This is a genomic window from Streptomyces sp. NPDC024687 (assembly GCF_055559055.1).
In genome coordinates, this window is record NZ_JBVHLJ010000001.1 from 1,085,331 (window position 1) to 1,139,675 (window position 54,345).

General features: G+C 70.3%; 42 protein-coding genes and 1 tRNA gene (1 of these 43 cut by a window edge). 20 read left to right on the plus strand and 23 right to left on the minus strand.

The features are described 5' to 3' along the window. Together ACZ39I_RS04845 and ACZ39I_RS04850 are read right to left on the minus strand one after the other, a co-directional pair. Positions 1–1,186 carry the 5' portion of an ADP-ribosylglycohydrolase family protein gene (locus ACZ39I_RS04845; protein WP_467242838.1) on the minus strand. The gene continues 272 nt to the left of window position 1, outside the view, so 1,186 of the gene's 1,458 nt are visible here — the first part of the coding sequence; it begins with the start codon at positions 1,184–1,186; its stop codon lies beyond the left edge, outside the window. Then, complete coding sequence (locus ACZ39I_RS04850) at positions 1,183–2,280, minus strand: ADP-ribosylglycohydrolase family protein (RefSeq protein WP_467242839.1); 1,098 nt, start codon at positions 2,278–2,280, stop codon at positions 1,183–1,185. Before ACZ39I_RS04850 ends, ACZ39I_RS04845 begins: the two co-directional genes overlap by 4 nt. A gap of 285 nt (positions 2,281–2,565) precedes the next feature. On the opposite strand from ACZ39I_RS04850, the gene ACZ39I_RS04855 reads away from it, so the two are divergent. From ACZ39I_RS04855 to ACZ39I_RS04865, 3 genes are all read left to right on the plus strand, one after another. Further along, a complete protein-coding gene (locus tag ACZ39I_RS04855; protein ID WP_352382787.1) occupies positions 2,566–3,297 on the plus strand; it encodes a VIT1/CCC1 transporter family protein in 732 nt (243 codons plus the stop codon). Between the two features lie 378 nt (positions 3,298–3,675). Further along, on the plus strand, positions 3,676–8,283 hold the full coding sequence (gene gltB, locus ACZ39I_RS04860; RefSeq protein WP_467242840.1) for a glutamate synthase large subunit: 4,608 nt from the start codon (positions 3,676–3,678) through the stop codon (positions 8,281–8,283). Next, positions 8,276–9,736: a glutamate synthase subunit beta gene (locus ACZ39I_RS04865; protein WP_403657411.1), complete on the plus strand. Its 1,461-nt coding sequence runs from the start codon at positions 8,276–8,278 to the stop codon at positions 9,734–9,736. Before gltB ends, ACZ39I_RS04865 begins: the two co-directional genes overlap by 8 nt. 104 nt (positions 9,737–9,840) lie before the next feature. Here the strand turns inward: ACZ39I_RS04865 and ACZ39I_RS04870 are convergent, their stop codons facing one another. After that, positions 9,841–10,782, minus strand: coding sequence for a chitosanase (locus ACZ39I_RS04870; RefSeq protein ID WP_467242841.1), 942 nt, complete (start codon positions 10,780–10,782; stop codon positions 9,841–9,843). Continuing rightward, on the minus strand, positions 10,779–11,696 hold the full coding sequence (locus ACZ39I_RS04875) for a rhomboid family intramembrane serine protease (RefSeq protein WP_467242842.1): 918 nt from the start codon (positions 11,694–11,696) through the stop codon (positions 10,779–10,781). The genes ACZ39I_RS04870 and ACZ39I_RS04875 overlap by 4 nt, the downstream gene beginning before the upstream one ends. A gap of 181 nt (positions 11,697–11,877) precedes the next feature. Between ACZ39I_RS04875 and qcrB the strand changes: the two genes are divergently transcribed. Further along, positions 11,878–13,515, plus strand: a complete 1,638-nt coding sequence (qcrB, locus tag ACZ39I_RS04880) for a cytochrome bc1 complex cytochrome b subunit (RefSeq protein ID WP_467242843.1) — start codon at positions 11,878–11,880, stop codon at positions 13,513–13,515. Here qcrB and ACZ39I_RS04885 read toward each other — a convergent pair. After that, positions 13,493–14,458 carry an acyl-CoA dehydrogenase family protein gene (locus tag ACZ39I_RS04885; protein WP_467242844.1) on the minus strand — a complete coding sequence of 322 codons (966 nt, stop codon included), beginning with the start codon at positions 14,456–14,458 and terminating at the stop codon, positions 13,493–13,495. The two genes, qcrB and ACZ39I_RS04885, sit on opposite strands and share 23 nt — an antisense overlap. Beyond that, the gene (locus ACZ39I_RS04890) at positions 14,458–15,597 is read right to left on the minus strand and encodes an acyl-CoA dehydrogenase family protein (RefSeq protein WP_467242845.1); all 1,140 of its coding nucleotides are present in this window, start codon (positions 15,595–15,597) and stop codon (positions 14,458–14,460) included. The genes ACZ39I_RS04885 and ACZ39I_RS04890 overlap by 1 nt, the downstream gene beginning before the upstream one ends. 48 nt (positions 15,598–15,645) lie before the next feature. Between ACZ39I_RS04890 and ACZ39I_RS04895 the strand changes: the two genes are divergently transcribed. The 3 genes from ACZ39I_RS04895 to ACZ39I_RS04905 are packed head-to-tail and all read left to right on the plus strand — an operon-like array spanning position 15,646 to position 18,245. After that, positions 15,646–16,431, plus strand: coding sequence for an SDR family oxidoreductase (locus ACZ39I_RS04895; RefSeq protein ID WP_467242846.1), 786 nt, complete (start codon positions 15,646–15,648; stop codon positions 16,429–16,431). Between the two features lie 15 nt (positions 16,432–16,446). Beyond that, positions 16,447–17,070, plus strand: a complete 624-nt coding sequence (locus ACZ39I_RS04900; protein ID WP_365642972.1) for a TetR/AcrR family transcriptional regulator — start codon at positions 16,447–16,449, stop codon at positions 17,068–17,070. Positions 17,071–17,087: 17 nt separating this feature from the next. After that, positions 17,088–18,245, plus strand: coding sequence for an acetyl-CoA C-acetyltransferase (locus tag ACZ39I_RS04905; protein WP_467242847.1), 1,158 nt, complete (start codon positions 17,088–17,090; stop codon positions 18,243–18,245). Here ACZ39I_RS04905 and ACZ39I_RS04910 read toward each other — a convergent pair. The 4 genes from ACZ39I_RS04910 to ACZ39I_RS04925 are packed head-to-tail and all read right to left on the minus strand — an operon-like array spanning position 18,229 to position 21,536. After that, positions 18,229–19,278 carry an NAD(P)H-dependent flavin oxidoreductase gene (locus ACZ39I_RS04910; protein ID WP_467242848.1) on the minus strand — a complete coding sequence of 350 codons (1,050 nt, stop codon included), beginning with the start codon at positions 19,276–19,278 and terminating at the stop codon, positions 18,229–18,231. The two genes, ACZ39I_RS04905 and ACZ39I_RS04910, sit on opposite strands and share 17 nt — an antisense overlap. Beyond that, on the minus strand, positions 19,278–19,994 hold the full coding sequence (locus tag ACZ39I_RS04915) for a CoA-transferase subunit beta (RefSeq protein ID WP_467242849.1): 717 nt from the start codon (positions 19,992–19,994) through the stop codon (positions 19,278–19,280). The genes ACZ39I_RS04910 and ACZ39I_RS04915 overlap by 1 nt, the downstream gene beginning before the upstream one ends. Beyond that, entirely contained in the window at positions 19,975–20,796 is an 822-nt protein-coding gene (locus ACZ39I_RS04920) for a CoA transferase subunit A (RefSeq protein WP_467242850.1), read from the minus strand. The genes ACZ39I_RS04915 and ACZ39I_RS04920 overlap by 20 nt, the downstream gene beginning before the upstream one ends. Further along, a complete protein-coding gene (locus tag ACZ39I_RS04925) occupies positions 20,793–21,536 on the minus strand; it encodes an enoyl-CoA hydratase family protein (RefSeq protein WP_467242851.1) in 744 nt (247 codons plus the stop codon). Before ACZ39I_RS04925 ends, ACZ39I_RS04920 begins: the two co-directional genes overlap by 4 nt. A gap of 54 nt (positions 21,537–21,590) precedes the next feature. Between ACZ39I_RS04925 and ACZ39I_RS04930 the strand changes: the two genes are divergently transcribed. Then, a complete protein-coding gene (locus tag ACZ39I_RS04930; protein WP_467242852.1) occupies positions 21,591–22,340 on the plus strand; it encodes an SDR family oxidoreductase in 750 nt (249 codons plus the stop codon). Position 22,341: 1 nt separating this feature from the next. Continuing rightward, the gene (locus tag ACZ39I_RS04935) at positions 22,342–23,247 is read left to right on the plus strand and encodes an SDR family oxidoreductase (protein WP_467242853.1); all 906 of its coding nucleotides are present in this window, start codon (positions 22,342–22,344) and stop codon (positions 23,245–23,247) included. 18 nt (positions 23,248–23,265) lie between these two features. Here ACZ39I_RS04935 and ACZ39I_RS04940 read toward each other — a convergent pair whose 3' ends face one another. Both ACZ39I_RS04940 and ACZ39I_RS04945 read right to left on the minus strand, forming a co-directional pair. Beyond that, positions 23,266–24,147 (minus strand): hypothetical protein, encoded by an 882-nt coding sequence (locus tag ACZ39I_RS04940; protein WP_467242854.1) that lies wholly within the window; start codon positions 24,145–24,147, stop codon positions 23,266–23,268. Between the two features lie 37 nt (positions 24,148–24,184). Continuing rightward, positions 24,185–25,954, minus strand: coding sequence for a glycoside hydrolase family 35 protein (locus tag ACZ39I_RS04945; protein WP_467242855.1), 1,770 nt, complete (start codon positions 25,952–25,954; stop codon positions 24,185–24,187). An 84-nt stretch (positions 25,955–26,038) separates the two neighbouring features. Here ACZ39I_RS04945 and ACZ39I_RS04950 point away from each other — a divergent pair, with 84 nt between their 5' ends. From ACZ39I_RS04950 to ACZ39I_RS04980, 7 genes are all read left to right on the plus strand, one after another. Next, complete coding sequence (locus tag ACZ39I_RS04950; RefSeq protein WP_467242856.1) at positions 26,039–26,911, plus strand: helix-turn-helix domain-containing protein; 873 nt, start codon at positions 26,039–26,041, stop codon at positions 26,909–26,911. Positions 26,912–27,721: 810 nt separating this feature from the next. Next, positions 27,722–28,072, plus strand: coding sequence for a chorismate mutase (locus ACZ39I_RS04955; RefSeq protein ID WP_403657459.1), 351 nt, complete (start codon positions 27,722–27,724; stop codon positions 28,070–28,072). A gap of 138 nt (positions 28,073–28,210) precedes the next feature. Beyond that, positions 28,211–28,765: a response regulator gene (locus ACZ39I_RS04960; RefSeq protein WP_467242857.1), complete on the plus strand. Its 555-nt coding sequence runs from the start codon at positions 28,211–28,213 to the stop codon at positions 28,763–28,765. Between the two features lie 56 nt (positions 28,766–28,821). Beyond that, a complete protein-coding gene (gene pepN / locus ACZ39I_RS04965; protein ID WP_467242858.1) occupies positions 28,822–31,308 on the plus strand; it encodes an aminopeptidase N in 2,487 nt (828 codons plus the stop codon). 116 nt (positions 31,309–31,424) lie between these two features. After that, the gene (locus ACZ39I_RS04970) at positions 31,425–32,819 is read left to right on the plus strand and encodes a pyridoxal phosphate-dependent decarboxylase family protein (protein ID WP_467242859.1); all 1,395 of its coding nucleotides are present in this window, start codon (positions 31,425–31,427) and stop codon (positions 32,817–32,819) included. Further along, positions 32,816–34,240 (plus strand): lysine N(6)-hydroxylase/L-ornithine N(5)-oxygenase family protein, encoded by a 1,425-nt coding sequence (locus ACZ39I_RS04975; protein WP_467242860.1) that lies wholly within the window; start codon positions 32,816–32,818, stop codon positions 34,238–34,240. Before ACZ39I_RS04970 ends, ACZ39I_RS04975 begins: the two co-directional genes overlap by 4 nt. Before the next feature lie 50 nt (positions 34,241–34,290). Then, positions 34,291–35,451 carry a GDSL-type esterase/lipase family protein gene (locus ACZ39I_RS04980; protein WP_467242861.1) on the plus strand — a complete coding sequence of 387 codons (1,161 nt, stop codon included), beginning with the start codon at positions 34,291–34,293 and terminating at the stop codon, positions 35,449–35,451. Here ACZ39I_RS04980 and ACZ39I_RS04985 read toward each other — a convergent pair. Continuing rightward, on the minus strand, positions 35,448–37,247 hold the full coding sequence (locus ACZ39I_RS04985; RefSeq protein WP_467242862.1) for a bifunctional metallophosphatase/5'-nucleotidase: 1,800 nt from the start codon (positions 37,245–37,247) through the stop codon (positions 35,448–35,450). The two genes, ACZ39I_RS04980 and ACZ39I_RS04985, sit on opposite strands and share 4 nt — an antisense overlap. Positions 37,248–37,374: 127 nt before the next feature. Here ACZ39I_RS04985 and ACZ39I_RS04990 point away from each other — a divergent pair, with 127 nt between their 5' ends. Together ACZ39I_RS04990 and pyk are read left to right on the plus strand one after the other, a co-directional pair. Then, complete coding sequence (locus tag ACZ39I_RS04990; protein WP_467242863.1) at positions 37,375–38,070, plus strand: SIMPL domain-containing protein; 696 nt, start codon at positions 37,375–37,377, stop codon at positions 38,068–38,070. A 145-nt stretch (positions 38,071–38,215) separates the two neighbouring features. Further along, positions 38,216–39,652 carry a pyruvate kinase gene (gene pyk, locus ACZ39I_RS04995; protein WP_467242864.1) on the plus strand — a complete coding sequence of 479 codons (1,437 nt, stop codon included), beginning with the start codon at positions 38,216–38,218 and terminating at the stop codon, positions 39,650–39,652. 4 nt (positions 39,653–39,656) lie between these two features. On the opposite strand, the gene ACZ39I_RS05000 is transcribed toward pyk, so the two are convergent. Further along, on the minus strand, positions 39,657–40,403 hold the full coding sequence (locus ACZ39I_RS05000; RefSeq protein ID WP_467242865.1) for a helix-turn-helix domain-containing protein: 747 nt from the start codon (positions 40,401–40,403) through the stop codon (positions 39,657–39,659). Between the two features lie 106 nt (positions 40,404–40,509). Further along, a tRNA-Leu gene (locus ACZ39I_RS05005) sits at positions 40,510–40,582 on the minus strand. A gap of 101 nt (positions 40,583–40,683) precedes the next feature. Between ACZ39I_RS05005 and ACZ39I_RS05010 the strand changes: the two genes are divergently transcribed. Continuing rightward, positions 40,684–41,340 (plus strand): ANTAR domain-containing response regulator, encoded by a 657-nt coding sequence (locus ACZ39I_RS05010; protein WP_031041938.1) that lies wholly within the window; start codon positions 40,684–40,686, stop codon positions 41,338–41,340. A gap of 73 nt (positions 41,341–41,413) precedes the next feature. Here ACZ39I_RS05010 and ACZ39I_RS05015 read toward each other — a convergent pair whose 3' ends face one another. From ACZ39I_RS05015 to ACZ39I_RS05050, 8 genes are all read right to left on the minus strand, one after another. Further along, positions 41,414–42,130 carry an ABC transporter ATP-binding protein gene (locus ACZ39I_RS05015; RefSeq protein WP_352382729.1) on the minus strand — a complete coding sequence of 239 codons (717 nt, stop codon included), beginning with the start codon at positions 42,128–42,130 and terminating at the stop codon, positions 41,414–41,416. After that, positions 42,127–42,960 (minus strand): ABC transporter ATP-binding protein, encoded by an 834-nt coding sequence (locus tag ACZ39I_RS05020; protein WP_467242866.1) that lies wholly within the window; start codon positions 42,958–42,960, stop codon positions 42,127–42,129. The genes ACZ39I_RS05015 and ACZ39I_RS05020 overlap by 4 nt, the downstream gene beginning before the upstream one ends. A gap of 5 nt (positions 42,961–42,965) precedes the next feature. Then, positions 42,966–44,735: a branched-chain amino acid ABC transporter permease gene (locus ACZ39I_RS05025; RefSeq protein WP_467242867.1), complete on the minus strand. Its 1,770-nt coding sequence runs from the start codon at positions 44,733–44,735 to the stop codon at positions 42,966–42,968. Between the two features lie 5 nt (positions 44,736–44,740). Beyond that, a complete protein-coding gene (locus ACZ39I_RS05030) occupies positions 44,741–45,670 on the minus strand; it encodes a branched-chain amino acid ABC transporter permease (RefSeq protein WP_467242868.1) in 930 nt (309 codons plus the stop codon). Positions 45,671–45,803: 133 nt separating this feature from the next. Further along, entirely contained in the window at positions 45,804–47,030 is a 1,227-nt protein-coding gene (locus ACZ39I_RS05035) for a branched-chain amino acid ABC transporter substrate-binding protein (RefSeq protein ID WP_467243321.1), read from the minus strand. Between the two features lie 106 nt (positions 47,031–47,136). Beyond that, positions 47,137–47,943 carry a hypothetical protein gene (locus ACZ39I_RS05040; RefSeq protein WP_467242869.1) on the minus strand — a complete coding sequence of 269 codons (807 nt, stop codon included), beginning with the start codon at positions 47,941–47,943 and terminating at the stop codon, positions 47,137–47,139. A gap of 89 nt (positions 47,944–48,032) precedes the next feature. After that, positions 48,033–48,494, minus strand: a complete 462-nt coding sequence (locus ACZ39I_RS05045) for a PaaI family thioesterase (RefSeq protein WP_352382721.1) — start codon at positions 48,492–48,494, stop codon at positions 48,033–48,035. A gap of 66 nt (positions 48,495–48,560) precedes the next feature. Then, positions 48,561–50,840 (minus strand): FdhF/YdeP family oxidoreductase, encoded by a 2,280-nt coding sequence (locus tag ACZ39I_RS05050; RefSeq protein ID WP_467242870.1) that lies wholly within the window; start codon positions 50,838–50,840, stop codon positions 48,561–48,563. Positions 50,841–51,008: 168 nt separating this feature from the next. On the opposite strand from ACZ39I_RS05050, the gene polA reads away from it, so the two are divergent. After that, positions 51,009–53,738 carry a DNA polymerase I gene (gene polA, locus ACZ39I_RS05055; RefSeq protein ID WP_467242871.1) on the plus strand — a complete coding sequence of 910 codons (2,730 nt, stop codon included), beginning with the start codon at positions 51,009–51,011 and terminating at the stop codon, positions 53,736–53,738. The last annotated feature ends 607 nt before the right edge of the window (positions 53,739–54,345 follow it).

Below are 54,345 nucleotides of genomic sequence, written 5' to 3' on the forward strand. Positions count from 1 at the left end.
CCGTTTCGGCGGCCGCGATGCCGTAGCTGTAGACGTGGTCGACGATCTCGTGTTCCAGGGCGGGGATCAGCGCGAAGGCGTTTCCGGCGGCCTCGGCGAGACGCAGGGCGTGGCGGGCGTTGCGGCCGATCTCCGTCTCCTCGGGCAGCTCGGTGAGCGCCGCTGTCACGCAGGCTTCGACGGGGGCGCCGATCAGGGCGAGGGAGACGGCCGCGGCCATCGCTCTCGCTCCGTGCACGCCGTCTCCGTCCTGGGTGTAGCGGGCGTCGAACTCGGCGAGATCCGCGGCGGGCCGGGGGGCGCCGGGGTGGGCGACGGCCAGGACGCAGGCCCGGACGCAGGCCGCGTCGTCGAAGTAGTGCGGGTTGTCGTGGCCGGTGGCTGGTGGGCGCAGGCCGGTGGCGAGGTTGCCGAGTCCCGCTCTGACGGAGATGCGGGCGCGGAGGGGGATGTCGGCGGACTCGATCTCCGGGGCGCGGTCCGCTGCCGCGGCCACCTCGGCGGCCAGGGCGTTCCAGGTGAGGTCGATGGCGGCTCTGGTACGGCGTTCCCGGGTCAGGTCGTCCAGGGCGGTGTCGTCGCCTGCGCGCAGGAGGGCTTCCGCGGTGAAGGCCGCCCATTCGGCGTCGTCGGACGGGCCGAGGAGGAGGGGCTCGGGGGGTTGGTTGAGGGCGATGGGGACGGGGAGGGTGGTGGTGGCGTTCTGTTCGGCGAAGGTGTCCAGTTCGCGAGTGAGGCGGCGGGTCCATTCGGGCATGCGGGCGGCTCTGTGGCGGGCGGCGGGCCAGCCGGCGGCGTCGCCCGCGGCGAGGCCGAGGAGGAGGCCCTGGACACTTCGCCCGGCCTCGGCTTCGCCTTCGGCCTTTGTGTTCCCACCCGCATCGCCCGTGCAGCTTTCGTCGTCGGGTGAGGGTGGCCCCAGTGGGGCGAACTCGCCGTCGGCGGGCGCGGGTTGGGTGACCGTTGCCGTGAGCGCGGGTTCGGCGGGGCCCGGGGTGGCCAGTAGGGCGGTGGGCTCGGACGTGGGTGGTGCGGCCGTGCTCGCGGACGTGGTCCGTAGAGCCGTCGTCGCGGACGTGGTCGGTCGGGTTGTGGCGTCCGCGGCGTTCGGTGGGGCTGTCGGGGCCGAGTCGCTCGCCATGGGTGTGGAGGCCGGGGGCTCCGCCCAGGGTCCCGGCGGCCTCACCTGTCCGTCCCCGACTCATCGCCCGCCGCCAGTGTGAAGGCGTCCAGATCGGGTGGGGGCCATTCCCGGGTGAGTCCGGTCGTGGCCCACTTGGCGTCCTCCCCCGTCACCAGCAACTCCGCCACGTCCAGCACGTGATGGCCCGCCATGGAGGGCAGGCAGCTGCCTCTCGCCGGGCCGATCGCCGATGCCCACTCGGCCGGGATCGCCGACGCTCCCCGCGTCGCGCCGGCCAGGGCCCCGGCCACCGCCGCCGTCGTGTCCGCGTCTCTCCCCATGTTCACCGCCGTCAGGACCGCCTCACGGAAGTCGCCGTCCGCCGCCGCGTACGCGCCGAAGGCGAGGGCCACCGCCTCCGGGGCCAGGTCGGTCCACGGATAGCCGCCGATCACCACCGCGGAGCGGACCGCTCGTTCGCCCCGGTGGGCCACCGCCACGGCGCGGCGCAGGGAGCGGGCCGTCCAGCTGTCGTCCGGGATCACCGCCAGCGCGGAGGCGACGACGGCGATCGTCGGGGCGCCCGCCATGGCCGCCGCCACTCCCGCCGCGACCGCCTGGCCGCCGTAGATGCCCTCGCCGTCGTGGCTCACCGAGCCGTCGACGGCCACCAGGCGGGCCGCCTCCGCGGGGCGGCCTGCCGCGAAGACGCCGAAGGGGGCCGCCCGCATGGCCAGGCCGTCGCTCCAGGCGTGGCGGTGCTGGGCCGAGATGGGGGCCGCCAGACCTCGGCGGAGGTTCTCCAGCGTGCCGCGTTCGCTGAAACCGGCGCCCCGGAACGGGCCCTCGTCGCGGTCCGCGATCCACGTGTGCCAGGCCGTCTCCACATGGGAGGGGGTGAGGGCCGAGCCGTGACGGGCGAGGAGCAGACCCGAGAAGATCGCGTATTCCGTGTCGTCCGTGCCGGCCGGCTCGTCCACGACATAGCCCTCGATACGACCCCAGCGGGCACGGATCTGCGACGGCTTCAGGTTCTCGGCGGGGGCTCCGAGGGCGTCCCCGACCGCCAGGCCCAGCAGGGCGCCGCGGGCCCGCTCGCGGAGTTCGGCGACGTCCTGGGGTGCCGGGACCGAGGAAACGCGGGCGATCGATGTCATAGCCGGCCTCTCCACAACAGGGAGCAGAGGAGGTTCGCGCGGGACGCGGAACCTTTTGCCGCATATGTCCCACCATCGGCGGTTGACCTCAGCCTCCCTGCCCTCAACGTCACCCGGTCGACATCTGAGCGGGCTCATGATCGTCTGCGCATCCGACGGTAAAGCCGCAGGTTAGCGGAGCCTTTCCTTGCTGGCGGAGGGGAATGGCCCGACGTACTGTGTTCGTTGTTAAGAATTAGAACGTGTCCAAAGTTAGCTTTGGCTTAGCTTCCCTGGGGGACCGGAATGGCCATCCTCGACATCGAAGCGCCCCTGCACGAGGCGCACCGCGACAACCACACGCACCGGGATGTGAACGGCGGCTGGCTCAGGCCCGCCGTCTTCGGTGCCATGGACGGGCTGGTCTCCAACCTCGCCCTGATGTCCGGCGTCGCGGGTGGGGCCGTCGGTCAGCACACCATCGTGATCACCGGGCTGGCGGGGCTCGCCGCCGGTGCCTTCTCCATGGCTGCCGGTGAGTACACCTCCGTCGCCTCCCAGCGGGAGCTGGTCGAGGCCGAGCTGGATGTGGAGCGCCGGGAACTGCGCAAGCACCCGCAGGACGAGGAGGCCGAGCTCGCCGCCCTGTACGAGGGGCGGGGTGTCGAGCCCGAGCTGGCCAGGGAGGTCGCCCGGCAGTTGTCGAAGGATCCCGAGCAGGCCCTGGAGATCCACGCCCGCGAGGAGCTGGGGATCGACCCGGGCGACCTGCCCTCGCCGCTGGTCGCCGCCGTGTCCAGCTTCGGGTCCTTCGCCCTGGGGGCCCTGCTCCCCGTACTGCCGTTCCTGCTCGGTGCGACCACGCTGTGGCCCGCTCTGCTGCTCGCTCTTCTCGGGCTGTTCGCGTGCGGTGCGGTCGTGGCCAGGGTGACCGCGCGGACCTGGTGGTACAGCGGGCTGCGACAGCTCGCTCTGGGAGGTGCGGCGGCCGGTGTGACGTACGCCCTGGGCAGTTTGTTCGGAACGGCCGTAGGATAGATGGGCTGCTACTTATGCGACGGGTCGCATAAGTAGTCGTTACCCGCGGGTTTCGAGTGCTTAACCACTGGGCATGAGCCGTAAGCACTGTGGGCAATGACGCTTGCGGCGCACTCGCGGGGTCGGCGACGACGCCTTCGCCGCCCCCTGGGCCGACGGACGATGATCTGACCGATCAGTCCGGATCGGTCCCCACATACTTCAAGCCACGTGTGCGACACCCCCCTCGCACCGCGTGGCGTCCGCATGTTGGAACGGAGTATCCGGTTCCCGAGATCCGCTCCATCATGTAACCTGCACGAAATTTTGCACACACGCAGAGGGCCAACGTCGTCCCTCGGCAATTGCATATGCCAGTTGACGACGACGGGAGAGCCGATGCGTACGCCGCGCCAGCCGTCCCAGCACTCCACGAATGGCCAGAAGTGGTCCTTCATGGATGCTCGCCCTGCTGCGCAGGGTATGTACGACCCCCGCAACGAGCGCGACGCCTGTGGCGTCGGCTTCGTGGCCACCCTCACCGGCGAGGCGAGCCATGCGCTGGTCGAGCAGGCGCTCACGGTTCTGCGCAACCTGGAGCACCGCGGTGCCACCGGCGCCGAGCCCGACTCGGGTGACGGCGCGGGCATCCTGTCCCAGGTTCCGGACGCCTTCTTCCGTGAGGTCGTCGGCTTCGAGCTGCCGACGGCCGGTGGGTACGCCGTGGGTACCGCCTTCCTGCCGGAGGACGGTATCGAGGACGCCGTCTCGAAGATCGAGACGATTGCCGCCGAGGAGGGCCTCACCGTTCTCGGCTGGCGCGAGGTCCCGGTCGCCCCCGGGCTGCTCGGCGCCACCGCCCGCTCGACGATGCCCGCCTTCCGCCAGGTCTTCGTGACCGACGGCGCCGCAGTGCCTTCCACGGGTATCGACCTCGACCGCAAGGCCTTCGTGCTGCGCAAGCGCGCCGAGCGTGAGGTCGACGTCTACTTCCCCTCGCTGTCCGCGCGGACCATCGTCTACAAGGGCATGCTGACCACCGGTCAGCTGGAGCCCTTCTTCCCGGACCTGTCCGACCGCCGCTTCGCCTCCGCGATCGCGCTCGTGCACTCCCGGTTCTCCACGAACACCTTCCCCTCGTGGCCGCTCGCACACCCGTACCGCTTCGTCGCGCACAACGGTGAGATCAACACCGTCAAGGGCAACCGCAACTGGATGGCGGCCCGCGAATCGCAGCTGGTCTCCGACCTGTTCGGCAACGACGCCAAGGCCCTCGAGCGCGTCTTCCCGATCTGTACGCCGGACGCCTCCGACTCGGCGTCCTTCGACGAGGTCCTCGAACTCCTGCACCTGGGCGGCCGTTCGCTGCCGCACTCCGTGCTGATGATGATCCCGGAGGCGTGGGAGAACCACGACTCCATGGAGCCGGCCCGCCGCGCCTTCTACCAGTTCCACTCCAACCTCATGGAGCCCTGGGACGGTCCGGCCTGTGTCACCTTCACCGACGGCAAGCAGGTCGGCGCGGTCCTCGACCGCAACGGCCTCCGCCCCGGCCGCTACTGGGTCACCGACGACGGCCTCGTCGTCCTCGGCTCCGAGGTCGGCGTCCTCGACATCGACCCCGCCAAGGTGGTCCGCAAGGGCCGCCTGCAGCCCGGCCGGATGTTCCTCGTCGACACCGTCGAGCACCGCATCATCGAGGACGACGAGATCAAGGCCGGCCTGGCCACCGAGCAGCCGTACGCGGAGTGGCTGGAGGCCGGCGAGATCGAGCTCGGCGACCTGCCCGAGCGCGAGCACATCGTGCACACCCACGCCTCGGTCACCCGCCGCCAGCAGACCTTCGGCTACACCGAGGAAGAGCTGCGCGTCCTCCTCGCGCCGATGGCCAAGGCCGCTGCCGAGCCGATCGGTTCGATGGGCACCGACTCGCCGATCGCCGCGCTGAGCGAGCGTCCGCGTCTGCTCTTCGACTACTTCACCCAGCTGTTCGCGCAGGTCACCAACCCGCCGCTGGACGCGATCCGCGAGGAGCTCGTCACCTCGCTGCGCTCGGCCCTCGGCCCGCAGGGCAACCTGCTCGACCCGAGCGCCGCCTCCTGCCGCTCCGTCGTGCTGCCCTTCCCGGTGATCGACAACGACGAGCTGGCCAAGCTCATCCACATCAACGCCGACGGCGACATGCCCGGCTTCAAGGCCGCGACGCTGTCCGGTCTGTACCGGGTCTCCGGCGGCGGCGACTCCCTCGCCGCGCGCATCGAGGAGATCTGCACCGAGGCGGACGCCGCCATCGCCAACGGCGCCCGGCTGATCGTCCTCTCCGACCGGCACTCCGACGCCGAGCACGCGCCGATCCCGTCGCTGCTGCTCACCGCGGCCGTCCACCACCACCTCATCCGCACCAAGCAGCGCACCCAGGTGGGCCTGCTGGTCGAGGCCGGTGACGTCCGCGAGGTCCACCACGTCGCTCTGCTGATCGGCTTCGGCGCCGCGGCCGTGAACCCGTACCTCGCCATGGAGTCCGTCGAGGACCTGGTCCGCGCGGGCACCTTCCTGTCGGACATCGAGGCCGAGCAGGCCATCCGCAACCTGATCTACGCCCTCGGCAAGGGCGTCCTCAAGGTCATGTCGAAGATGGGCATCTCGACCGTCGCCTCCTACCGGGGCGCCCAGGTCTTCGAAGCCGTCGGTCTCGAAGAGGGCTTCGTCCAGAAGTACTTCAGCGGTACGGCCTCCAAGATCGGCGGCGTCGGCATCGACGTCATCGCCAAGGAGGTCGCCGCCCGGCACGCCAAGGCGTACCCGGCGAGCGGCATCGCGCCGGCCCACCGTGCCCTGGAGATAGGCGGCGAGTACCAGTGGCGCCGCGAGGGCGAGCCGCACCTGTTCGACCCGGAGACGGTCTTCCGCCTCCAGCACTCGACGCGCGCGAACCGCTACGACATCTTCAAGAAGTACACGGACCGCGTGAACGAGCAGTCCGAGCGGCTGATGACGCTGCGCGGCCTGTTCGGCTTCAAGTCGGACCGCCAGCCGATCTCCGTCGACGAGGTCGAGCCGGTCTCCGAGATCGTCAAGCGTTTCTCCACCGGCGCCATGTCGTACGGCTCCATCTCCAAGGAGGCGCACGAGACCCTCGCCATCGCCATGAACCAGCTGGGCGGCAAGTCCAACACCGGTGAGGGCGGCGAGGACGCGGACCGGCTGTACGACCCGGCGCGGCGTTCGTCGATCAAGCAGGTCGCCTCCGGCCGCTTCGGTGTGACCTCCGAGTACCTGGTCAACGCGGACGACATCCAGATCAAGATGGCCCAGGGCGCCAAGCCCGGCGAGGGCGGCCAGCTGCCCGGGCACAAGGTGTACCCGTGGGTCGCCAAGACCCGGCACTCCACCCCGGGTGTCGGTCTGATCTCCCCGCCGCCGCACCACGACATCTACTCGATCGAGGATCTGGCCCAGCTGATCCACGACCTGAAGAACGCGAACCCGCAGGCGCGGATTCACGTGAAGCTGGTCTCCGAGGTCGGCGTCGGCACGGTCGCGGCGGGTGTGTCCAAGGCCCACGCGGACGTCGTCCTGATCTCCGGTCACGACGGAGGCACCGGTGCCTCCCCGCTGACCTCCCTGAAGCACGCGGGCGGTCCCTGGGAGCTCGGTCTCGCCGAGACCCAGCAGACCCTGCTGCTCAACGGCCTGCGCGACCGGATCGTCGTCCAGACCGACGGCCAGCTCAAGACCGGCCGTGACGTCGTCATCGCCGCGCTGCTCGGTGCCGAGGAGTTCGGTTTCGCGACCGCGCCGCTCGTCGTGTCCGGCTGCGTCATGATGCGCGTCTGCCACCTGGACACCTGCCCGGTCGGCATCGCCACCCAGAACCCGGTGCTCCGCGACCGGTTCACGGGCAAGGCCGAGTACGTCGTGAACTTCTTCAAGTTCATCGCCGAAGAGGTCCGCGAGATCCTCGCCGAGCTGGGCTTCCGCTCCATCGAGGAGGCCGTCGGCCACGCCGAGACGCTCGACGTCGAGCGGGCCGTCAACCACTGGAAGGCGCAGGGCCTGGACCTGTCCCCGCTCTTCTACGTGCCCGAGCTGCCCGAGGGCACCCCGCTGCACCAGGTCATCGAGCAGGACCACGGTCTGCAGAAGGCGCTCGACAACGAGCTCATCAAGCTCGCCGCCGACGCCCTGGCCGCCGACTCGGCGACCGACGCCCAGCCGGTGCGCGCCCAGGTCGCCATCCGCAACATCAACCGCACGGTCGGCACCATGCTCGGCCACGAGGTGACGAAGAAGTTCGGCGGTGCGGGCCTGCCCGACGACACCATCGACATCACCTTCACCGGCTCGGCCGGCCAGTCCTTCGGCGCCTTCCTGCCGCGCGGTGTCACGCTGCGCCTGGAGGGCGACGCCAACGACTACGTCGGCAAGGGCCTCTCCGGCGGCCGCGTGATCGTCCGTCCGGACCGGAGCGCCGACCACCTCGCCGAGTTCTCGACGATCGCCGGCAACACCATCGCCTACGGCGCGACCGGCGGCGAGCTGTTCCTGCGCGGTCGTACCGGTGAGCGGTTCTGTGTCCGCAACTCCGGCGCGCTGGTCGTCTCCGAGGGCGTGGGCGACCACGGCTGCGAGTACATGACCGGCGGTCACGCGGTGGTCCTCGGCGAGACGGGCCGCAACTTCGCGGCCGGCATGTCCGGCGGTGTCGCCTACGTGATCGACCTCGACCGGGACAACGTCAACGTCGGCAACGTGAACGCCGTGGAGGCGCTGGACGACGCCGACAAGCAGTGGCTGCACGACGTGGTGCGCCGCCACCAGGAGGAGACCGGATCCACGGTCGCCGAGAAGCTCCTGGCCGAGTGGGACACCGCGGTCGAGCGCTTCAGCAAGATCATCCCCAGTACGTACAAGGCAGTGCTCGCCGCCAAGGACGCCGCCGAGCAGGCGGGACTCTCCGAGTCCGAGATCACCGAGAAGATGATGGAGGCGGCGATCAATGGCTGACCCGAAGGGCTTCCTGAACCACGGGCGCGAGGTCGCCAAGTCCCGCCCCGTCGACGTCCGTCTGAAGGACTGGAACGAGGTCTACGTCCCCGGCTCCCTGCTGCCGATCATCAGCAAGCAGGCCAGCCGCTGCATGGACTGCGGCATCCCGTTCTGTCACAACGGCTGTCCGCTCGGGAACCTCATCCCCGAGTGGAACGACTTCGCCTACCGCGAGGACTGGTCCGCCGCCTCCGAGCGGCTGCACGCGACCAACAACTTCCCGGAGTTCACCGGTCGTCTGTGCCCCGCTCCCTGCGAGTCGGCGTGTGTGCTCGGCATCAACCAGCCGCCGGTCACCATCAAGAACGTCGAGGTCTCGATCATCGACAAGGCGTGGGACAGCGGCGATGTCGCGCCGCAGGCCCCCGAGCGCCTGTCCGGCAAGACCGTCGCGGTCATCGGGTCCGGCCCCGCCGGTCTCGCCGCCGCGCAGCAGCTCACCCGGGCCGGTCACACCGTCGCCGTCTACGAGCGCGCGGACCGCATCGGAGGCCTCCTCCGCTACGGCATCCCCGAGTTCAAGATGGAGAAGCGGCACATCAACCGCCGTATCGAGCAGATGCGCGCGGAGGGCACCCGCTTCCGTACCGGCATCGAGATCGGCCGTGACCTCAGGGCGACCGACCTGAAGAAGCGGTACGACGCGATCGTCATCGCCGCCGGTGCGACGACCGCCCGTGACCTGCCGGTCCCGGGCCGCGAGCTCAAGGGCATCCACCAGGCCATGGAGTACCTGCCGCTGGCCAACAAGGTGCAGGAGGGCGACTACGTGGCGCCCCCCATCACGGCCGAGGGCAAGCACGTCATCGTCATCGGCGGTGGCGACACCGGCGCCGACTGCGTGGGCACCGCCCACCGCCAGGGCGCGGCCTCGGTGACCCAGCTGGAGATCATGCCGAGGCCCGGCGAGGACCGTGCCCCGCACCAGCCGTGGCCGACCTTCCCGATGCTCTACAAGGTCACGTCCGCGCACGAGGAGGGCGGTGAGCGGGTCTACTCCGTCAACACCACCCACTTCGAGGGCGACGAGGACGGCAACGTCCAGTGGCTGCACCTCACCGAGGTCGAGTTCGTCGACGGCAAGCTGACCCCCAAGCCGGGCACGGAGCGCAAGATCCCCGCCCAGCTGGTCACCCTCGCGATGGGCTTCACCGGCACCGACCGGGAGAACGGCCTGGTCGAGCAGTTCGGCCTGGAGCTCGACGAGCGCGGCAACATCGCCCGTGACGCCGACTTCCAGACCAACGTGCCGGGCGTCTTCGTCGCCGGTGACGCGGGCCGTGGTCAGTCGCTCATCGTGTGGGCGATCGCCGAGGGCCGCTCGGCCGCCCGCGGCTGCGACCGCTTCCTGACCGGTGCGAGCGAGCTGCCGGCGCCGATCCGGCCGACGGACCGTTCGCTGATGGTGTGATCACACCCGAATAGACGTCCCGTACAAAGGCGTACGGAACGCTGACGGCGCCTGCCCTCCACGTCCCCGACCGGACCGGATGGCAGGCGCCGTCGCATGTCGTCCTACGGCACCTTGTACGTCTCCCCGTACACCTGCCACTCCAGCGGTGTCCTGAGGTCCAGGTTCCCGTCGTCCAGGAAGCGCCGTTGCGCGGTGTTGACGCGTGTGGTGTCGATGTCCGGGTCGCGGGTGCGCATGGCGTCCTCGCGGATGTCGAGGAAGGTGTCCAGGTATGCCTTCTCCGAGCCGCCCTCGGTCGGGCTGCCGGACTTCTCGAGGGCGCGTTCGCGCAGGCCGTAGAAGCCGGTGGGGCCGGTGCCGGGGCCGTGGAAGACCATGGCGTCGTAGTAGACGAACTGGCCGAGCGGGCCGAGACCGTCGAGTTTGGCGAGCCGGACCGCGGGGTCGAAGTAGACGCGGTCGCGGGCCGTGTCCTGGGCCTTCCGGAAGGCCGGGACCTCGGCTTCCGCCTTCCACGCGGCCGCGAAACCGGGGTCCAGGCCCTCGTGGGAGTCCGTGCCGTCGACCGCGCGCAGAGCGGGGAGGTACTTCGCGAGGCCGTTGTCCGGGTGGGCCTTCGTGTAGCCCTCGACGAGCGTGAGCAGGTCGTTGGTGCCGGTGCAGAAGCCGATGATGCCGGCGGTGTAGCCCTGGCCGTCGCCGATGTCCTCGATGTAGGAGTAGGCGCTGCGCCAGTCGAGCGTGGAGTTCTCCGCGCTCGCCACCAGCTGCTGAGCGAGTTCCTTCTCGGCGGGGGCGTCCAGTCCGGCCGGCACGCCGGCGAGCACCTCTTGGGCCTCCGCACTCCCGGACCGCTCGGACCGCTCGGCCCAGGTCTTGGCGCCCTCGGCACCCCTGGCGTCCCGGGCCGCCTGCGACCGGTAGGCGGCGGAGAGGTCGGGGCCCGCCCCCGGCGCCCCGGAGTCCTCGGGCGCGAGGAGGTAGACCGACGCCGTGACGAGCACGGGGACGGCCGCGAGGAGCAGCGCGCGGACCCGTTTCACTGAACTCCCGTCAGTTCGGTCACCTTGGCCCAAGTACACACCAGGAGCACCGCCAGCAGTACGGCGCACGCTCCCGCCTGCACCAGGGCGCGACGGTTGTCCCGGGGGGCGTACGCGTAGGCGAGGGTGACGAGGGCTCCGGCGAGCAGGCCCCCGAGGTGGCCCTGCCAGGACGTCAGCCACGCCGACATCACCAGCCACAGCAGCAGGCCCCCCATGAAGCGGTTCACCTGGGCCATGTCGGCGCCGAGGCGGCGGGCCATCACGTAGTACGCCGCGCCGAGCCCGAAGATCGCGCCGGACGCGCCGAGCGTGGGCTGGGTGGGCGCGACCAGCAGGACGAGGACCGAGCCGCCGAGCGCCGAGAGCAGATAGAGGACGGCATACCTGAGGCGGCCGAGCTGGACCTCCACCACCCGGCCGATGTTCCACAGCGACACCATGTTCATCACGATGTGCAGGATCCCGAACGTGCCTTCGGTGGGCGGCAGATGGAGGAACGCGCCGGTCAGCAGCCGGTACCACTCGCCGTCGACGACACCCTCGGCGTGGAAGCCGGAGGGGTAGGTGTCCTGCCACACGTAGTGGCCGCCGTCCGGGCCCCGCAGGCCCACGCCCAGCATCTCGAAACGGTCCACGATCGCCGGGCGCACGAGCTCGCCGACGTACGCGAGCACGTTGAGGCCGATCAGGATGTACGTCACCAGGGGGACGGCCGTGATGCGCCCGCCGAACACGGTCCGGGCCTGCCGTATCGACCGTGCCCCCTCCCGCACGCATTCGGGGCACTGGTGGCCGACGGCCGCCTCCCGCATGCAGTCGGGGCAGATGTACCGCTCGCAGCGGGTGCAGCGGACGTGGGACTCCACCTTGGGGTGGCGATAGCAGGTGGTGACGGCGGACTCGGGTTCCACGGCCGGCTCTCCTCGGAGTGACAGGGGTGATCGTGAGCCGGTGGGGACGGCGGCGAACAAAATATCGAACGCCGGTGAGGGAGTGGAGCGGAGGGGCCGGATTCGGGTGGTCGCACGCCCCGTTGGCATCACCCACGCGTCGTGCCACCCTGTGGTTGATCCGACGGGGAGGCGACGACTCATGGACGGCGCGCGATCGGTGAACGAAGGCACTCGCGGGGGAGCGGCCGGCAGGGGCGAGAGGCTCGCCGACTGGGCGGACGGGCGGCTCGGCCTGTACGCGCTGGCCAAGGCCAACATGCGCAAGGTCTTTCCGGACCACTGGTCGTTCATGCTGGGCGAGGTCTGTCTCTACAGCTTCCTCATCCTGATCCTCACCGGCGTCTATCTCACGCTGTTCTTCGAGCCCAGCGGGGTCGAGGTCGTCTACCACGGTTCCTATGAGCCCCTCAACGGCGTTGTGATGACCAGGGCCTACGAGTCCACGCTCGACATCAGCTTCGATGTGCGCGGCGGCCTGCTGATCCGGCAGATCCACCACTGGGCGGCGCTGGTCTTCGTGACCGGCATGCTCGTGCACATGATGCGGGTGTTCTTCACCGGCGCCTTCCGCAAGCCGCGCGAGCTCAACTGGGTGTTCGGCTGGACCCTGTTGTTCCTCGGCATCATCACCGGCCTGACCGGCTACTCCCTCCCCGACGACCTGCTCTCCGGCACGGGTGTCCGCTTCGCCGACGGGGCGATCCTGTCGATCCCGATCGTCGGGACGTACCTGTCGTTGTTTCTGTTCGGCGGGGAGTTCCCGGGCCACGACATCATCCCGAGGTTCTTCCCGATCCATGTACTGCTGCTGCCCGGGATCATGCTCGGCCTGGTGGTCGCCCATCTGATCCTGGTCTTCTACCACAAGCACACCCAGTACCCGGGGCCCGGCCGCGACAACAGGTCCGTGGTCGGCATGCCCTTCCTGCCCGTCTACATGGCCAAGGCGGGCGGCTTCTTCTTCCTGACCTTCGGCGTGCTGGCGCTGATGGGCGGCCTCGCGCAGATCAACCCCGTGTGGGCGTTCGGGCCGTACAGTCCGCACCTGGTGACCACCGGCGCCCAGCCCGACTGGTACCTCGGCTTCTCCGAGGGGCTGATCCGGGTGATGCCGGGCTGGGAGATCAACTTCTGGGGCCACACCCTGGAGCCCGGTGTCTTCATCCCCTTCTCGCTCTTCCCGCTGATCCTGCTCGCCCTCGGGGTCTACCCGTTCGTCGAGGCGTGGATCACCGGCGACAAGCGCGAGCACCACATCCTGGACCGGCCGCGCAACGTGCCCGTCCGCACGGGGCTGGGCGTCGCCTGGTTGAGCCTGTACGTGGTCCTGCTGATCGGCGGCGGCAACGACATCGTGGCCACGCATCTGCATCTGTCGATCAACGCGATCACCTGGTTCGTGCGGGTCTCCGTGTTCGTGGTGCCGGTGCTGGCCTTCGTGATCACCAAGCGCGTCTGCCTCGGGCTCCAGCGCCGGGACCGGGACAAGGTGCTGCACGGCCGGGAGACCGGCACCATCAAGCGGCTTCCGCACGGGGAGTACGTCGAGCTCCACGAGCCCCTCTCGCAGGCGCAGTTGCACACCCTCACCCAGCACGAGCAGGAACCGCCGTACGAGATCGGACCGCTGGTCGACACCAACGGGGTGCGGCGGCCGGTCAGGCTCTCGCAGCGGATGCGGGCCGGGCTCGCGCGGGCCATGTTCGGGCCCGACACGCGGATCCCCAAGCCGACGGCGGAGGAGTACCGGGAGCTCACCAGCGGCGACCACCACTGAGGACGGTGTCGCGGCACTCGTCGGGGCTGCCCCAGGCGGTGCGCAGGGCGCGGGCCTTGGTGAGCCACAGCGACAGGTCGTACTCCGCCGTGTACCCGATCGCGCCGTGGAGCTGAAGCGCGGTTCGGGCCGTCCGGTACGCCGCCTCGCACGCGGTGACCTTGGCGGCGGCGACGTCTTCCTCGGTCATCGTCAGGGCGGCGCCGAAGACCAGGGGGCGCGCGAACTCCAACGCGATCTTCGCGTCGGCGAGTTGGTGTTTGACCGCCTGGAAGGAGCCTATGGGGGCGCCGAACTGGGCGCGCTGCTTGACGTAGGAGACGGTCCTGTCGAGGAGGGCGAGGCCTGTGCCGAGGGCCTGGGCGGCGGTGGTGAGGCGGGCGGTGGTCAGGGCGGCCGCCGTCGGAGGGTGCGCGGTGAGCAGTTCGCCGCCGGGGTCCAGCGGGGTGAGGCGGCGGGCGGGGTCGAGCGAGGGGCGCACGGGGCCGTGGCCGGGGGCCAGGCGCAGTCCCTCGGCCGTCAGGGAGAGACGGATGCCGGCCGCCTCACCGTCCAGGGCGTACCCCGGGGCGCGGGCGACCGTGGCCATCGTCTCGCCCGCGGCCAGCGCCGGGAGGAGCCGCTTCGCCGGGCCCGTGTCGTCCAGTGAGGCGAGCAGTGCCGCCGCCGTCACCGTCTCCACCAACGGGCCCGGTACCGCGTGCCGTCCCAACCCCACGAAGGCCAGAGTGAGTTCCAAGGGGCGGGGGCCCAGCCCCTCGTACGCCTCCGGTACCGCAAGCGCGAACACCCCCGCCTCGGCGATTCGGCGCCACAGGGCGCGCCCGCTCGCGTGGTCCCCCCGGCTCCAGTCCCGTACGACCGACGGGGTGTCCGCGGCGGTCAGCATCGCGTGCAGGGAGGCGGCGAAGTCGCGCTGCTCGGTGTCGAGGAGGAAGTCCATCAGCGGCGGCCCTTCGGGAGGCCCAGCAGGCGTTCGGCGATGATGTCGCGCTGGATCTCGTTGGTGCCGGCGTAGACGGGGCCGGCCAGGGCGAAGACATAGCGCTCCGACCAGTCCGTGTCCGCCCGTTCGCCCTCCTCGCCCAGGAGATCCAGGGCCGTCTCGGTGAGCGCGATGTCGTACTCCGACCAGAAGACCTTGTTCAGGCTGGACTCGGGGCCGAGCGTCTCACCGGCCAGGTAGCGGGCGGCGGCCGCGTAGGTGAAGAGCTGGTAGGCGCGGGCGTCGATCAGGGCGTCCGCCACGCGGGTCCGGGCCGCAAGGGGGCTGCCCTGGGCCTGCCACAGGGCGCACAGCCGGTCGGCGGCCGCCAGGAAACGGCCCGGTGAGCGCAGCATCAGACCCCGTTCGTTGCCGGCCGCCGACATCGCGATCCGCCAGCCCTGGCCGGGCTCGCCGATGACGTCCTCGTCCGGCACGAACACCTCGTCCAGGAAGAGCTCGGCGAAGGCCGGCTTCCCGTCGAGGCGGCGGATCGGGCGGACGGTGACACCGGGGGCCCGCAGGTCGAACATCAGGTAGGTCAGGCCCTGGTGGGGTTTCGGGGTGTCCGGGTCGGTGCGGAAGAGTCCGAAGGCACGGTCCGCGAAGGCGGCCCGGGAGGACCAGGTCTTCTGGCCGCTGAGCAGCCAGCCCCCGTCCGTGCGCACCCCCTTGGACTTCAGGGACGCCAGGTCCGAGCCCGCCTCCGGCTCCGACCAGGCCTGCGCCCAGATCACCTCACCGGTGGACATCGGCGGCAGCACGCGCGCGCGTTGCTCCGGTGTGCCGTGGTCGAAGAGGGTCGGGGCGAGCAGACTGACGCCGTTCTGGCCTACGCGTCCGGGCGCCCCGGCCGCGTAGTACTCCTCCTCGAAGACCAGCCAGCGGATCAGCCCGGAGTCCCGGCCGCCGTACCGGACGGGCCAGTTGACCACCGACCAGCGGTCCGCCGCGAGCTCCGCCTCCCACGCGCGATGAGCCGCGAAGCCCTCCCGGGTCTCCAGGGAGGGCAGCGGACAGGCGGGCACATGCGCGCGCAGCCACGCGCGGGCCTCGGCGCGGAAGGCCTCTTCCTCCTGCGTGAACGCCAGATCCATGGACACCCGTCCTTCCCTAACAAGTGTTTGGTAGGTTAGCGTGGCGCTATGACAGGCGTCGAGAGTCCGGTGTACGAACCGGGGCACGGGCTGCTGAAGGGACGCACCGCCGTCATCACCGCCGCCGCCGGCGCGGGCATCGGCGGGGCGACCGCGCGCCGCTTCCTGGAGGAGGGCGCGCGCGTCCTGATCAGCGACGCGCACGCGAGGCGGCTGAAGGAGCACGAGGCCGAGCTGGCGCGGGAGTTCCCGGGAGCGGTGACCGCCGTACCGTGTGACGTCACCGACGAGGCACAGGTGCGCGCGTTGTTCGACGCGGCCCTGGAAGAGCACGGCCGGCTGGACGTCGTCGTCAACAACGCGGGCCTCGGCGGCACGTCCTCCCTCGCCGACATGACCGACGAGCAGTGGACCCGCGTCCTGGACGTCACGTTGAACGGCACCTTCCGGTGCACCAGGGCCGCCCTGCGGCTGATGCGGGACGCACGCGCGGGCGTGATCGTCAACAACGCCTCCGTCGTCGGCTGGCGCGCCCAGGCCGGACAGGCGCACTACGCCGCCGCGAAGGCGGGAGTCATGGCCCTGACCCGGTGCGCGGCGGTGGAGGCCGCCGAGTACGGCGTACGCGTCAACGCGGTCTCCCCGAGCCTCGCCATGCACCCGCACCTGGTGAAGGTGACCTCGGCCGAGCTGCTGGAGGAACTGACCGCGCGGGAGGCCTTCGGGCGGTACGCCGAACCCTGGGAGGTGGCCAACGTGATCGTGTTCCTGGCGTCCGGCTACTCCTCGTACATGACCGGCGAGGTCGTCGCCGTCAGCAGCCAGCACGCATAGGACGACAATGACTCCGTGCCGACCAAGCCGACCAAGAAGAAGCCCCAGGTGAGCGCCGCCGCGCCCGCGCGCCGCCGTGAACTCCTCGACACCGCCGCCGAGGTCTTCGCCGAACAGGGCTACAACGCCACGACCGTACGCAAGATCGCGGACCACGCGGGCATGCTCGCGGGCAGCCTCTACTACCACTTCGACTCCAAGGAATCGATGCTGGAGGAGATCCTGCGGACCTTCCTCGACGAGCTCTGGGGCGGCTACGACGCCGTTCTGGGCGCCGAACTCGGTCCGCGCGAGACGCTGGAGGCCCTGGTCACCGAGTCGTTCCGGGAGATCGACCGGCACCGCGCGGCCGTCGCGATCTACCAGAAGGAGAGCAGGCAACTGGTGGCGCAGGAGCGGTTCGCGTTCCTCGCCGAGTCGCAGCGCAGGTTCGAGAAGGCCTGGCTGTCCACGCTGGAGCGCGGGGTCGCGGCCGAGGTGTTCCGGGCCGACCTCGACGTGCGGCTGACCTACCGGTTCGTGCGCGACACCGTGTGGGTCGCCGCGTCCTGGTACCGGCCCGGCGGACAGCACAGCCCGGAGGAGATCGCCCGGCAGTACCTGTCGATGGTGCTGGACGGGATCGCCGTACGTACGTAACTCACTGGGGAGTTGCCATGGCCGAGGCCTACATCGTCGAAGCGGTCCGTACGCCCGTCGGGCGGCGCGGGGGAGGACTGAGCGAGGTCCACCCGGCCGATCTGGGCGCGCGGGTGCTGGTCGCGCTGGTGGAGCGGGCGGGGGTCGATCCCGCCGCCGTGGAGGACGTCGTCTTCGGCTGCCTGGACGCGGTCGGGCCGCAGGCCGGGGACATCGCGCGGACCTCCTGGCTCGCGGCCGGGCTGCCCGAGGAGGTCCCCGGGGTGACCGTGGACCGGCAGTGCGGGTCCTCGCAGCAGGCCGTGCACTTCGCCGCGCAGGGTGTGCTGTCCGGGACCCAGGACCTGGTGGTCGCCGGCGGGGTGCAGAACATGTCGATGATCCCGATCGCCTTCGCGACCCGGCAGGCAGCCGAGCCGCTCGGGCTGACCCAGGGGCCCTTCGCGGGCAGCGAGGGATGGCGGGCGCGGTACGGGGACCGGGCGGTGAACCAGTTCGCCGGCGCCGAGATGATCGCCGGGAAGTGGGGGATCAGCCGCGAGGACCAGGAGGAGTTCGCACTGCGGTCCCACCGGCGGGCCCTGCGCGCCATCGACGAGGGCCGCTTCGAGCGCGAGACGGTGGCCTACGGCCCGGTCGCGGTCGACGAGGGTCCGCGCCGGGACACCTCGTTGGAGAAGATGGCCGGTCTGAAGCCGGTGATCGAGGGCGGCACCATCACCGCGGCCTGCTCCTCGCAGGTCTCCGACGGGGCGGCGGCCATGCTGCTGGCCTCGGAGCGGGCGGTGCGCGAACACGGCCTCACACCACGCGCACGCGTGCACCACCTCTCCGTGCGCGGCGAGGACCCCATCCGTATGCTCACCGCTCCCATCCCGGCCACCGCGCACGCCCTGAAGAAGACCGGCCTGACCATCGACGACATCGACCTCGTCGAGATCAACGAGGCCTTCGCCCCGGTCGTCCTGGCCTGGCTGAAGGAGACCGGCGCGGACCCGGAGAAGGTCAACGTCAACGGCGGCGCGATCGCCCTGGGACACCCGCTGGGGGCGACAGGAGTGAAACTGATGACGACCCTGCTGCACGAACTGGAGCGCACGGGCGGGCGGTTCGGCCTCCAGACCATGTGCGAGGGCGGGGGACAGGCGAACGTGACGATCATCGAGAGGCTGTGAGGCCGGTCAGGACCTCTTCCGCCTCCTTCATGATCCGTTCCACCAGTTCCGCGCACGACGGCAGGTCGTCGATCACCCCGGCGACCTGCCCGGATGCCATGACGCCGAGGTCCGTACGGCCGTCCACCATCGCCGATCTGAGCAGCATGGGGGTGTTGGCGGCGAGCAGGACCTGGCTCCAGGTGAGGTCCTTGCCGTGGCGCGTGGCGAGGCCGTCGTGGACCAACTGCCGCCAGGTCAGGCCGGAGAGCCCGCGGAAGGCGGCGGCGTGCCGGGCGGCCCGCAGCAGGGCGCGGGTACGGCCCGCGCGCTCCAGGGAGTCCACCAGGTCCGTGCGGAGCATGCGGTGCGGGAGGCCGTCCACCGCCCGGGTCACCGTCACGTCCCTCACCGTCGCCGCCAGATAGCGCGTCTTCACCGCGTCCGGCACCGTGGAGTCCGAGGTGAGCAGAAAGCGCGTCCCCATGGCGACACCCGCCGCCCCGTACGCCAGCGCCGCGACCAGACCCCGCCCGTCGAAGAAGCCCCCCGCCGCCACGACCGGGATGTCCACCGCGTCGACCACCTCCGGCAGCAGGACCGTCGTCGCCACCTCCCCGGTGTGCCCGCCGCCCTCCCCGCCCTGCACGATCACCGCGTCCGCGCCCCAGGCCGCGACCTTCTCGGCGTGCCGCCGGGCCCCGACGGACGGGACGACGACCACCCCCGCCTCCTTGAGCGCGCCGATCAGCTCGGCGGAGGGCGCGAGGGCGAAGGACGCCACCCGCACTCCCTCGTCGATGATCACGCGCACCCGGTCACCGGCGTCCGCGGCATCCGCCCGCAGGTTGACCCCGAAGGGCGCGTCGGTACGGGTCCGCACCTCCCGTACGGCATCCCGGAGTTGGTCGACGGTCATGGTCGCGGAGGCGAGGACACCGAGCGCGCCCGCGTTCGCCGTGGCGGAGACCAGGCGGGGCCCCGCCACCCACCCCATCCCGGTCTGCACGATCGGATGCCGGACCCCGACCAGCCGGGTGAGCGCGGTCTCCATCAGCCGCCGACCTCCCTGGACCGGGTGTCCTGCGGATCGATCACCTCGCGGATCAACTCGAGCTCCGGCGCGGTCGGTTCGCGGGTGTACGGCACCTCGTCCGGGACCACCAGCTCGAACCCGGTGGCCTCCCGCACCTGTGCCACGGTGACCCCCGGATGCAGCGACGCCAGCCGCATCGAGTGGTCCGGCGTCGCGAAGTCGAACACACCCAGGTCGGAGACGATCCGGGGGATACGGTGATAGGGAGCGCCGTCCGCGTGGTCGTACCCCACCCCGCACACCATGTCGACCTTCTCGACGAAGACCCGCCGGGAGTGCCTCGGCACCCAGTAACTGGTCGGGTTGTTGAGGGTGTTGACCGGTGCTCCCCGCACCCCGAGCAACTGCCGCTTCGGCCGCGCCCAGTCGCCGATGCACGAGATGTTCTGGTTGCCGTACCGGTCGATCTGGCTCGCGCCCATCATCACGTGCCGTCGGCCACTCGTGACCAGGGTCAGGTGCTGCCGGTAGGGCAGCCAGCCCTCGGGCGTGCCGTCCGGGCGGACCAGCAAGGCCTCGCCGTCGGTCAGCAGCAGGTCCGGAGAGAAGGTGAGGCGGGCGAGCCGGGCACCGACCGAGGGGACCAGGCCCATGGGGCTCGCCAGGATCTCGCCCGCGTCCCGCCAGGCCTCGGCACAGGCGATCACGCAGTACTCACTCCGGGTCGCGCTCATGAAGTCCTCCCCCGAGATACCGTGCGGCGAACTCCGGCCAGGGCGTGGTCGCGTACTCCCGCTGTACGGCCTCGTCCCTGCCGTAGTCGGGGACGCAGGAGGTGAAGTGGGCGCCGCCCGGAGCCTCGACCACACCGGTGACCGTGTGCCGTTTGAGCAGCAGCGACTGAGGCGGCGCCTCCTTCGTCAACTCCGCGGTGTCGACGATCCGTTCGCAGGAGACATAAGCGGCGTCGGCCGCCTCGCAGAACAGGTCGTCGAAGTACGGGTCGGGGCCCAGGCACTGGCCGTTGCCCAGCCGGTCGGCGCGGTTCACGTGCACCAGGGCGGCATCCATGCCGAGCGCGGGCATGGCCACGAACGTCTCCTGGTCGTCGTACGGCGAGGTCACCGTCCGCAGGCCCGGGTTGACCCGCATGACGTCCGAACCGATGCCGGCCCGCACCGGCAGGAACGGCAGCCGGTTCGCGGCCGCGTGCAGGCCCCACATGAACATCGCCTCGTCGATCTCCATGAGCTCGAAGGCGCCGGCCTCGCGGGCCGCCCGGTAGTGCGGCTCCAGGGGGATCGAGTCGAGGGTGACGAAGGCGCTGACGAGCTTGCGGATGCGTCCGGCGGCGGCGAGCATGCCGACGTCGGGGCCGCCGTACGAGACGATCGTGAGGTCGGTGATCCGCGACCGCAGCAACGCCCTGACCAGGGTCATCGGCTTGCGGCGGGAGCCCCAGCCGCCGATGCCGAGCGTCATGCCGCTGCGCAGCCGGGAGACGACCTCGTCGGCCGTCATGGTCTTGTCGCTCACTCGGCCTCCCTGCCGAACCTGTCACGGACCCGGTCGGCGACCCCGCTGACGCTCGCCTCGTAGGTGAAGCCCTGCTCGTAGCGGTAGCTGCGGCGGACGTCGACCGGGTCGATGCCGTTGATGGCGGCCTTGGCGAGGCGCAGCAGTTCGCCGTCCTTGGCGGCGATCTCGCGGGCCGACTCCAGGGCGGTGGCGGCGAGTTCCTCCCTCGGCACGACCTTCCACACCGCTCCGTGCCGGTGCAGTTCGGCGGCGGTGACCGTGCGGGAGGTGAAGTACAGGGCGCGCATGAGGTGCTGGGGGACCAGGCGGGCCAGGTGTGTGGCCGCGCCGAGCGCCCCGCGGTCCAGTTCGGGCAAGCCGAAGGTGGCGTCCTCGCTCGCCACGATCACATCCGCGTTGCCCACCAGGCCGATGCCCCCGCCCAGGCAGAATCCCTGCACGGCCGCCACTACGGGCACCTCGCAGTCGTACACCGCGGAAAAGGCCTCGAAGCACCCGCGGTTGGCACCCACGAGGGCGGCCGAGCCGCGCTGCTGGATCTCCTTGATGTCCACGCCCGCGTTGAAGCCCCGCCCCTCGGCCGCCAGGACCACGCACCGGACCTCCGGATCACGGCCCGCCGCGCGCACGGCGTCGGCCAGGGCGAACCAGCCGTCCACCGGCAGGGCGTTCACCGGCGGGAAGTCGACCCCGACCAGCACGATCCCCTTTTCCGGGGACGAGGTGGAGACACCCATGGCCGCATCAGCTACCTTTCCACCAAACGTTTGTTAGGTGAAGGGTAGCGGTGAATGGAGCTGAGCGGGAGGGCCGTGGTCGTCACCGGCGGAACGCGCGGAGTGGGCGCCGGGATCGCCCGCTCCTTCGCGCAGGCGGGGGCGGACGTCGTCGTCTGTGCGCGCAGGCCACCCGAAGTCCCCTTGCCGGGAGCCCGGTTCGCGAGGCTGGACGTCCGGGACGCCGACGCCGTACGGCACTTCTTCGCCGAACTGCCGTGCCTGGACGTGCTGGTCAACAACGCGGGCGGGACGCCCTATCACCTTCTTGCCGACGCCGGCCCCGAACGGCACCTGCGTGTCCTGGAGTTGAACCTCCTCGCCCCGCTGACGGTGTCCCTGGCCGCGTACGAGCAGCTGAGGCAGACCCGCGGCTCGATCGTCATGATCGGGAGCGTCAGCGGCGGCCGACCCTCGCCCGGCACGGCCGCGTACGGGGCGGCCAAGGCGGGTCTGGAGAACCTCGCACGCTCGATGGCCGTGGAGTGGGCGCCGGACGTCCGCGTGAACACCCTGGTCGTCGGCATGGTCCGCACCGAGCAGTCGCATCTGCACTACGGCGACGAACAGGGCATCGCCGCCGTCTCCCGCACGGTCCCCCTCGGGCGCCTCGCCGAGCCCTCGGACGTGGGCGCGGCAGCCGTGTTCCTCGCCTCCGACGCCGCCGCCTACATCAGCGGGGCCTCGCTGCTGGTGCACGGCGGCGGGGAGCGGCCCGCCTTCCTCGACGCCGCCAATGCCCCAACTGCCGACAAGGAGACGTGAGTTGACCGGAATCTGCGACGGCCGGGTCGTCGTCGTCACCGGCGCGGGCCGCGGACTGGGCCGCGCCCACGCGCTCGCCTTCGCCGCCGAGGGAGCACGGGTCGTCGTCAACGACCTCGGCGTCGGCCTCGACGGCACACCGGGCCCCGACAGCCCCGCCTTCCTCATCGCCGAGGAGATCCGTGCGGCCGGCGGCCAGGCGGTCGCCCACGGCGGCGACATCGCGACACCCGACGGTGCCGCCTCCCTCGTCCAGGCCGCCCTGGAGACGTACGGCCGCCTCGACACCCTCGTCAACAACGCCGGGTTCCTGCGCGACCGGATGCTGGTCAACCTCGAGGAGGACGACTGGGACGCGGTGATGCGCGTCCACCTGAAGGGGCACTTCCTGCCGCTGAAGCACGCGGCGGCACATTGGCGGGCGGAGACGAAGGCGGGCCGTACGCCGGGGGCCAGGATCGTCAACACCTCCAGCGGAGCAGGACTGCTGGGCTCGGTCGGGCAGGGCAACTACAGCGCCGCGAAGGCGGGAATCGTGGGCCTCACCCTGGTCGCGGCGGCCGAACTCGCCCGCTACGGCGTTCAGGTCAACGCGATCGCCCCCGCGGCCCGGACGAGGATGACGGAACAGACGTTCGCCGACACCATGGCCGCCCCCACCGACGGCTTCGACGCCATGGCCCCGGAGAACGTGTCACCGCTGGTGGTCTGGCTGGGCTCCGAGGCGAGCGCGGGGGTGACCGGCCGGGTCTTCGAGGCGGAAGGCGGCCGGATCACGGTGATGGAGGGCTGGCGGCCGGGCCCGACGGCCGACAGGGGCGCGAGGTGGACGCCGGCGGAGGCCGGAGAGACAGCACGCAAACTGGTGGAGGAGGCCGAGACGCCCAGGCCGGTGTACGGCACGTGAGCGCACCCGAGCGCACCCCTAGGTGTCGCACTCCAGCACCGTCCGGCACAACGCGCACCGTGCCCGCACCCGCCCCCGCACAGGGACCCGGATCCGCTGGTGGCAGGTGGGGCACGGAAAGGAGACCCGCAGGCGGCCGGGGCCGTCCGGGGTGAAGGTGTAAGGGTCTCCCGGCTGCGGGCCGGGCGCGTGGCGACGGTCCCGTGCGTAGCGGCGCCGGCCCACCCAGCCCGCCGCCGTGAGGGGCGGCTGCTCGGAGTCCTCCCGGGCCAGCGCCATCCCCTTCACGTATGCCGTGTACGCCTGCGCGCTGGTGAACCACACCGAGGGATCCTCCCCGAACACCAGCGACCGCTTCGCCAGCACGTACCCGAACTCCTCCGGCGTGAGATACCCCAGCTTCTGCGACGACGCCGAGTCCTCCCGGTACGCGTCCAGCAGCAGCCACCCCGCCCCCAGATACGTCGCCGCCGTGTCCGTGAGGATCTCGTTCTCCCGCACCCCGGGGAAGGAGAGATCCAGCCGGTGCAGATACACGTGCATGACCTCGTGGGCCAGCGCCGCGCCGATGTCCCGCCGATGCGTGCGGAACCGGTCGTTCAGCTCGACGAAGTACTCGGGGCCCGCGGTGAGTTCGACGTTCGCCGCGTGGGTCATCTCCCGGAAGCTCACCACGAACCGGGCGTCCGGCAGCCGGTAGTGCCGCACCAGCTCCCGGGCCACCCGCTGCGCGCCGAGATAGAGATCGTCCGTGTCGCAGAAGGCCACGTCCACCGGCGCCACACTCGTCGCGAACACCTGCACGGTGTCGTAGGAGAGCCGCTTGTAGAGCGCGTTGATCGAGGCCCGCACCGTCTCCAGGTGCGGGTAGCCGTGCTGGACCGGTCCGTCGTTCGTCACGCCCGTACCCCCAAGACGCCCTGAACCCGATTCCACTCTACGAGGTCGCGGGCGGATTCTCGTGGGCCGGATCCGGGGCCCGGAGCCGGAGCACGGTCCCGTTCACCGGTGCCTCCTCCAGCTCCAGCACCCACACCTCGTTGCCGCCCTCCCGCAACACCGGGCCCGGCACGTACAGCGACCGCTGGGGGCCCACCGCCCAGTACCGGCCGAGGTTGAAGCCGTTGACCCACACGAACCCCCGGGTCCAGCCCGGCAGCTCCAGCACCGCGTCCCCGGCGCCCCGCACGCCCGCCTCGCCCCGGTACAGGCCCGGAGAGCCGTCCGCGGGGACCGCCCCGAAGCCGATCCCCGTCACCGAGTCCAGCGCGTCGAGGCGCAGCCCGCGCGCCCGCACCCCGTGCAGGAACTGCCGCTCGTGCAGCAGCCCCCCGGTGATCCCCTTGGCCTCCCCGCTCCTGGGGCCGTAGTTGACCCGCCCCAGCGACTCCACCCACAGCTCCACGCGCGCGTACCCCGCCACCGGCTCCTTGAGCTGCACGTCCTCCTCGGTGAGCACCCCGGCCCGCTCTCCGTCGACGTACACCACCGCGAGATCCCGCAGCCCCCGCGCGATCAGCGGATACGGCTGCCGCGGCCCGGGCACGGTCACCTCGTACCGCACGAGCCCCCGGTCGACGTCCAGTTCCTCGAAGGCCGACGGCACGGGCCCCTCGTGGAGCGGACCGCCGCGCTCCTCCAGTACGGCGGACAGGGACGCCCACCCGGACAGGTCCACGTCACCGTCCGCCTCCAGCACCGCGGGCGCGGGCGGCAGGTCGGCCACCGGCCCGTACTCGGCCAGCACCTCACGGAAACGCCAGAACTTCTCCGTCGGCCTGCCGTACTCGTCGATCGGCGCGTCGTAGTCGTACGACGTCACGTCCGGCTCCAGCGGACCGTCGTGCAGCGCGCCCCCGCCCCGGTTGGCACCCGCCCAGCCCGCGAAGTTCGTGCCCCCGTGCGCCATGTACAGGTTCACCGAGGCACCGCACTCAAGGATCTCCCGCAGCGCCGCGGCCGCGTCTTCGGCGTCCCGTACGACATGCTCGCCGCCCCAGTGCTCGAACCAGCCGCACCAGAACTCCATGCACATCAGCGGGCCGTCCGGCCGGTACCGACGCAGCGTCTCGAAGGCCGTACGGGCGCCGGAACCGAAGTTGACCGTGGCGAGAACGCCCGGGATCGAGCCGCCGGTGAGCATGTGGTCCTCGGGGCCGTCCGAGGTGAACAGCGGGACAGTGACGCCCACGGCGCGCACCAGGTCCGCCAACCACTGCAGATACGCGGCGTCCGAACCGTAGCTGCCGTACTCGTTCTCCGCCTGCACCATGATCACCGGGCCGCCGCGGTCGATCTGCCGCTCCACGACCTGCGGCAGCAGCCGCCGGAACCAGCGCTCCACCTGCCCCAGGTACACCCCGTCGCTCGTGCGCGCGTGACCCTTCAGCCAGTGCGGCAGACCGCCGTTCTCCCACTCCGCGCAGATGTAGGGGCCCGGGCGGACGATCGCCCACAGCCCCGCCTCCCGGGCCGCGTCCAGGAACCGGCCCAGCGCCTCCACGTCCCGGAACTCACCCGGGTGCGGCTCGTGCAGGTTCCACGGCACGTACGTCTCCACGCAGTTGAGACCCATCGCCCGCAGCGTCGCCAGCCGGTGCCCCCACTGGGCCTCGTGCACCCGGAAGTAGTGCAGCGCGCCGGACAGCAGCCGCACCGGCCGTCCGTCCAGCAGGAAATCGGTTTCACCCACCGTGAACTCGCTCATAGGCTCCACCCTCACCACTGGCGACGGCCAGGTCCATGGACAAAGATCGTCGCTGCTTGGACCGAAGCGCAGGCAAGGAGCGCGATGTACCACACCTGGATGCGGTTCCTCACGCCCAGCCCCGTCCATCACCGCCTGGGCCTGGTCTGCCTCGGCGTCGGACTCCAGTACGGCGAGCTGCCCACCGTCGGTCCCCGCACCCTCGACAGCCACGTCGCCGTCGTCATCAGCACCGGCACCGGGTGGTACGAGACCCCCGACGGCCGCCGTACGACGGTCACCGCGCCCTCACTGCTGTGGCTCACCCCCGGCATCCCCCACCACTACGGGCCCGACCCGGAGGACGGCTGGGACGAGGGGTTCGTCGGCTTCACCGGGCCCGCCACCGTCACCTACACCGAACTCGGCTACATCGAACCCGACCGGCCCGTCGTGCCCCTGTCCGACGCCACCGGCCCGCGCGCGGTGATCGCCCGTATCGCACGGGCCGCCCGCCGCGACAACCCCCTCCTCGAAGTGGAGACCGGCGCCGCCGTCCACGAACTCCTCGTCGCCCTGCGCCGCGCCCGCGCCGACCTCGCCCCCGACGGCGACCCCGTCCTCAAGGCCCTCGCCCGCGACGCCTTCACCCCCCTGTCGGTCGCCGACCACGCCACCCGGCACGGCATGACCCTCGCCGAACTGCGCACCGCCGTCCGCCGCGGCGCCGGCTGCAGCCCCAAGGACTACCTCCTCGGCATCCGCCTCGACCGCGCCAAGGAACTCCTCGCCACCACCGAACTCCCCGTCGCCTCCATCGCCCGCCGCGTCGGCTACGACGACCCCGCCTACTTCTCCCGCCTCTTCACCCGCCGCGTGGGCATGCCCCCGATCCGCTTCCGCGCCCAGGAGAGCCGGACGGTACCGGGCGGCTGGAGCAACCGGGTGCCTGATCCGGGGGATCTGCCGAGGGTTTGAGGGGGCGGGGGGTTGGACGTGGCGGGGGGTTCGGGGGTGCGCGGTTGGCCGGGTTTTGATCGGCCGTGGACTTGGATCTGGGCGTGGGCAGCGGGGGATGGGGGCCGACTCCCGGAGCACCGGGCTGCCGAGGGGCTGGTCGTGCGTTGCCGGCGTGGCCGGTGCGCCGGGGAGCTGGACGTGGGTTGCCGGCCTGGCCGGTGCGCTGGGGCGGGGGCCTTGATCGCCGGTCCCCGGTGCAGCCGATACGCCGGGAGTCGATCGCCGGTCCTCCGACTGGCTGGTGGGCCGGGGAACTGGTCACCGGATTCCGTCCGGCTGTTGCGCCGGGGACCCATCGGGGGTGTCAGCCCAGGCGGTGAGCCGGAGGCCCTGATTGGGGTTGCCGGTCCGATTGATTTCGCAGGGTCTGATCAGGGGTTGCCGGTCCTGCTGCTGCGCCGGGGCGCCGGGGCGCCGAGCGCCGGTTTCGGTTCAGCCGGTCCGCCGGGGGAGCCGGTCGCCGGTCTCCTGCCGGGTCGGTCTGCTGGGGGAGCCGGCCACCGGTCTCCGGTCGAGCCGGTCCGCCGGGGGGCCGATCACCCATCCTCGGTCTGCCGCGGAGTAGCCGCCCGTCTCCGGTTCGGCCGATGCCCCGGCGGGACGGGGACCGTTTTCCGATCTGCTCCGGAATAGCCGCCCGTCTCCGGTTCGGCCGATGCTCCGGCGGGCCGATCACCGTTCTCGGATCTGCCCCGGAGCAGCCACCGGTCTCCGATCCGGCCCATCCGCCGCCGAAGCAACCACCCCGCCCCCTTAGGGTTGTCGCCCATGACCACCAGCAACACCGGATCCGGTGACGTCGACCCCGCTGTCCGCGAAGAGCTCAGCCGGCTGCGCGACAGCATCGACAACATCGACGCGGCCGTCGTCCACATGCTCGCCGAGCGGTTCAAGGCCACCCAGCAGGTCGGCCACCTCAAGGCCCGCCACCAGTTGCCGCCCGCCGACCCGGCCCGTGAGGCCCGCCAGATCGAGCGGCTGCGCACCCTCGCCGAGAACGCCAAACTCGACCCGGCCTTCGCTGAGAAGTTCCTGAATTTCATCATCGCCGAGGTGATCAGGCACCACGAGCGCATCGCTGAGGACACCGTCAACGGCTCCGCCCCCCTGGCCGATTGACCTCGGCCGACCCCGCGGGGAGGTGACACGGCCGCCCGCACCCGGCATGCTGCGCTGTGCACTCCTTGTCAGCCCACGAGCACTGCGTGTCAGCGCACGGGCGTAGGCTGGCTGTCCGCGAGGGAGGGACGTTGGGCCATGCCTTCGGATGCCAAGATCCTTATCGTCGACGACCACGAGGACACGCTCTACGCCCTGGAGAGCGCCCTGGCCCCCCTGGGCTACCGGCTCGGCCGCGCCACCAGCGGTGACGAGGCCCTCAAGCAGGTGCTCCGGGGCCAGGTCGGCCTCCTGCTCCTCGACGTGCGGATGCCCGGCGTCAGCGGCCTCGACGTGGTCCGCTACATGCGGCGCCTGGAACAGACCCAGCACATCCCCGTCATCCTGCTCACCGGCTTCGGCCCCGACCACGACCTCACCTCCGCCGCCTTCGCCCTCGGCGTCGCCGACCTCGTGATGAAACCCATCGACCCCTGGGCCCTGCGCACCAAGGTCCGCTACCTCTTCGAGACCCACCGCCGCCACCTCGCTCTCGAACACGAGGTGCGGGAGTTACGCGCCCTCGTCAAGGACCACGGCGACAACGACAAGGACAGCGCCCCCCACGGGGCTCTGTCCCACCCGGACGCCCGCGTACCGGTGCAGCGTGCCAACGGGGCGCACACCGGGGAGCTCGAGCAGGACCGGACATAAGGCGTGTACCGATCCGCCTCTGTGAGTTGCCCCGGCCATCAGGCAGCATGTCCTGCATGTCCGTACTGACGCGCGACGAAGCGCAGACCCGTGCCAAGCTCCTCGACGTCCACCGCTACACCATCGCGCTCGACCTCACCACCGGCGACGAGACCTTCGCGTCACAGACCGTCATCCGGTTCACCGCGCGCACCGAGGCGGACACCTTTGTCGAACTCAAGCCGGCCGAACTGCGGGAGGCCACCCTCGACGGCCGCCCCCTCGACCCGGAGACCCTCGAGGAGAACCGGCTGCCCCTCACGGGCCTGACCGCCGGCGAGCACGAACTGCGCATCGACGCCGTCATGCGGTACTCCCGCACCGGCGAGGGCATGCACCGCTTCACCGACCCCACCGACGGCGAGACCTACGTCTACACCCAGCTGTTCATGGACGACGTCCAACGCGTCTTCGCCGCCTTCGACCAGCCCGACCTCAAGGCTGTCTTCGACCTGTCCGTGAAGGCCCCCGAGGACTGGACCGTCCTCGCCAACAGCATCACCACCGACCTCGGCGAGTGCCTCTGGCAGGCCGCCCCCACCCCCCTGATCTCCACCTACCTCGTCGCCGTGGCCGCAGGCCCCTGGCACTCCGTCCGCACCGAACACCGCGGCCTGCCCTTCGGCATCCACTGCCGCCGTTCCCTCGCGCCCCACCTCGACACGGACGCCGACGAACTCTTCGAGATCACCAAGCAGTGCTACGACCGCTACCACGAGAAGTTCGAGGAGCCCTACCCCTTCGACTCCTACGACCAGGCGTTCGTCCCAGAGTTCAACGCCGGCGCCATGGAGAACCCCGGACTCGTCACCTTCCGCGACGAGTTCGTCTACCGCTCCGCCGTCACCGACACCGAGCGCCAGACTCGCGCCATGGTCATCGCCCACGAGATGGCCCACATGTGGTTCGGCGACCTCGTCACCCTGCGCTGGTGGGACGACATCTGGCTGAACGAGTCCTTCGCCGAGTACATGGGCTACCAGACCCTCACCGAAGCCACCCGCTTCACCGACACCTGGGTCGACTTCGGCGTCGTACGCAAGGGCTGGGGCTACGACGCCGACCAGCGCCCCTCCACCCACCCCGTCGCCCCCGAAGCCGTCGACGACACGGCATCGGCCCTCCTGAACTTCGACGGCATCTCCTACGCCAAGGGCGCCTCAGCCCTGCGACAGCTGGTGACCTGGCTCGGCGAGAAGGACTTCCTCGCCGGCATCAACACCCACTTCGCCCGGCACAAGTTCGCCAACGCCGCCCTCGCCGACTTCATCGACTCCCTCGCCTCCGCCACCGAACGCGACGTCCACGCCTGGGCCGACACCTGGCTGCGCACCACCGGTGTCGACACCCTGCGGCCCGTGGTCACCCGCGGCGAGGAAGGCACGTACACCCTCCAGGTCGAGCACAAGGGCAGCCGCCCGCACCGCATCGCCGTCGGCCTCTACGACCAGGACGTCGCCGACGAGGGCCGCCACCTCGTCCTGCGCGACCGCCTCGACCTCGACATCCCGCAGAGCACCCCGCAGCCCATCGGCAAGCGCCCCACCCTCCTCCTCCTCAACGACGGCGACCTCACCTACGCCAAGGTCCGCTTCGACCCCGACTCCTTCGAAGCGGTCACCGAGAGCCTCTCGGGCCTGCCCTCACCCCTGACCCGCGCGGTCGTCTGGAACGCCCTGCGCGACGCCGTCCGCGACGGCGAACTGGCGCCCACCGCCTACCTGGACGTGGCCCGCGCCCACCTCCCGCACGAGACCGACCTCGCCCTCGTCCAGGGCGTCCTCGCCTTCGCCTCCGCCTACGTCGCCGACCGCTACGTCACCCCCGAACAGCGCCCCGCCGCCCTCACCACCCTCTCCTCCCTGTGCCGCGACCTCATCCGCCGCACCGAGGACGGCGACCACCCCGGCCTGCGCCTGATCGCCGTCCGCCACTGCATCGACGTCGCCGCCCACCCCGACACCATCGCCGCCTGGCTCGCCGACGGCACCGTCCCCGGCGGCCCCGAACTCGACCCCGAACTGCGCTGGCGCGTCCTCGCTCGCCTCGCCGTCCTCGGCGCCACCGACGAGACCGCCATCGCCGCCGAACTCGAACGCGACCCCTCCGCCGCCGGCCAGGAAGGCGCCGCCCGCTGCCGCGCCGCCCTCCCCACCGAAGAGGCCAAAGCCCAGGCCTGGGAAGCGATGTTCACCCGCGACGACCTCTCCAACTACCTGTTCACCGCCACCGCCCAGGGCTTCTGGCAACCCGAACAGACCGACCTCGTACGGCAGTACGTGCCCCGCTACTACCAGGACGCCGTCGCCCTCGCGGCCCGTCGGGGCCCCGCGATCGCCGACGCCGCCGGCCGCTGGGCGTTCCCCGGTTACGCCATCGACGAGGACACCCTGCGCCTCGGCGAGACCTGCCTGCGCGACGCCGACCTCATCCCCGCCCTGCGCCGCAAACTCGTCGACCAACTCGACGACCTGGGAAGGGCGTTGCGGGTGAGGCAGGCGTAGAGCGGATTTTCCCCGTACGGGAGTACCCCCTTTCGGGTCAGAATCGTTGAACTCTCCGGGCGCGCCCAAGCAACCGCGTCCAAGCTGGAAGCCACCAGCGCCCCCGGAGGTCGACGATGCACACGCCGCCCCTGGCCTCGGGCCCCGAAGGCCCCACCTCGCTGCGCCCACTGCTCGACACGGTCCTGGACGCGCTGGGGGAGGGGGCGCGGTCGCGCCGGGGACCACTTCCGGCGGGCGGCCCGGCCGAGGTGGCGGCGCGAGTGCGGGCCGCACTGGGCGACGTACTCCCGGACGAGGGCGACCCGGAGGCCCTACGGCACCTGGTGCGGGCCCTGGCGGAAGGCTCCGCGGACCCGGCCGACCCCCTGTGCGCAGCCCACCTCCACTGCCCGCCCCTCGCGGTGGCCGCAGCAGCCGACCTGGCCGCTTCCGTACTGAATCCGTCCCTGGACTCCTGGGACCAGGCCCCGGCGGCGTCAGAGCTGGAGGCACTGGTGACACGGGCACTTGCGAACGAGGTCTACCCGGAGGTACCTAGGGGCGCGGGGAACTGCGCGACAAGCCCCCACCGGCCCGACGCTTTGGTGACTACCGGTGGCACGGAATCAAATCAACTCGCCCTCCTTCTGGCCCGCGAGACCCAAGGCCCAGGTGTCCGACTGGTCTGCGGCGAAAACGCCCACCACTCGCTCCCACGCGCCGCCTGGCTCCTGGGCCTGCCGGCCCCGCTCATCGTCCCCACCCCCAACGGCACCCTCGACCCCGCAGCCCTCGACAAGGCCCTGCACGGACCGTCGGTCATCGCCGCCACCGCCGGCACCACGGACACCGGCCACATCGACCCCCTCCCCGAGATCGCCGCCCTGTGCGCGCAGCGCGGCGCACGGCTGCACATCGACGCGGCCTACGGCGGAGGGCTCCTCTTCAGTTCACGGCACCGGGACAAACTCGCCGGCATCGAAGCCGCCGACACCGTCACCCTCGACCTCCACAAACTCGGCTGGCAGCCGGTAGCCGCAGGACTCCTCGCCGTCCGCGACGGCAACGACCTCACCGCCCTGAACCAGCGCGCCGACTACCTCAACGCCGACGACGACACCGAAGCCGGCCTCCCCGACCTCCTCGGCCGCTCCCTGCGCACCACCCGCCGCCCCGACATCCTCAAGATCGCCGTCACCCTGAAAACCCTGGGACGGACAGGACTCGGCGCTCTCGTCGACCAAGTCTGCGATCAGGCAAGGCAGTTCGCGGAACTCATCGACCAGCACCCCGGCTTCGAACTCCACGCACCCCCCACCATCAGCACGGTCCTGTTCCGACCGGCGAACGCCACCGACGACGCCGTAGCCGCCGTACGCCGAAAACTCCTCACCGACGGCCGCGCCGTCCTCGGCCGAGCCCGCGCGGCGAACCGGCTCTGGCTCAAGGCCACCCTCCTCAACCCCACCACACGGCCGGCCGACCTCGCCGGGCTCCTGCACCTCGTGGAAGGAACCACCCCCCGATGAACCCCCACCCCCCACACCACGAGCCCGACGCACCCCGCGACCTCGTCGGCATCGGCATCGGACCCTTCAACCTCTCCCTCGCCGCCCTCGCCCAGCCCCTCACCGCCCTCGACGCCGTCTTCTACGAACAGCGCCCCGCCTTCGGCTGGCATCCCGGACTCCTCATCGACGGCGCCACCATCCAAGTCCCCTTCCTCGCCGACCTGGTGACCCTCGCCGACCCCGCCAGCCACTGGACCTTCCTCAACTACCTCAAGGCCCGCGAGCGCCTCTTCCCCTTCTACTTCTCCGAGCGCTTCCACATCCAGCGCACCGAATACGACGCCTACTGCCGCTGGGTCGCCGAGAGCCTCCCCGGACTCCACTTCAGCCACCAGGTCGACGCCGTCCGCTTCAACCCCGAACGCGACGTCTTCGAGGTCGACTTCACCCAGCTCGACACCGACGGCGAAGCCGAAGCACTGGGCCGCACCTACACCAAGAACATCGTCCTCGGCATCGGCACCCAGCCCTACGTACCCGAACCCCTCAAGCCCCTCGTCGAGGCCCCCGGCGTGCCCGTCATCCACGCCACCGACTACCTCGACCACCGCCAGACCCTCCTCGCCGCCGACCACGTCACCGTCATCGGCTCAGGACAGTCCGGCGCCGAGGTCTTCCTCGACCTCCTCCGCAACCGCCCCACCGGCCGCGAAGGACTCCACTGGCTCGGCCGCACCGAAGCCTTCGCCCCCATGGAGTACTCCAAGCTCGGCCTCGAACACTTCACCCCCGACTACACCCGCTACTTCCACGCCCTGACCGAAAGCGTCCGCGACCGCCTCACCACCACCCAATGGCAGCTCCACCGCGGCATCGACGCCGACACCATCGCCGCCATCCACGACGAGCTCTACCGCCGCACCCTGCACGGCGGCTGGCCCGACACCGTCCTCACCCCCGGCGTCCGCGTCCGCACCGCCGGCCGAATCGCCACCACGAAGATCGAACTCCACCTCGAACACATCCAGCAGGGCACCCGCTCCCGCCTCACCACCGACGCCGTCGTCCTCGCCACCGGCCACCGCGAACGCCCCCTCGACCGCATCCTCGCCGGACTCGACCCCTACATGCGCCGCGACAGCCGCGAACGCCCCCGCGTGGACGAACACTTTCGCCTCGTCCTCGACCCCTCCGTCACTGGCGCCGACTGCCACGTCTACGTCCAGAACGCCGAACGCCACACCCACGGCATCGGCACCCCCGACCTCGGCCTCGCCGCCTGGCGCAGCGCCACCATCCTCAACACCGTCACCGGCAAGAACGCCTACCCCCTCCCCACCCGGACCGCCTTCACCACCTTCGGCCTCGAAGACCGGCTGCCACGGATCCCACCCGCCCGCACCGCCCCCGTCCTGACCCCCCTCGTCGAAGGACGGTAAAGAACCGGCGGAGGCGGAAGAACCCGGACACCGGACCGGTTGGCTCCCACATGACGACCACCTGGACCGCCGCCCACCGTGCCGCTGCCATCAGCCCCCACGAGAACCTCGCCCTCTTCGAGTCCCGCGGCTTCACCGACCAGACCGTCCGCCAGTCCCTGCGCCTGGCAGGCGGCGGCGAAGCGGTCCGCGTACGACTCACCAACCGCTACGGCCGGCAGCCCCTGCAGATCGGCGGCGCCCACCTCGCCCTGCGCACCAAGGGCAGCGGCATCGACCCCGGCAGCGACACCCCGCTCCACTTCTCCGGCGCACCCACCGTCACCATCCCCGCCGGCGGGGAGACGGTCAGCGACCCCGTCGAACTACCGGTGACCGCGGGAGAAGAACTCTCGGTGAGCCTCTACCTGCCGGGCGACACCGGACTCACCACCTTCACCGCCATGCCCTACGACACCGGACACGCCGTCCCCGGCAACCACCTGTCCGCCCCCGTCCTCGAAGACCCCGAGGAGTTCGCCACCGGCCACCTCCTCGCCGGCGCCGACGTCCTCGCCCCGGCCGGCACCCGCATCGCCGTCGCCTTCGGCGACTCCTGGATCGAAGGCGCCGCCACCACCCCCGGCACCGACAACAGCTTCCCCGGCCAGCTCAGCCGCCGCCTCCAGCACGGCTGGATCGTCAACGCCGGCATCTCCGGCAACCGGCTCCTCACCGACGAGATCGGCGAACACCTCCTGGCCCGCATCGACCACGACGTCCTCGCCGTCCCCGGCGTCAGCCACGTCATCGTCCACATCGGCCTCAACGACCTCGGCCTGCCCGGCCACTTCGCCCACCCCGAACCCGCCGAAGGCCCCACCGCAGCCGAGTTCAAGGCCGGCCTCACCACCCTCGCCGACCGCCTCCACACCGCAGGGCTCACGGTCATCGGCTCCACCATCGGCCCCTACAAGGGCACCGTCCACGCCGGCTACGACACCGAGCACGGCCAGGCCGTCCGCGCCGAGGTCAACGCCTGGCTCCTCGGCGACGACCACCCCTTCGACGCGATCGTCGACGTGGCCGCCGCCGTCGCGGACCCCGGTCAAGCCGACAGGATCCGCGACGAGTTCAACGCCGGCGACGGCCTGCACGTCAACGACGCCGGCGCCAAAGCCATCGCCGACGCCGTGGACATCACCCTGCTGAACCTCCAGCCGGACCTCTAGAACACCGGCGTACCGTCGCGCGTGAGCCTCCAGTCCACCGACGCGAAGTCCTTCGGGTCCAGCACACCCTTCGCGGTCACCCACTCCGCGATCCGCGTCCGGATCTCCGTCGACTCCGACCACACCTCGGTGGCAGAGGCCACGTGCGGGAACGCCCCGCCACCGTTCGCCCGGTAGTTGTTCACCGCGAACACGAACTTCTGAGCGTCGTCCAGCGCCGCACCGTTGTACGTCAGGTTCTTGATCCGCGAACCAGCCGCCTGCGCGATGTCGATCTCGTACTGGAGGCCCGACACGTAGTCGTAGTTGTAGTCCGGCCGGTTGCCCGCGTTCGTCAGCTTCTCCACGTCCACGACCGCACCCGCCGCCGTCTGCACGAAGTACGCCGCCGAGTACTCCAGGTACGCCCTGAGCTGCGCACCCGTCAACAGCTTCGCCACCAGCGTGTTGTCGTACACGTACAGACTCGACAGATCCCGGATCGTCACGTTCCCCGCCGGGATCTCCGAGGTCCGCGAGAACGGCGACGCCTGCGCGATCACGGGCAGCGAGGCGTACTCCGTACCCGCCAACGCCGCCCTGACCACGTCCTCCTGCACCTTCGTGATCAGGTCGATGATCGGAGCGTCCTTGTAGCGCGCCTCGACCGTCGTCAACGTCTGCGTCGCCGTACCGACCACCTGGTTGACGTACTTCACGACCACGTCATGGTCGGCCTTCAACAGCTTGGTGATCTTCGGGTCGTCCGCCACCGAGTTCGAGTTGAGCACCTTGGACGACACCGACTCGACCGACCAACGCCCCTTCGCGAAGACCAGCTCGATGTCGAACAACGACAGCCGCTCCGCATACGCCAGCGGCTCCGACAGCACGACCGTCTTCCCGGTCTTCGCGTTGGTGACCTTCAGCTCCGGAATCTCCACATGCGCGTGCCCCACCAGAATCGCGTCGATCCCCGGCACCTGCTGCGCCACCAGCGCCGCCGAATTCTCCACGTACGGCAACTGGTCACCGTACGACGACGTCCCCGACGAACCCGAGTGCGCCGACACGACCACCACGTCCGCACCCATCGACCGCAGCTTCGGCACCCACTTCGCCGCCTGCTCCTCAAGCCCCGGGAACGTCAACTTCCCCTGGACGTAGGCCTTGTCCCAGATCGCGATCCCCGGGTTCGTCAGACCCAGCACCGCGACCTTCACCGGCGGCGCGCCCTTCACGTGGAACGTCTTGATGAAGTACGGCGGGAAAGCGGGCTTCAGCGTCTTCGCGTCCAGCGCGTTCGCACCAAGCAGCGGAAAGTCGCACTGCTCCTCGAACTTCCGCAGCGTCTCGATGCCGTAGTTGAACTCGTGGTTGCCCAGCGCCACCGCGTCGTACCCGATGGCGTTCATGGCCGCGGCCATCGGATGGACGGGACCGCCCTTCGCGGTGATCGGGTCGACCTTCGCGTAGTAGTACGTCAGCGGCGTCCCCTGGATGGTGTCGCCCGCGTCCAGCAGCAGCGTGTTGCAGCGGCCCTTCTCCGCGCGGACCTGGTTCACCAGCGTCGAGATCCGCGACAGACCCTGCGCGTTGCCCGCCGAGTCCTTGTACTCCGCGTCCTTGAAGTAGTCCCAGTTGAAGACATGACCGTGCAGGTCGGTGGTGCCCATCACCGTCAGCGAGTACCGCTTCACATGTCCCTTTCCGGCCTCCGAGGCCTGGGCGGCCGGAGCGCCCACAGCACCGGCCAGGGCGACCCCCGCACCGGTCACGGCGGACTTCTCCAGGAACTTCCTGCGGTTCAAGGCCATCTCTTGATCTCCTCGGGGAACGGTCAACAACGCGCGTAGATTCTGACCCGGCCATGCCGAACGGCAACAGACCCCACAGGTTTCGATCTGATGACCCCGCCCGTGAAAACTGACACAGTGGGGCGTTATGGCCACCGACTCCGTCCCCTACGGCACCCCCGAGGCACCCCGCATCGCCGTCCGCGGCGAAGCCCACCTCGAAGTCGACCCCGAGATCGCCCGCCTCGGCATCACCGTCGCCGCCCGCGGCAAGGACCGCCGCACCGCCCTCGACGACCTCACCCGCCGCAACGCGAACGTCCTCGACCTGCTGAAGGGCTACGGGGACGCAGTCGAACACCTGGAAACCGGCTCCTTCTCGGTCACCCCGGAACTCAAGGAACACGGCCGCAGCGAACGCGTCCACGCCTACCACGGCCACGTCCACATCGCCGCGGAACTGACCGACTTCACCGCACTGGGCGAACTGACCACCAGACTGGCCGACCTCGACTTGACGACGGTCGACGGCCCCTGGTGGGCCCTGCGCCGCGACTCGCCGGCCCACCGGGAAGCCCGCCAGCAGGCGGTACGGGAAGCGGTCCAGCGGGCCAGAGAGTACGCGGAGGCCCTGGGCACCACACTGGCCGCCCTGGTCGAACTGGCGGACATCGGTGCCGAGGACCCCGAGCCGCGCTTCGTGGGCAAGGCGAGCCGCGCCCGCTCCATGGCCTACGAGGCCGCGGGGGACACCTCCGCCGCCCCGCTCGACCTCGAACCCCAACGCCAGCACGTCCACGCCCAGGTCACCGCACGCTTCACCATGGCACCACCGAGACTGTGAACGACCGCCGGCATCCGCAGACGAAATGCTCATCAGAGCGGAGTGGCGCACACTTCAACACTTGTCAACAGCCCTTCACCCAAAGGATGTTGAGCCGACATTCCTCCCCAATTCCCTACCCGCCGGTAAGGTCTAGGGTCGAAACATGCGCCGAGCAAAAATCGTCTGCACCCTGGGACCCGCCACCCACTCGTACGACCAGATCAAAGCCCTGGTCGACGCCGGAATGGACGTAGCCCGCTTCAACCTCAGCCACGGCAGCTACGCCGAACACGAGGAGCGGTACCACCACGTCCGCAAGGCCTCCGACGAAACCGGCCGCAGCGTCGGCCTGCTCGCCGACCTTCAAGGCCCGAAGATCCGGCTCGGCCACTTCACCGAAGGACCCGTACTCCTCGAACGCGGCGACTCCTTCACCATCACGGTGGAAGAGGGCGCGCAGGGAGACCAGCGGTCCTGCGGGACGACGTACAGCGGACTCGCCGCGGATGTCACTGTCGGTGAACGCATCCTCGTCGACGACGGCAAGGTCTGCCTCGAAGTCACCTCGGTGGAAGGCCCCCGCGTCCACACCAAGGTGGTCGAGGGCGGCATGGTCTCCGACCACAAGGGCCTGAACCTCCCCGGCGTCGCGGTTTCGGTCCCCGCCCTCTCCGCCAAGGACGAGGAAGACCTCCGCTGGGCCCTGCGCATGGGCTTCGACGTGATCGCCCTGTCCTTCGTCCGATCGGGGCAGGACATCGAGGCCGTCCACCGGATCATGGACGAGTCGGGTCGTCGGCTCCCCGTCATCGCCAAGGTGGAGAAACCGCAGGCGGTGGACGCCATCGACGACATCGTGGCCGCCTTCGACGGCATCATGGTCGCCCGCGGCGACCTGGGCGTCGAGATGCCGCTGGAGCAGGTCCCGCTCGTCCAGAAGCGCGCGATCAAACTGGCCAAGCGGAACGCCAAGCCGGTGATCGTGGCAACCCAGATGCTCGACTCCATGATCGAGAACTCCCGTCCGACGAGGGCTGAGGCTTCGGACGTCGCGAACGCGATCATCGACGGCACGGACGCGGTGATGCTGTCGGGCGAGACGAGCGTCGGCAAGTACGCGGTCGAGACGGTCCGGACGATGGCGAAGATCGTCGCGGCGGCGGAGGAGGACATCCTCGCGAAGGGGCTGCCGCCGCTGACGGAACGGAACAAGCCGCGGACACAGGGCGGGGCGGTGGCCCGGGCGGCGGCGGAGATGGGCGACTTCCTCGGCGCGAAGTTCCTGGTCGCGTTCACACAGAGCGGCGACACGGTTCGGCGGCTGTCGCGGTACCGGTCCCCGATCCCGCTGCTGGCCTTCACCCCGGAACCGGCGACTCGGTCCCAGCTGAGCCTGACGTGGGGCGTGGAGACGTTCCTCGGCCCGCATGCCGACTCCACGGACGCGATGGTGGACCAGGTGGACGAACTGTTGTTGCGGTACGGCCGCTGCGAGAAGGGCGACGTGGTCGTGATCACGGCCGGCTCGCCGCCCGGGGTGTCCGGCTCGACGAACCTGGTCCGGGTGCACCACATCGGCGAGGACGACAGTCCGAAGTAGGGGATCAGTACTTGGGGCCTACGTGGGTGTCCATGAGGGCTACTGAGGCTTTGCGGGCGATCGAGATGTTGTGCCTGTTCGACTGCTTCCAGTCGACACCCACGCGGTCGAGGGTGTCGGTGAAGAGCCGGATGATGTCGCTCGACAGGTTGGTGAAGAAGTACCGGGGATATTCGTAGCGCTTCTGTTCACCGGCGACGAGGCGGGTCGTCCAGTTGGTGATGCGGCACCCGTCCGAGTGGATGAGGCCGCGGATGAAATCCCAAGGGTGAGCGCCGACGATGTCCTGCTGCCAGGACGCGAGGGCGATGGTGCGCTCGTGCTTCTTGCCGGGGCCGTGCTGGGGAAACAGGCTTGGCCAGTGTGCGGAGTAGCTGGTCACCATCCTGTAGCCCTCGTTTTGCACGGCGTAGACACCGATACCGGGGCGCACCTTGGTGATCGCTGCTCGGCACTCCTGGATGAGGCCCGGCCAGGCGTCAGCGCACGCAATGCGCAGGTAGTAGCCGCTGCCGCGCGGGTGCGCGCTGATGCAGCCGTCGCCCAGGTAGAGGCCCAGCAGGTAGGCGTAGGCCTGGTCATCAGCAGGCGGCCCAGGGTCCGGGGCCGCCATCCGGGGTGAGGGCTCAAGGCGCTGCTGCCAGGACCGGATCGCAGCGCGGGAGATGCCCGTTTCTCGGCTGACCGAGTTCAGGCTGCGCCCTTGTGAAACCAGCGCGAGGGCTCGCTTGCGTGTGCTGACGTCGTACATGCGGTCACTCTGTGCGAGTGATCGCGACGACACGCAGCAAAAAGCGGATGTTCACGAGAACGGGAACATCCGCTTTTAAATGGCGACCTTGGAATCTAAGGAAAAGTGCCCCGAGTCGGATTCGAACCGACGCTGTATGGGTTTTGAATCCATGGCCTCTACCGCTGGGCTACCGGGGCCCCTTCGATACGAAGGTCGGCGGTCACCCGCCTTGCCCCCACCATACCGCAGCTAGGTAGGCTCTTGGGAGCAGTACCCCGCCCCTGAACGAGGAGCCCCCGTGACCGCCCCCGAGTCGCCCCAGCCCGTAGACGCGCCCGACGACGACAAGTCGCACGTGCCTCCGCTGACGACCCGTGTCGTCATTGCCGAGGACGAGGCCCTGATCCGGCTCGACCTCAAAGAGATGCTGGAGGAAGAGGGCTACAGCGTCGTAGGCGAGGCCGGTGACGGCGAGCAGGCCGTGGAGCTGGCCCGTGAGCACAAGCCCGACCTCGTGATCCTCGACGTGAAGATGCCCAAGCTGGACGGCATCTCCGCGGCCGAGAAGATCGCCGAGGAGCGGATCGCCCCGGTGCTGATGCTCACCGCGTTCTCGCAGCGGGACCTGGTGGAGCGGGCGAGGGACGCCGGTGCGATGGCATACCTCGTGAAGCCGTTCAGCAAGAGCGACGTCGTGCCGGCGATCGAGATGGCCGTCTCGCGGTTCACGGAGCTGAGGGAGCTGGAGAACGAGGTCGCGGACCTCACCCTGCGTCTGGAGACCCGCAAGCTGGTCGACCGGGCGAAGTCGATCCTGCAGACGTCGTACGGGCTGACGGAGCCCGCCGCGTTCCGGTGGATTCAGAAGACGTCGATGGACCGGCGTATGTCGATGCAGCAGGTCGCCGAGGCTGTCATTCAGGACGCGGACGAGAAGAAGGCCAACAAGGGCTGAGCTCAGAGGCCGTACAAGACAAGGGCCCGCGCCCCCAGCAGGGGGCGCGGGCCCTTGTCGTACGGCCGGAAAATCAGTCTTCGCCGAGGTACGCCTTGCGGACGGACTCGTCGTGGAGGAGGTCCTGGCCGGTGCCGGACAGGACGATGTTGCCGACCTCCATGACGTGTCCCTGGTCGGCCAGGGACAGGGCCGCCTGGGCGTTCTGTTCGACGAGGAGGATCGTCGTGCCCTGGGACTTCAACTCGACGATGGTCGACATGATCTTCTGCATCATGATCGGGGAGAGGCCCATGGAGGGCTCGTCGAGCATGAGGAGCTTCGGCTGGGACATCAGGGCGCGGCCCATCGCGAGCATCTGCTGTTCGCCGCCGGACAGGGTTCCTGCTGCCTGGTTGCGGCGTTCGCCGAGGATCGGGAAGAGCTCGTAGGCGCGCTGTATGTCCTTTTCGATGCCCTCTTTGTCCTTCCTGAGGAAGGCTCCGAGCTGGAGGTTCTCGAAGATCGTCAGGCGGGGGAAGATGTGCCGGCCTTCGGGGGAGTGGGCGAGTCCGAAGGAGACGATCTTGTGGGCGGGGACGCCGCTGAGGGGCTTGCCGTCGAAGAGGACCTTGCCGGAGGTGGGCTTCAGGAGACCGGAGAGTGTCCTGAGGGTGGTCGTCTTGCCGGCGCCGTTGGTGCCGATGAGAGTGACGACCTGGCCGGCTTCGACGCTGAAGGAGATGCCTTTGACGGCTTCGATCTTGCCGTAGGAGACCCGGAGGTCCTCGACTTCGAGGAGTGCGGTCACTGGCCTTCTCCCTTGGTGCTGGTGGTGCTGGTGGTGCTCTGCGCTTCGGCCGCGCCGGGGTCGCCGTCGAAGGGTTCGCCGAGGTAGGCGGCGATGACGCGTTCGTCGGCCTGGACGACTTCGGAGGTGCCTTCGACGAGTTTTTCGCCCTGGACGAGGACGGCGACGCGGTCGGAGAGGTTGAAGACGAAGCGCATGTCGTGCTCGATGAGGAGGACGGCGATGCCCATGTCGCGGATGGCGAAGACGAGCTCTTCGGTGGCTCGCGTCTCCTGGGGGTTCATGCCGGCCGTGGGTTCGTCGAGGAGGAGCAGGCCGGGCTCGGAGGCCAGGGCTCGCGCGATCTCCAGCTTGCGCTGTTCGCCGTAGGGGAGGTTGCGGGCGAGGTGGTCGCGCTTGCCGGCGAGGCCGATGAACTCCAGGAGTTCCATGGCGCGTTCTTCGCTGGCCTTCTCCGCCTTCTTGAAGCCGGGGCCGCGCAGGAGGGCGGACCAGAGGCCTTCCTTTGTCCGCGTGTGGCGGCCTACGAGGACGTTCTCGAGGACCGTCATGTTGGCGAAGAGGCGGATGTTCTGGAAGGTGCGGGCGATGCCGGCCTTGGTCACCAGGTGGGGCTTGGGGGGAAGGACGGTGCCCTTGTAGGTGACCGAGCCTTCGGTGGGGACATAGAGGCCGGTGAGGCAGTTGAAGAAGGTGGTCTTGCCGGCGCCGTTGGGGCCGATGAGGCCGACGATCTCGCCGGCGTTGACGGTGAAGTCGACCGAGCGGACGGCGGTGAGGCCGCCGAAGCGCATGGTGACGTTGCGGGCTTCGAGTACAGGTGTCGTCATGGTGTTCACGCCCCCGTCTTGGTGACGGCGGCGGGTTCGCCGGTCAGGGTTGTGGTTTCTGGTACGTCGAGTTGGCCGGTCTCGTGGAATTCGAGCTGGCGGCGGCGGTTGGCGATGATGCCTTCGGGGCGGAAGCGCATCAGCAGGATCAGGGCGATGCCGAAGGCCAGCAGCGACTTGTCCTGGAGGAAGACGAGCTTCTCCGGGAGCAGGTACAGGAGTGCCGCGCCGAGGATGGGGCCCGCGACCGTGCCCATGCCGCCGAGGACGACCGCGGCGAGCAGGAAGGCGGAGTTGGGGGGTGTCGAGCCCGCGAACTGGTACGGCGTCGGGACGACGCTGTAGGTGACGTGGGCGCTGACGGTGCCGGCGAGGCCGGCGAGGGTGGCGCCGAGGGCGAAGGCGATGAGTTTGACGCGGAAGCCGTTGATGCCCATGGCGGTGGCGGCGGTCTCGTCCTCGCGGATGGCGATCCAGGAGCGTCCGATGCGGGAGTCGGCGGCGCGGGTGTAGACCAGGACCACGATGGCCATGATCAGCACCATGAGCAGGTAGTAGTTGGCGAAGCGGCCGAGGGTGAAGCCCGCTACCTCGTGGGCTTCGCCGAGGTTGTACCCGAAGAAGTTGAGGTCGGGGATGGCCGGGATGCCATTGGGGCCGTTGGTGAGGTCGGGGCCGGAGTCGCCGTCCATGTTGTTGACGGCGATGCGGAAGATCTCTCCGAAGCCGAGGGTGACGATGGCGAGGTAGTCGCCGCGCAGTCGCAGGGTGGGGGCGCCGATGAGGACGCCGAAGACGAGCGATGCGGCGGCGCCGGTGAGGGCGGCGGCCCAGAAGGGGAAGTGGACGCCGGAGAAGCGGGAGAACTCGGAGCCGGAGACGAGCGCGGCGGTGTAGGCGCCGACGCCGAGGAAGGCGACGTATCCGAGGTCGAGGAGGCCCGCGAGGCCGACGACGATGTTGAGGCCCAGGGCGACGGTCCCGAAGATCAGGATGTTGACGCCGATGTTGGCGTAGTGGTCGTTGGTCTGGGTGAAGGGGAACGCGATGGCCGCGGCGAAGCCCATGGCGAGCGTGAAGCTGCGGTTGCGGGCGACGATGCGGGAGAAGCGGTCGTTGAGGCCGGCGGTGTGCAGGGCCCAGACGGCGAAGACGACGACGATGAGGAAGCCGATGAAGAGTTCGCCGTACTCGGTGTCGATGCCGTAGGCGAAGACGGCCAGGCCGACGATGGTGGCGAGGGTGATGATCGCGCGCTCGACCCAGGGGCTGATGGGTGCGGGTGCGGGGATGGCGTCGGGCTTGGCGATGTAGGCCTTGAGGTTGCCCTTGGCGCTCGCGGTGCGGGGTTCGGGCAGGGCGAGGGCGCCGATGACGGGGAGGAGGGAGGCGATGGCCGCGACCCAGCCGCCCGGTTCGAGGTTGGCGAGTCCGCCGAGTTCGACGGCGATCGAGACGATCGTGTACCAGGTGACGCCGAAGGCGCCGACGGCGGTGAGCACCAGGGGTGCGTTGTTGCGCGCGGGGATGAGTCCGCGCAGGCCGCGGATGTCGTACGCCGCGAGCGCGAACACGGTGGTGAGGAGGCCGGCGATGAAGGTGAGCCACTGGAGGCCGCCGGGGTAACCGCTGATGGTGAGATCGCCGGGGAACTCGCTGGTCCAGGTCCAGGCGAGGAAGGCGGAGGCGGCGGTGGCGATGCCTCCGGCGAGGAGGAGTGCGCGGGCCGCGGCGAGGGGCAGGGGGATGAGGCCGCGAGTGGTGGTGTCGGTCATCGTGATCACGCCCTGTCCGCTACGCGTTCGCCGAGCAGGCCTTGTGGCCTGACGAGGAGGACGAGGATGAGCAGGCAGAAGGCCCAGACGTCCTTCCAGGAGCCGCCGCCGAAGAGGTGCATGCCGGGGATGTCGTCGATGTAGGCGGAGGCGAGGGTTTCGGCGACGCCGAGGACCAGGCCGCCGAGCATGGCGCCGTAGATGTTGCCGATGCCGCCGAGGACGGCTGCGGTGAAGGCCTTGAGGCCCATCAGGAAGCCCATGCGGTAGTCGATGCTGCCGTATTTCATGCCGTAGGCGACGGCGGCGACGGCGGCGAAGAAGCCGCCGATGGCGAAGGCGATGACGATGATGCGGTTGGTGTCGATGCCCATGAGCTGTGCGGTGTCCGGGTCCTGGGCGGTGGCCTGCATGGCGCGGCCGGTGCGGGACTTGCGGACGAAGAAGGCGAGGGCGGACATGCAGACGATCGCGGCGACGATCAGGAAGATGTCGGAGTCCTTGATGGTCACGGAGCCGATGTCGTGGGTGCCGTCGAGGCCGGGGAAGGCGACGGCGCGGTCGGCGCCCGGGTAGAAGTTGCGGACGACTTCCTGGAGGGCCAGGGAGAGACCGATCGCGGTGATGAGCGGTGCGAGCCGTGGGGCTCCGCGCAGGGGCCGGTAGGCGAACCGTTCCGCTCCGACGGCGATGAGGATCGCGACGATGCCGCCGCCGATCAGCATCAGGGGGACGGCGAGGGCCATCGAGACGCCGTCGGGCAGGATGTAGAAGTAGACCGTGAAGGCGCCGAAGGCCCCGGTCATGAAGATCTCGCCGTGCGCGAAGTTGATGAGCTGGACGATGCCGTACACCATCGTGTAGCCGATGGCGATCAGCCCGTACATCGAGCCTAGAAGCAGCCCGTTGGCCAGCTGCTGCGGCAGGGTGTTCACCGCGTGGCCTCCATTGTCGCTGGTGGTCGTGTGCACGTATCGCGTGCCGGGGTGGGGTGTGGCAAGGGCCGCGCGGTCGGGGTCCCCTCCCGCGCGGCCCGTGTGGTGGTGCTGTGTGCTGCTGGGGCCTGGACTAGCCGAGGTCGGCGGTGCCGGTCTTCACAGCCTTCCACGCACCCTTGGTGACCTGGTAGACGGTGAGCTGCTTGTTGGTGGTGTCACCGTACTGGTCGAAGGCGACCTTGCCGGAGATGCCCTCGAAGTCGGACTTCTGGACACCGTCGACGACGGAGGAGCGCAGGGCGTTGATGTCGCTGGGGACCTTGCCGCCGTTGGCGTCGACGGCGGCCTTCACGGCCTTGATGATGGCGGTGGCGGCGTCGTAGGAGTACGCGCCGTAGGCGCCGTAGTCACCCTTGTAGCCCTTGGACTTGTACGTCTCGATGAACGTCTTGGCCGCGGGCAGGGTGTCGGCGGGGACACCGACGGCGGTGGCGAGGTCGCCCTCGGAGGTGGCGCCGGCGGTCTCGATGTAGGTGGAGGCGAACATGCCGTCGCCGCCGAAGAGCGGGATCTTGACGCCGGCGCCCTTGAGCTGCTTGGTGATCAGCGAGGACTCGTCGTACTGGCCGCCGTAGTAGAGCAGGTCGGCCTTGGCGTTCTTGATCTTGGTGACGAGGGAGCCGAAGTCCTTGTCGCCGGTGTTGATGTGGTCGGTGCCGACGACGGTGCCGCCGAGCTTCTTGAACTGCTCGTTGAAGATCTTCGCGAGGCCGGCGCCGTAGGTCTGCTTGTCGTCGACGACGAAGACCTTCTTCTTCTTGAGGCCGTTGTACGCGTAGTCGGCGGCGAAGCTGCCCTGGAGCTCGTCGGTGGTGGCGGTGCGGAAGTACGTCTTGTACGGCCGCTTCTTGTCCGTCTGCCAGTTCTTGCCCTGGGTCAGCTCGGGGTTGGTGTTCGAGGGGGAGATCTGGACCATGTTGGCCGAAGCGAACACCTGCTGCATCGTCTGGGCGACGCCGGAGTTCAGGGGGCCGACGGCGCCGACGGCGGTCTTGTCGCCGGTGATGGTGGTGGCGTTGGACTGGCCGGTGGCCGGCTGCGCCTTGTCGTCGTAGGCCTTCAGTTTGAAGGTGACGCCGGGGACGAGCTTGTTCTTGTTGGCGTCGTCGACGGCGATCTGGGCGCCGTACTGGATGCCGAGACCAGTGGTGGAGTTCTCGCCGGAGAGCGGGGCGTCCACGCCGATGGTGAGGGTGGTGCCACCCCCGCTGTCACTGTCGCCGCCCTTGTCGTCACGGGAGCCGCAGGCGGTGAGTGTGAGAGCCCCCGTCGCCATGACGGAGGTCAGGATCACCATGGAACGTCGCACAATCATTCCTTTCCGCAGGCTCGCGCGCCCTCGTGGGTGCGGCTGATGCCCGCGCTTTACCGAACTCCCGATGGAGCGGTGACTGGCCGTGACTCTAAGCCCGGTTTGCAGGCAGGGGCATCGCTGTGTGCGGGCTTGTGACTTTCTTGTTATGACGTGATGGATGGAGGGCTTCCGCGGTGGGCACTCTCGACCGGTTTGGCGGATAATCCCCTCCGTCCGCATTTTGAGAAGCTGCACTTCCGCTTGGCCGTCCGGGCTGTGACGCCGATGGCGTGGCGCAGGCGGCCCGAAGGAGCCGGAAAAGGTCGTGGGAGTAGGCCCGGCCGAAGATGAAGCTGTGATGCTGTATTGCGCGCGTGTTACGGAGCGTTACGTCAAGAAAGGGTAGGTCGGCATTCAGGGGCAGACCCGAGCAGTCGGAAACCGATATCTCCACGGTGACGTGGCGGGTCGTGCCGGGGCGCACGGCGAAGGCGGCGGGCAGGGCGTGGGCGGTGAGGCCGGGGAAGGCGGCGCCGGTGACCTGGAGGGTGACGGGGGGCCCGCTGTGGACGTCGACGGCGAAGCGGAAGCGGGCGCTGGTGGGGTGGGTGCCGGAGGGTTGGGGGAGTCCGGCGGGCCCCAGGTAGCGCCAGGTGGTGACGTTGGCGGGCCAGGGGGCGGGGGTGTCGGGGAGTTCGGCGCGGTGCTCGTCGGCCAGGACGCGGGGCAGGAGGATTCCGGCCGCGAGCAGGGTGAGCGCGGCCGTTCCCAGTGCGGTCCTGCGGGCGCGGGGCGACAGCCTCTCCCACCGCGCTGTCCAGCGGTCCGTCAGGCGTGCCTGGTCGGCGCCGATGACGTCGTGACTCTGCCCCGTCCCGGGTGAGCTGACGGGTTCGACGGGGCCGATGCCGGTCATGGGAGAACGGTAGGGGTGGCGGGGGCTCGTGCCCAGTCGGCGTGCGCCCTGGGACAGGCCCAGGGTCCTTCTGATGGGTCAGGAGGGCCCTAGCGGCCGGGGGCGTCCCGCAGCAGGCAGGTGAGCCGGGCGGTGCAGACGCGTCGGCCTTCCTCGTCGCTGATCACGATCTCGTACGTCGCGGTGGACCGCCCGCGGTGCACCGGTGTGGCCACTCCGGTCACCAGTCCGGAGCGCGCTCCGCGGTGGTGTGTGCAGTTCAGGTCCACGCCGACCGCGATCTTGGAGCTTCCGGCGTGCAGCATGGAGCCGACGGAGCCCAGGGTCTCGGCGAGCACGGCCGAGGCGCCTCCGTGCAGCAGCCCGTACGGCTGGGTGTTGCCCTCGACGGGCATGGTCCCGACGACGCGGTCCGCCGAGGCCTCGACGATCTGCACGCCCATGCGGGTGCCCAGGTGGCCGGCCGAGAACATGGCGACGAGGTCGACGCCGAGCGCCGCGTACTCGTCGATGACCTCTTGGGGAAACGTGGCGTGCTGCTGCTCACCCATGGGGCGGGCTCCGTTCGTCCTGGTCGCTACGACTGCCTGTTACGACTGCCTGCGCTGAGCAAACGCTCAGTCGGTTGCCGATTGTTCCAGACGGACGATGACGGACTTGCTGGCCGGGGTGTTGCTGGTGTCGGCGGTGGCGTCCAGCGGCACCAGGACGTTGGTCTCGGGGTAGTACGCGGCCGCGCATCCCCGGGCGGTCGGGTAGTGCACGACCCGGAATCCCGGGGCCCGCCGCTCCACGCCGTCCTTCCACTCGCTGACGAGGTCGACGTAGGACCCGTCGGCGAGCCGGAGCCGGTCGGCGTCCTCGGGGTTGACCAGGACGACCCGGCGGCCGTTCTTGATGCCCCGGTAGCGGTCGTCGAGGCCGTAGATCGTGGTGTTGTACTGGTCGTGCGAGCGCAGTGTCTGCAGCAGCAGCCGGCCCTCGGGCAGCTCGGGGTACTCGACGGGCGCGGCGGTGAAGTTGGCCTTGCCGGTGGCGGTGGGGAAGCGGCGCTCGTCGCGCGGGGCGTGCGGCAGGGTGAAGCCGCCGGGGCGGGCCACGCGCGCGTTGAAGTCCTCGAAGCCGGGGATCACGCGGGCGATGCGGTCGCGGATGGTGGCGTAGTCCTTCTCGAACTCCTCCCAGGGGGTCTTGCTGCTCTCCCCGAGGACCCGGCGGGCCAGGCGGCACACGATGGCGGGCTCGGACAGCAGCTGCCCGCCGGCGGGCTCCAGACGGCCCCGGGAGGCGTGCACCATGCCCATGGAGTCCTCCACGGTCACGAACTGCTCGCCGCCGCCCTGCAGGTCCCGCTCGGTGCGGCCGAGGGTGGGCAGGATCAGGGCGCGCGCGCCCGTGACCGCGTGCGAGCGGTTCAGCTTGGTCGACACGTGCACGGTCAGCCGGGCGCGCCGCATGGCGGCCTCGGTGACGTCGGTGTCGGGGGAGGCGGAGACGAAGTTGCCGCCCATGGCGAAGAACACCTTGGCCTCGCCGTCGCGCAGGGCGCGGATGGCGCGCACGACGTCGAAGCCGTGCTCGCGCGGCGGGGCGAAGCCGAACTCCTTCTCCAGGGCGTCCAGGAAGGCGGGTGCGGGGCGCTCGAAGATGCCCATGGTGCGGTCGCCCTGGACGTTGGAGTGGCCGCGGACCGGGCAGACGCCGGCGCCGGGGCGGCCGATGTTGCCGCGCAGGAGGAGGAAGTTGACGACCTCGCGGATGGTCGGCACGGAGTGCTTGTGCTGGGTGAGGCCCATGGCCCAGCAGACGATGGTCCGCTCGGAGGCGAGGACCATGGCCAGGGCCTCTTCGATCTCCTTCCGGGACAGGCCGGTCGCGGTGAGCGTCTCGTCCCAGTCGGCGGCGCGGGCCGCCTCGGCGAACTCCTCGTAGCCGTGGGTGTGTTCGCGAACGAATGCCTCGTCGACGGCGCCTTGCGTCTCCAGGATCAGCTTGTTGAGGAGGCGGAACAGGGCCTGGTCGCCGCCGATGCGGATCTGGAGGAAGAGGTCGGTGAGCGCGGCGCCCTTGACCATGCCCTGGGGGGTCTGCGGGTTCTTGAAGCGCTCCAGGCCGGCCTCGGGCAGGGGGTTGACGCTGATGATCTTGGCGCCGTTCGCCTTGGCCTTCTCCAGGGCGGAGAGCATGCGGGGGTGGTTGGTGCCCGGGTTCTGGCCGGCGACGATGATCAGGTCGGCCTGGTAGAGGTCGTCGAGCAGGACGCTGCCCTTGCCGATGCCGATGGTCTCGCTGAGCGCCGAACCGGACGACTCGTGGCACATGTTGGAGCAGTCCGGCAGGTTGTTCGTGCCGAGCTCGCGGGCGAAGAGCTGGTAGAGGAACGCGGCCTCGTTGCTGGTGCGGCCCGAGGTGTAGAAGACGGCCTCGTCGGGGGAGCCGAGGGCCGCGATCTCCTCGGCGATGATGTCGAAGGCGCGCTCCCAGGTCACCGGTTCGTAGTGGGTGCCGCCCTCGGGGACGTACATGGGGTGGGTGAGCCGCCCCTGCTGGCCCAGCCAGTAGCCGCTCCTGGTCGCGAGGTCGGCGACCGGGTGCGCGGCGAAGAACTCCGGGGTGATCCGGCGCAGGGTGGCTTCCTCGGCGACCGCCTTCGCGCCGTTCTCGCAGAACTCCGCCGCGTGCCGGTGCTCGGGCTCGGGCCAGGCGCAGCCGGGGCAGTCGAAGCCGTCCTTCTGGTTGACGCGCAGCAGTGTCAGCGCGGTGCGCTTCACGCCCATCTGCTGCTGGGCGATCCGCAGGGTGTGGCCGATGGCCGGGAGACCGGCCGCCGCGTGCTTCGGTTCGGTGACCTGCGGAGCGTCCTGAACCGGATCACCCTTGGGCGGCTTCGTGGCCATCGGACTGTCTCCTTCGCACACACCTGTGAGGTAGGTCTCCGATCCTCGCACGCGCCGGTGACAACGGGGTTTGCCGGGCCTGCGGCAAGCGGCGGCAGGGCTTGCCCCCCGCTCGCCGCCGGCGGCGAGCGGGTCTGAGTGTCAGTGGGGCGTGGCAGGATCGGGGGCGTGGCAGAGACAGCAGCGAAGAAGACCGACAACAGCCCCGGCGGCAACCGCCCGCGTCTGATGCTCATGGACGGGCACTCGCTGGCCTATCGCGCGTTCTTCGCGCTGCCCGCGGAGAACTTCACCACCGCGACCGGCCAGCCGACGAACGCGATCTACGGCTTCGCGTCGATGCTGGCCAACACCCTGCGCGACGAGGCCCCCAGCCACTTCGCGGTGGCCTTCGACGTGTCCCGCAAGACGTGGCGCTCCGAGGAGTTCACGGAGTACAAGGCCAACCGCTCCAAGACCCCGGACGAGTTCAAGGGCCAGGTCGAGCTGATCGGCGAGCTCCTCGACGCGATGCACGTCTCGCGCTTCGCGATCGACGGCTTCGAGGCCGACGACGTCATCGCCACGCTCGCCACGCAGGCCGAGGCCGAGGGCTTCGACGTGCTGATCGTCACCGGCGACCGCGACTCCTTCCAGCTGGTCAGCGAGCGCACCACCGTGCTGTACCCGACGAAGGGCGTCTCGGAGCTGACCCGGTTCACCCCGGAGAAGGTCTTCGAGAAGTACGGCCTGACGCCCGCCCAGTACCCCGACTTCGCGGCGCTGCGCGGCGACCCGTCCGACAACCTTCCCGGCATCCCCGGCGTCGGCGAGAAGACCGCCGCGAAGTGGATCAACCAGTTCGGTTCGTTCGCGGAGCTGGTCGAGCGCGTCGACGAGGTCAAGGGCAAGGCCGGGCAGAACCTCCGCGATCACCTGGAGGCCGTCAAGCTCAACCGCCGCCTCACCGAGATGGTGCGCACGGTGGAGCTGCCGAAGTCGGTCACCGACCTGGAGCGCCTGCCGTACGACCGCAAGACGCTCGCGATGATCCTCGACACCCTGGAGATCAGGAACCCCTCCCTGCGGGAGCGGCTCCTTGCCGTCGACCCGGGTGCCGAGGAGGCCGAGGGAACCCCGGTCGTCGCGCCGGGCGTGGAGCTGGACGGCACGGTGCTCGGCACCGGCGAGCTGGCCGACTGGCTCGCCGAGCACGGCGCACAGCAGACCCTCGGCCTCGCCACGGTCGACACCTGGGCACTCGGTACCGGCTCGGTCGCCGAGGTCGCGCTCGCCGCGTCCGGCGGGGCCGCCGCCTGGTTCGACCCGTCCGAGCTGGACGAGGCCGACGAGAGGGCCTGGGTGGCCTGGCTCGCCGACGCCGGCCGGCCCAAGGTGCTGCACAACGCCAAGGGCGCGATGCGGGTCTTCGCCGAGCACGGCTGGAGCGTCGCCGGTGTCACCATGGACACCGCGCTCGCCGCGTACCTGGTCAAGCCGGGGCGCCGGTCCTTCGACCTGGACGCGCTGTCGCTGGAGTACCTGGGCCGGGAGCTGGCGCCCGCCGCCGCGGCCGACGGGCAGCTCGCCTTCGGCGCGGACGACGGGGCCGAGGCGGAGGCGCTGATGATCCAGGCGCGGGCCGTGCTCGATCTGGGCGTGGCGTTCGAGGGCCGCCTGGAGGAGGTCGGGTCCGCGGATCTGCTGCGGGACATGGAGCTGCCCACCTCCGCCCTGCTGGCCCGCATGGAGCGGCACGGCATCGCGGCCGACCGGGCGCACCTGGAGGCCATGGAGCAGATGTTCGCCGGGGCGGTCCAGCAGGCCGTGAAGGAGGCGCACGCGGCGGCCGGGCACGAGTTCAACCTCGGCTCGCCCAAGCAGCTCCAGGAAGTCCTCTTCGGCGAGCTGGGCCTGCCGAAGACGAAGAAGACGAAGACCGGCTACACCACGGACGCCGACGCGCTGGCGTGGCTGGCGACGCAGACGGACAACGAACTGCCGGTGATCATGCTCCGGCACCGTGAGCAGGCCAAGCTGCGGGTGACCGTCGAGGGGCTGATCAAGACGATCGCCGCGGACGGCCGTATCCACACGACGTTCAACCAGACGGTGGCGGCCACGGGCCGACTGTCGTCGACGGACCCGAACCTCCAGAACATCCCGGTCCGTACGGACGAGGGGCGGGCGATCCGGCGAGGCTTCGTGGTGGGGGACGGCTTCGAGTCCCTCATGACCGCGGACTACAGCCAGATCGAACTGCGGGTGATGGCCCACCTCTCCGAGGACGAGGGGCTCATCGAGGCGTTCACCTCGGGGGAGGACCTGCACACGACCGCCGCGTCGCAGGTGTTCGCCGTGGAGCCCGGTGCGGTCGACGCGGAGATGCGGCGGAAGATCAAGGCGATGTCGTACGGGCTGGCGTACGGGTTGTCCGCGTTCGGGCTCTCGCAGCAGCTGAACATCGAGGCGGGGGAGGCGCGGGCCCTCATGGACGCGTACTTCGAGCGGTTCGGCGGGGTGCGGGACTATCTGCGGCGCGCGGTCGACGAGGCGCGGGCCACGGGGTACACGGCGACGCTCTTCGGGCGCCGGCGGTATCTGCCCGACCTCAACAGCGACAACCGTCTGCGGCGCGAGGCGGCCGAGCGGATGGCTCTCAACGCGCCGATCCAGGGGACGGCGGCGGACATCGTCAAGATCGCGATGCTCAAGGTGGACGGCGCGCTGCGGGATGCCGGCCTCGCCTCTCGGATGCTGCTCCAGGTCCACGACGAAATCGTGCTGGAGATCGCGCCGGGGGAGCGGGAGGCCGCAGAGGAGATCGTCCGCCGGGAGATGTCCGACGCGGTACGTCTGAGCGTGCCGCTGGGGGTTTCGGTGGGGGCCGGTTCGGACTGGGAGTCCGCAGCGCACTAGCCTCCGGCGGTTGGGCGGTGTTTGTCTGCGGGTCCGGTGGGGGCGGGTGTCTTTGCGCAGTTCCCCGCGCCCCTGGATGCCTGCGGCGGCCTGTTCTGGTCCGGTGGGGGCGTGTGTAGCGCGACGGGTTTGGTGGGTGGGTCGGTGCCGGGGTGGGGGGTGTCCGTCCTCGGTCCGGCGGCTCGGTCTCTTTGAGCAGGGCTCGGTGACGGACGCCGGCCGCTGCGGGCGGACACCCCCCACCCCGTCCCCTGCCCGCCGTACGCGGCCAACCGCCCATCGTGGCGCGCGGTCCGGCGAACGGTCCGTCGCGGTGCGCAAGGTGATCGACAGTTCCGTCCTGGCGTAGGCGACCGCAACCCCCTAGGGGCGCGGGGAACTGCGCGACCAGCCCCCACCGACCCGCACCCGCCAGACAACCGGACCCGGCACCCCGATAGGCGCCCCGCCCAGCCCCCACCGACCCGCACCCGCCAGACAACCGGACCCGGCACCCCGATAGGCGCCCTGACCAGCCCCCACCGACCCGCACCCGCCAGACAACCGGACCCGGCACCCCGATAGGCGCCCTGACCAGCCCCCACCGACCCGCACCCGCCAGACAACC

Bases quoted from the DNA above. Each gene is read 5' to 3' on its own strand.
- ACZ39I_RS04850 (WP_467242839.1), bottom strand. From the start codon at position 2,280: ATGACATCGATCGCCCGCGTTTCCTCGGTCCCGGCACCCCAGGACGTC.
- ACZ39I_RS04855 (WP_352382787.1), top strand. From the start codon at position 2,566: ATGGCCATCCTCGACATCGAAGCGCCCCTGCACGAGGCGCACCGCGAC.
- gltB (WP_467242840.1), top strand. From the start codon at position 3,676: ATGCGTACGCCGCGCCAGCCGTCCCAGCACTCCACGAATGGCCAGAAG.
- ACZ39I_RS04865 (WP_403657411.1), top strand. From the start codon at position 8,276: ATGGCTGACCCGAAGGGCTTCCTGAACCACGGGCGCGAGGTCGCCAAG.
- qcrB (WP_467242843.1), top strand. From the start codon at position 11,878: ATGGACGGCGCGCGATCGGTGAACGAAGGCACTCGCGGGGGAGCGGCC.
- ACZ39I_RS04885 (WP_467242844.1), bottom strand. From the start codon at position 14,458: ATGGACTTCCTCCTCGACACCGAGCAGCGCGACTTCGCCGCCTCCCTG.
- ACZ39I_RS04890 (WP_467242845.1), bottom strand. From the start codon at position 15,597: ATGGATCTGGCGTTCACGCAGGAGGAAGAGGCCTTCCGCGCCGAGGCC.
- ACZ39I_RS04895 (WP_467242846.1), top strand. From the start codon at position 15,646: ATGACAGGCGTCGAGAGTCCGGTGTACGAACCGGGGCACGGGCTGCTG.
- ACZ39I_RS04905 (WP_467242847.1), top strand. From the start codon at position 17,088: ATGGCCGAGGCCTACATCGTCGAAGCGGTCCGTACGCCCGTCGGGCGG.
- ACZ39I_RS04910 (WP_467242848.1), bottom strand. From the start codon at position 19,278: ATGGAGACCGCGCTCACCCGGCTGGTCGGGGTCCGGCATCCGATCGTG.
- ACZ39I_RS04915 (WP_467242849.1), bottom strand. From the start codon at position 19,994: ATGAGCGCGACCCGGAGTGAGTACTGCGTGATCGCCTGTGCCGAGGCC.
- ACZ39I_RS04925 (WP_467242851.1), bottom strand. From the start codon at position 21,536: ATGGGTGTCTCCACCTCGTCCCCGGAAAAGGGGATCGTGCTGGTCGGG.
- ACZ39I_RS04930 (WP_467242852.1), top strand. From the start codon at position 21,591: ATGGAGCTGAGCGGGAGGGCCGTGGTCGTCACCGGCGGAACGCGCGGA.
- ACZ39I_RS04945 (WP_467242855.1), bottom strand. From the start codon at position 25,954: ATGAGCGAGTTCACGGTGGGTGAAACCGATTTCCTGCTGGACGGACGG.
- ACZ39I_RS04950 (WP_467242856.1), top strand. From the start codon at position 26,039: ATGTACCACACCTGGATGCGGTTCCTCACGCCCAGCCCCGTCCATCAC.
- ACZ39I_RS04955 (WP_403657459.1), top strand. From the start codon at position 27,722: ATGACCACCAGCAACACCGGATCCGGTGACGTCGACCCCGCTGTCCGC.
- ACZ39I_RS04960 (WP_467242857.1), top strand. From the start codon at position 28,211: ATGCCTTCGGATGCCAAGATCCTTATCGTCGACGACCACGAGGACACG.
- pepN (WP_467242858.1), top strand. From the start codon at position 28,822: ATGTCCGTACTGACGCGCGACGAAGCGCAGACCCGTGCCAAGCTCCTC.
- ACZ39I_RS04970 (WP_467242859.1), top strand. From the start codon at position 31,425: ATGCACACGCCGCCCCTGGCCTCGGGCCCCGAAGGCCCCACCTCGCTG.
- ACZ39I_RS04975 (WP_467242860.1), top strand. From the start codon at position 32,816: ATGAACCCCCACCCCCCACACCACGAGCCCGACGCACCCCGCGACCTC.
- ACZ39I_RS04980 (WP_467242861.1), top strand. From the start codon at position 34,291: ATGACGACCACCTGGACCGCCGCCCACCGTGCCGCTGCCATCAGCCCC.
- ACZ39I_RS04985 (WP_467242862.1), bottom strand. From the start codon at position 37,247: ATGGCCTTGAACCGCAGGAAGTTCCTGGAGAAGTCCGCCGTGACCGGT.
- ACZ39I_RS04990 (WP_467242863.1), top strand. From the start codon at position 37,375: ATGGCCACCGACTCCGTCCCCTACGGCACCCCCGAGGCACCCCGCATC.
- pyk (WP_467242864.1), top strand. From the start codon at position 38,216: ATGCGCCGAGCAAAAATCGTCTGCACCCTGGGACCCGCCACCCACTCG.
- ACZ39I_RS05000 (WP_467242865.1), bottom strand. From the start codon at position 40,403: ATGTACGACGTCAGCACACGCAAGCGAGCCCTCGCGCTGGTTTCACAA.
- ACZ39I_RS05020 (WP_467242866.1), bottom strand. From the start codon at position 42,960: ATGACGACACCTGTACTCGAAGCCCGCAACGTCACCATGCGCTTCGGC.
- ACZ39I_RS05025 (WP_467242867.1), bottom strand. From the start codon at position 44,735: ATGACCGACACCACCACTCGCGGCCTCATCCCCCTGCCCCTCGCCGCG.
- ACZ39I_RS05035 (WP_467243321.1), bottom strand. From the start codon at position 47,030: ATGGTGATCCTGACCTCCGTCATGGCGACGGGGGCTCTCACACTCACC.
- ACZ39I_RS05040 (WP_467242869.1), bottom strand. From the start codon at position 47,943: ATGACCGGCATCGGCCCCGTCGAACCCGTCAGCTCACCCGGGACGGGG.
- ACZ39I_RS05045 (WP_352382721.1), bottom strand. From the start codon at position 48,494: ATGGGTGAGCAGCAGCACGCCACGTTTCCCCAAGAGGTCATCGACGAG.
- ACZ39I_RS05050 (WP_467242870.1), bottom strand. From the start codon at position 50,840: ATGGCCACGAAGCCGCCCAAGGGTGATCCGGTTCAGGACGCTCCGCAG.